Source organism: Providencia sp. PROV272 (genome assembly GCF_049901975.1).
GTDB lineage: Bacteria > Pseudomonadota > Gammaproteobacteria > Enterobacterales > Enterobacteriaceae > Providencia > Providencia stuartii.
Genome location: NZ_CP096291.1, coordinates 1,499,459 through 1,557,129, shown reverse-complemented (window position 1 = coordinate 1,557,129; position 57,671 = coordinate 1,499,459). Strand labels below are relative to the sequence as shown.

Below are 57,671 nucleotides of genomic sequence, written 5' to 3'. Positions count from 1 at the left end.
CCCATTTAGGGTGGGAAACTTTTACAGATAAAGTGATTGCTGCCATTAATGAGCATAGAGAAGGCGTTGTTTTCTTGTTGTGGGGTTCACATGCCCAAAAGAAAGGCCGTATCATTGATACTAAGCGCCATCATGTACTAAAAGCCCCTCACCCATCGCCGTTGTCAGCTCACCGGGGTTTTTTAGGTTGTGGGCACTTCTCACAAACGAATCAACTATTGCAGCAGCAAGGGCTTGAAGCCATCGATTGGACGCCTGTTATCGAAGCTTAACTTTTTGAGTGACAAAAAAACCGGGTCGCTATTGCTCACCCGGTTTCAATTTAGTTATGCGTTAATTACTTAGAAACGATAACCATTGCAGGTCTTAATAAGCGACCGTTTAAAAGATAACCTTTTTGCATCACATCAATCACTTGGTTTGGTTGATGGTCAGGCGATTCAACCATTGTCATTGCTTGATGGACTTCAGGGTTAAAGGCCACATTGGACTCACCAACGACTTCAATACCAAATTTCCCGACAGCACTTAAAAAGGTTTTAAGAGTTAAATCTAAGCCTTCTAACATTGCTTTTGATGTTTCGCTTTCATGATCAGCGGCATCAATAGCACGTTCTAAGTTATCAATCACGGGTAACAACTCATTTGAAAACTTTTCAAGCGCAAATTTATGCGCTTTTTCAATATCTTGCTCCGTACGACGACGGATATTTTCAATTTCAGCATGTGCACGTAGCATCGCTTCGCGCTCCACTTTTTGTGACGCTGCGAGTTGTTCTTCAAGCTCAGCAATACGCGCTGCTAACGCTTGTACTTCTGCCTGTGGATCCGCCTGCTGCGCTTCTTGCTCTTGCTCTAACTCCGACTTTTGCTCTTCATTTAGCTCAGGGGCTTGCTCATCATGCATGTTTTGTTCTTTACTACTCATGAATTTCTCCGCGTATTTAGCATTAATCCCATTTATTAGAGTATTATGGGGATATAAAACAGGGATTCAAGGGACGTCACGCAATGAGAGGCCAAAAAATTATGCGTAAGGGTAATAACACGCAAAAAACAAATTTTCGAACTATCGGTATTGTGGGGCATCCACGTCATCCCGAAGCTTTAGCGACCCATGAATTAATCTATAATTGGCTATTATCTAAAAATTATCATGCCATTATTGATAAACAAGTGGCCAAAGATTTAAAACTACAAAATGCGAACACAGGTAACCTTACAGAGATTGGTCAACAGGCTGATTTAGTTATTGTTGTTGGCGGTGACGGCAACATGCTAGGGGCTGCTAGAATTCTATCTCGCTACAATAATAAAGTGATTGGTGTTAACCGTGGGAACCTTGGATTTCTCACTGATCTTGACCCTGATAATGCTTTACAGCAATTATCTCGCGTGTTGGATGGCGAATATCATGAAGAACAACGTTTTTTGCTGGAAGCACAAGTAATAAAACCGAATCAGAAAGCACGAAAAAGCAGCGCAATTAATGAGGTGGTATTACACCCCGGTAAAGTCGCTCATATGATTGAATTCGAAGTGTACATTGATGATCGTTTTGCCTTTTCACAACGCTCTGATGGGTTAATTATCGCCACTCCGACAGGCTCGACAGCCTATTCACTCTCTGCTGGAGGGCCAATTCTCACACCAAATCTTGATGCAATTGTACTCGTCCCTATGTTCCCACATACACTCTCTTCACGCCCATTAGTGATCAGCAGTGATAGTCGTATTCGCCTGAAATTTTTACGCAGTAATATTGATTATGAAGTGAGCTGTGATAGCCAAATCATGCTTCCTATACAAGATGGTGAAGAAGTCGTCATACAGCGTAGTAATAAAAGTTTAAATCTTATTCACCCAAAAGATTATAACTATTTCAATACGTTAAGCTCAAAATTAGGCTGGGCCAAAAAAACTTTCTAATTTTTTTCATCTGCCTCTTTACTGTATAAAAAAACAGGATACACTGTATACAAACACAGGTGTGTATTTTCACAGGAGAGCGCAGATGCTTACCCAACTTACCATTAATAATTTTGCTATCGTTCGTGATCTGGAAATCGATTTTCGTAGCGGTATGACCACAATTACAGGTGAAACTGGTGCAGGTAAATCTATCGCTATTGATGCACTTGGTCTCTGCTTAGGTAGCCGCGGCGATGCCAATATGGTACGTCCCGGCGCACAACGCGCTGACTTATGTGCACGCTTCTCCTTAGTGGATGCAGATATGGCTGCCAAGTGGCTCATTGAACATGAACTTGATAATCAAAGTGAATGTCTTTTACGGCGTACCATTACGTTAGATGGCCGTTCACGTGGTTTTATTAATGGTACAGCGGTGCCACTTTCACAGCTTCGTGAACTGGGCGCTCTGCTTATCCAAATCCATGGGCAACACGCACATCAGCTTTTACTCGATAATAACCATCAGAAATCACTGCTGGATGCCTATGCCAATCAACAAGAGCGTCTCTTACAAATGAAACACGCATGGCAAAAGTGGCATGATTCATGCCAACAGCTCGCCATGTTTCAAAAACAGATGCAAGAGCGTGAGTCGCGTCAACAGTTGCTTGATTATTATTTAAAAGAATTAGCTGAGTTTTCACCTGTTCAAGGTGAATTTGAAAGTATTGAGCAGGAATATAAGCAACTCGCTAATTACGGGCAGTTTTTAACGCTTGGGCAAAATGCCATGCAAATTATGTCCGAGAGTGATGATGCTAATATTTTGAGTTTACTCAACAGCGCCAAGCATGAATTAGCCGAGTTAGCATCCCTTGATACTAAATTTTCTAGTCTACTCGATATGCTAGAAGAAGCATCTATCCAAGTCAGCGAGGCAAGCGATGAGTTAAGGCATTATTGTGATCAGTATGAATTGGATCCTAATCGCTTGTATGAACTTGAACAGCGTATATCAAAACAAATTAGCCTTGCTCGTAAACATCATATTATGCCAGAGGCATTACCTGAGCTTTATCAGCAGTTATTAGACGAACAAGAAAAAATAGCCAACCAAAATGAAGATTGTGAAATGCTAAGTGAGCAAGTTCACCAAGATCATCAACATGCGATGGCTTGTGCTCAAGAGCTGCACCAAATCCGTTTAGAGTATGCTCAAGAACTGAGCCAACTGATTACTAATAGTATGCATCAACTTTCTATGCCTCATGGTCGGTTTACTATTGATGTTAAGTTTACCCCTGAGCATCTACAGCCAGATGGGGCAAGCAAGGTGGAGTTCAATGTCACAACAAACCCAGGGCAACCACATCAAGCACTTGCTAAAGTTGCTTCTGGAGGTGAATTATCACGTATCGCATTGGCTATTCAGGTGATCACAGCGAAAAAAATGGATACACCAGCACTGATTTTTGATGAGGTCGATGTCGGTATTAGCGGCCCAACGGCTGCTATTGTTGGGCGATTACTCCGTGAATTAGGTGAATCAACCCAAGTCATGTGTGTAACACATCTACCCCAAGTTGCAGGCTGTGGGCACCATCATTTTTATGTCAGTAAAGAAACGAACGGCATAGAAACCGAAACACACATGCAATTACTCGATAAAAAATCACGTTTACAAGAACTTGCACGTTTATTAGCAGGCAGTGAAGTGACCAAAAACACATTGGCAAATGCAAAAGAGTTACTTGCAGCATAAATTTTGACAACTTTTTTGCACTCCTATGGTCTTAGAGTCAATACGGAAGGTTTTAAAATGTATCAATGTCGATTATCATTGATGTTCTGACTCCAAAAGGAATGAGATATCCATGCGTTATAAACTGTTAACTGCTGCTGCACTATCACTCGCATTAATGTCATCAGGTTGTTCAATGATGGAGCGTCTGGTCTATCACCCTGACATTAACCAAGGTAATTACCTGACAGCGAAAGATGTTGCTAAGATACAAAAAGGAATGACTCAGCAACAGGTCGCGTATACTTTGGGCACACCAATGTTAACCGACCCGTTTGGTACTCAAACTTGGTATTATGTTTTCCGCCAAGAGCTTGGTCATGATCCCGTTAAGCAACAAACTTTGACTCTTAGCTTTGACCGTAATGGTATCCTGACTGATATCAAAAATGAGAAGGATCTTTCAGAGCAGGAATCTATGGAAGCAAAAGAAATTGAAAATGCACAGCCAGTATCTGCTGAGCCTGCTTCTAGCAACACTGAAGCTAGTGAACCTGTTTCAGAGCAGCCACAAACCGCAGCTCCCGCGACTAAAAAGATGCTAAGCAAATAAGCTTGTTAACTGATATTCGTTATCCACTTATTTGTTAATTAGCCTTACAATAGCTACCTGTCATCAATATAAAACAGGTAGTTATTGCTGCTTTAGACTATCTAAAGAATTCTCAAACCTAGCACTAAATTGCGCTGCGATGAATACAATTAGCCACTTAGCCATTCAAAGTACGCCCTATCAAAACCAAAAACTCTCAATTTGTTCAATAAAAGCTATTTTTACTGCTGCACTCTATTTGACTGGCATCATGAGTATCGCGTATTACATTAATACCGTTTAATCCATCAAGGCACTCATCAACAGGTAATAAAAACTCTTAACTTAATGCAATAGTAAGAGTCTCCCCCCCTATCCTCTATTACACTAATGCCATTGTCTCTAGTGCTAAGCTCTATTTCATTGGCGTTATTTCGCCAGTGTTCTTCTCATTACCAACAGCGCTTTTCATAGAATGCTGTCAATATACTGCGCTTTTGTACTGGCATAATATATGCACCCAGACATGATAATAGCAAAATTCTTTCATTTGGTTGAAAAGATACTGATTAAGCCGTAATACTACCTGCACGATTAAACCATCCAAAAACAGGCAATAAAAAACCGAGCAAGTACTCGGTTTAATCACAAAAAAAGAGAGTTATTTTTTACTATCTTTAGATTTTTCAGCCCGTTTACGGCGTAACTCTTTAGGATCAGCAATAAGAGGCCGATAAATTTCCACTCGGTCACCCTCATTCAACTTATCACTCAGTTTTGCAGGGCGACTATAAATACCCACCTTATTTTTTTTAAGGTCAATATCCGCCCGTAATGCAAGGATACCAGATGCCATTATTGCATCTTCAACTGTAGCACCTTCCATAACCTTAACTGGTAATAGATATTGCTTCTCCGGCAAAGCATAAGTGACTTCAACATTTAGCTCAGACACTATAGATATCCTTCGCTCTCAACGTAAAAGCTTGTACCATGTTATTCGCAAGTTCTTTAAAGATTTTGCCAAATGCAAGTTCAATCAGCTTATTAGTAAACTCAAAATCAAGATGGAATTCTATCTTACAAGCATCTGGGCTTAGAGGTATAAAGCGCCATCCTCCCGTCAGTTTACTAAAAGGCCCTTCAACCAATTGCATATGGATACCCTTGTTATCCTCTAACACATTTTTGGTTACAAAGGTCTTACTGATACCTGCTTTTGAAACCTCAACAGAAGCGGTCATTTCGTCATCACTATGACTAATCACCCGACTACCTACACATCCAGGCAAGAAACTTGGATATGCAATGACATCATTAACAAGTTTATACATTTGTTCCGCGCTAAATGGGACTAACGCAGAGCGACTAATCTGTGGCATATCAATTCCTATCCCCAAAAACTGCCCATATAATACCACTATTGATTGGTTAAACAAAAAACAAAACGGATTAAGCACAATAATTGCACAATCGGCACATTTTTAAACACGGAAAGATTTATTTCACTTCAGCTTACAGTATAATGAACAAACTATGACAAAGAAAAAAGCTTATAAACCTGGTTCGGCAACTATTGCCCTAAACAAACGTGCTCGCCACGAGTATTCTATCGAAGATGAATTCGAGGCTGGCTTGTCCCTACAAGGTTGGGAAGTAAAATCGCTCCGTGCTGGTAAAGCGAACATTGGTGATAGCTATGTCCTGCTTAGGGATGGTGAAGCCTATTTATTTGGTGCGAATATCACACCTTTAAATGTTGCATCCTCTCACGTAGTTTGTGACCCAACACGCAGCAGAAAGTTGTTACTGAACCAACGAGAATTAGACACCCTTTATGGTCGCGTAAACCGTGAAGGTTATACTGTCGTTGCTCTTTCTTTATATTGGAAAAATGCTTGGTGCAAAGTCAAAATTGGCGTTGCAAAAGGTAAAAAAGCACACGACAAACGTTCTGATATTAAAGAACGCGAATGGAAACTAGATAAAGCACGTATAATGAAACATTCTAATCGCTAAGTTCTAGCTTTTTAGAGTATTTTTCTGTTATACTGCACTTAACAACTTGGGGCTGATTCTGGATTCGACGGGATTTGCGAAACCCAAGGTGCATGCCGAGGGGCGGTTGGCCTCGATAAAAGCCGCAAAAAAATAGTCGCAAACGACGAAAACTACGCACTAGCAGCTTAATAACCTGCATAGAGCCCTCTCTCCCTAGCCTCCGCTCTTAGGACGGGGATCAAGAGAGGTCAAACCCAAAAGAGATCGCGTGGATGCCTTGCCTGGGGTTGAAGCGTTAAATTTAATCAGGATAGTTTGTTGGTGGCGTGTCTGTCCGCAGCTGGCAAATGAATTTAAAGACTAGACTAAGCATGTAGTACCGAGGATGTAGAAATTTCGGACGCGGGTTCAACTCCCGCCAGCTCCACCAAATTATCTTCTAATGACGTCCAAGGAAGACTGAAAAGCCCGCTAACTCAATGAGTTGTGGGCTTTTTTATGTCCTGCGCTGTCCTATTTTATCCCACCCAAGCTAATTCCTTTAGGCCCATTGATAGGCCCAACGAAAAGAACTAACATCTTTGTTGGGCCTAAACGCATGGAGATTTTTTATGGCAAGAAAAACTAAGCCATTAACCGATACCGAAATCAAAGCAGCTAAACCGCAGGACAAGGACTATCAGCTGTATGATGGTGATGGACTCACACTGCTAATCAAATCTAGCGGAAGCAAGTTATGGCAATTCCGTTACTACCGCCCTTATACAAAACAAAGGACCAAACAAAGTTTTGGGGCCTACCCAGCTGTCACACTTTCGGATGCTAGAAAACTTAGAGCCGAGTCTCGCTCATTACTGGCAAAAGATATTGATCCTCAAGAATATCAGAAAAATCAAATAAGAAACTCTCAAGAAGCTAAAACCAATACCTTTCAACTTGTTGCTGAACGTTGGTGGGAAGTGAAGAAGTCCACCGTCACAGAGGACTACGGTAATGATATCTGGCGTTCACTTGAACGAGATGTGTTTCCCGCCATAGGCGATATCAGCGTCACCGATATCAAAGCTCACATATTGGTTCAAGCGATACAACCGGTACAAGCCAGAGGCGCTCTAGAAACCGTTCGCCGTCTTTGTCAGCGCATTAACGAAGTCATGATCTATGCTCAAAATACTGGCTTAATTGATGCCGTTCCAAGTATCAACATTGGTAAAGCTTTTGAAAAACCAAAGAAAAAAAATATGCCAAGTATTCGCCCAGAGCAGTTACCGCAACTGATGCAAACAATGCGTACAGCTAATATTATTTTGCCTACCAGATGTTTGTTTATGTGGCAGCTACTTACCATATCCCGCCCTGCCGAAGCAGCTGAAGCCCGTTGGGATGAAATCAACTTTGAAACCAAGGAATGGAAGATACCCGCAGCCAGAATGAAGATGAACCGAGAACATACAGTTCCGTTATCTGACGCTGCATTAGCTATTTTAGAACTAATGAAACCACTCAGTGGTAACCGTGAGTTTATCTTTCCTAGCCGTATCAAGCCTACCCAACCAATGAACAGTCAAACCGTCAATGCGGCTTTAAAACGTGCCGGATTCGGTGGCGTACTTGTTTCACACGGTCTACGCTCAATTGCTAGTACGGCACTCAATGAGCAAGGATTTCCACCTGACGTTATCGAAGCCGCCCTAGCCCACGTTGATAAAAACGAAGTTAGACGCGCCTATAATCGCAGTGACTACCTAGAGCAAAGACGCCCCATGATGCAATGGTGGGCTGATTTTATTGCGGAAGCAGATAAGGGGAGTATTATTGAAGGCGGGATAAGAGGAATATCGCTAGTTGGATAACTTACTAGGTACCAGCTAAATTTAGCTGGTACCATAATAGCGCAGATCTATACATCATCCAGACGTCAGCTATGTGCCAAAAGCGGAAGTTGCCTAGATTTTATGATGATGTTCTAAAGTCAATGTAATAATTGTACTTGATTTATTTAGATGGGGAAGGTAAATCATGATTAGTACGATGCTTATCTACTAAATATTAATTTAAACTGAAAAGGATAAATATAAAAATGCCAGAGACAAGAGATTTTGATATTGCTCTATCGTTCGCAGGTGAGGACAGAAACTACGTTCAGCAGGTAGCCAATCTTTTGATGCAATCTGGTGTTAAAGTATTTTATGATTCGTTTGAAGAAGCAAATCTCTGGGGTAAAGATCTTTATACTTATCTTAATGAAATATATAAAGACAAAGCTCTTTATACCATAATGTTTATTTCCGAGCATTACGCAAAAAAACTCTGGACAAATCATGAAAGAAAAGCAATGCAAGCAAGGGCTTTTCAGGAGAGTGCTGAATATATCCTTCCTGCTAAATTTGATGATACAGAAATCCCAGGGGTGTTACCTACAACCGGCTTCATATCTCTTATAGACCGCACTCCTGAAAGTTTTGTTGAAATCATCCATAAAAAATTGGTAAACAGTGGGAGGACGATCCCCTCAGAATCATTGAGAAAGTCTTTTTTTTCAACAGGGTCGCTTCCCAAAATAGAGCCGCTAGTGTTAAGGATAATCATTAAGTCTTCGACAGGGGAGTTGATTCCATCAGCATCAATCGTTGCTATCGCAGACAACAATACTATTAAGCAGGGCACTACTGATGCCAATGGATGCCTAACCTTAGAAATTTTAACTCGTAGAAATTATTCTATACTGGTAGCTCATCCAGAATTTCCCGGAGTTATAATCCCTAAATGGGATCCAGCAGAAGATATTGAAATAACTTTGTTGCCTACTGAAACCATTGGTTCTGTAATAATCAATGGCACGGGATACATCAAAGGCTTACAGGGTCGATTAAATCCCATTTTAGATAATATAAACAGAACGTATCTTTATGCGGACAATATTGCTATAAATGGTGGCAAAGGGCAGCCGGTAACTTTTGAAATTAACATCCCTGTTACACTCGAAGACTGTAATGGTGTTATAATTGAAGCTAGTTTTCTTCATGTTCAAGGTAACACCTCATTAATTCAATACTACCATCCTCGTAAATAATATAATACTTGCTTTTTGAGACTTAATGAATTTGTTACGTTAAAACAGTTCTTATCTGAGGTAATAGGTCAACTCCTCGCTCCTTTCGGGATAACAGCCATAATTAAATCTCTACATCATAGGAGATTTAATTATGTCTAAGTCACCGTGGAATAAAAATCGTATCATTGGGCAAAAACGACCGCTTAAAATATCTCATATCTGGGGAATCCGTATTAGACTGGAATTAGAAGGGAAAATTCGCGACTTAGCTTTGTTTAATTTAGCCTTGGATAGTAAACTTCAAGGCTGTGATCTCGTTAAATTGAAGGTATCAGATGTTGCATATGGTAGTTCAGTCTCCAGCAGAGCAACAGTGTTACAACAAAAGACTGGTAGTCCTGTCCAATTTGAGCTGACTAAAGGAACTAGAGATTCAGTTGCTGCATGGATAAGAATAGCTCACTTGCATAGTGCAGACTATATTTTCCAATCCCGAGTAGGTTCTGCTCAACATATCTCTACCAGACAATACAACCGTATTTTTCATGGTTGGATTGAAAAGCTAGGCCTTGATAATTCGTTGTACAGCACGCATTCTATGCGCAGAACTAAGCCATACCTGATCTACCAGAAAACAAAGAATCTTCGTGTAATTCAGTTATTACTAGGACATAAAAAACTGGAAAGCACGGTTCGTTACCTTGGCATTGAAGTCGATGATGCATTGGAGATTTCTGAGTCAATTGAAGTATAAATCTATCAGGGCTGTTTATCAGCCCTGTGCCAAAAACGGTCATTACCTGAAGGCTCTGCCAGCTCGTTATTGCCCCATTCCGTGTTTTGGCTCGTTAGCTTAATCGAAAGTTCCCACTCCTGCTACCATACAAATTCTTATCTATTTACCTATGTTTGGTTTTACCAGAAATCGACTAACCGTGTATGGAGATACAGCCATATGATTTGAACACAATATTAGTGCGCACCAATTCCATCCGAAATAAATAAAACTCTATAAAATCAATTAACTATAGAGGCTTGATTTTAGTTGATAGGTTTAAAAAACACGCATGCACATTTTTCAAGATGGTGTATTTGGTTGAAAGCTGATAACTTATTTGTATACAGATAGTTAATCATGCGCGTTTTTATTGGCCTAACGAGTTAAACACACGTGCGTACAAATAAAATATTAGGCCTATACAACACGACAGGCTTTAAGAATGTTGTTCCAAATCTTCCGGCCTAACAAATCGTTCCAGAAGACTCCGAAAAAGCTACGCTTTTTCTCCCCCCTGAACTCATGCGTTATGTTTAAGAGGCTAGTTTGAGCGGTATAAAAATAACTTTTGCTTATGATAGCAATGGTGTTCGTGTGGATGCAGATTCTTATGGGGATCACCCTATAGCTCATCCTCTCGTATGTCCAGATAAAAACTGTGAAGCGTTTTTGAAGCATGTGAATGGGTATAAGCGTGAAAGCTACGGCAAACAGCAGTTCATCCCTGCTTTTTACCGATTAGAAAAAGGCTCCGATCATAGTGAGTATTGCCGTTACAAATCCTCTGGCAGAGATACAATTGTTGCTGGAGAGTCAGATCATGAAGTTAAAGATGCTCTTGCTAAAGGTGAATTATTGTTTCGTATTCATGTAATGGATGCGGAAGAAAAGGAAAAGCTAAAAGATAAGGCAGGGGTCTTTCAACAGTTTCCACCGAATGATACGACTAAGCGGAAATATAGAAACCAAGGACGCAGACCTACTTACGTTCGCACGATGAATAGCCTATTGGAAATCTATAATCATGGGCGTCTTAATTCAAAAGATAGAGCAAAGATTATGCTCATTATTGGCGGTAAGTTAGTAAGCTGGAAAGATTTCTTTTACTCGACCAATCATCTAGGTAGTCTAAAATTGCGCCTTCATCGAGAGGGAATTGTTCAAGCAGCCGTTGTAGTTAAAGTAAGTGTTGTAGGGCTACCAATTCAAAAACTTGGTGGCTTTTGCTTTATAGAGTGCAGCCCCAAGACTACTGGATTAGGTAAACATATATACACGACGTTGAAACTAGCTAAGAGCTTACCAAGTAGTCACTTCTCTTTGAATCAAAACATAATGGTTTTAGGCAAATTTTGCATTCCAAAATCAAGTGACCGTGTTACTCCATCATATTTAGGTAATGAAATCAGGACATTAATAACTCATACACAGCAAGTGGTGGACATTTGAACATAACAAACGCTTCCAGAGGAATTTCCAACACATGGCATTTTATTGTACGTTGATTTCGATGGTTTCAGTATTATGCGGAAACTTGGCAGTAATGTTGTCAGCCCCTTAGGCGAGCGTTATCTACATAGAAATTTTAATCTGAAACTGTCGAGTTAGAGCAAAGGGTCTACCACGCTTTATATGTCCCGAAGCGAGTTAGGGCAATGACCATTATTCGCTCAAAACAGCCATTTGAATTTTACATGTGGGCTGTTTAGTGCCAATAGCGGGCTTTACTACTACTCAACCTAAAACAATTGTACTCATAAAATAGTAGTAACTCCGAAAATCTTAGGGTCAGCACAAAAAATATGAGAATTGGCTTGATAGGTGGACAGCCCGTTAAAAAATTCTAGTAACCTCATATCATTGTGATGATGCTGTGCTGAGAATTTTATGTTGAACGACTCTACTTTCCCCTTTATTTGTGGCGGAATATTTACAAGGTTCTGCTTTGACAAGTCCACCACATTGAATGAAGCAAACGCACTACGACTCAAATTAAAAAGAAACATATTATGATAGGGATCATTAGTTCCTTGAAGGTAGCCTGTATCTGGCAATGCGACTCTACAACCCGGAATATCGTCAAAGGTCGCTATTATCAAATAACCCATATTTCCCTTTGACTCAACAATCTTCTCAACAGTCGACTCTAGGATACTTTTTGTTGCTCCATGTGGAATCATTAACGCCAGAAAAAGAATCTCCAACCACTGGAAATATAGCTCACTCGTCACCCTAAACTCGGTGCAAACCTCGGCCAAGTGAGGTTTTTTTCCTGTACGAATCTCGGAGAAGTGTGCTAGCAAAAGAGGATCAGTTGGATGCATCCCCACCAATCCCTTATACATATTAATTGTTTGAGCAATCAAATAAGGGTTTCTAATCCACCCCATGAATTTTGCTTTGAGCACTCGTTCAGTGGCACCCTTCAAAACATCGCTTCCAGAATTTAACTTGGACTCGGAGATAAGGAGATCAGTTGCTGGTCCTAAGTCCATTTCAAATTTATGAAAGAAATCCTCTAAATTTTTTCTTAACCTTGAGCTTTTAACATCGAAACTAAAGAGATCATTAAAGGAGAGGTTCGTCTTTATCTTGACGCCTTCAGTATTTGTCAAGCGAACAACGCTATTTTCTCGATCTGCAATTTCAAATTTGTAGATTCGCTGCTTATCTTTTGGTCTGCTCTCGTCAATGCAGTTACTGCGCTACTCTGTCTGAGATATAAAATGCTGATTCCTCGTTAGATTATCCATAAATTCTCCTTGTTGCGACGATCCATAAGGTGTGTAATTGACATGCTCACAATTGATAATATGCTGTAATGTTAGTAATACCTGCATCAATTTTGAGAACAACTGTGAACTTCCACTTTTCGCTCTTTCAGGATTATAGCCATAATTAAATTTCTACATCGCAGGAGCTTTAATTATGGCTAAGAGCCTATCTCAATAGGAGCTAAATTCATCACCTTACCCAGCCATATCGATGTTTAAAAGTCAGGCTGTATAAGGTTTTGGTTACAGTGATAATATATTTTTTATGCGGTAATTAATCCCTATTGAGATAGGCTCTAAGCTACAAAATGCAGAGTTATTTTTGTGCTGTATAAACCTTGATGCGTGTATCTACCCGCTTGAAAACGTTGACCCCTTCAGATGATAGTTGCTCATCTTGAGTGAAAACACCAAGAAATCGATATAGTATCCGATTCAGTTCATCACGAGAATGAGCCATTACGATACGATAACACCATGTTTCCCTATAGTTCCGTGTTGAATTAAGGCTTTTTTCCGTTATCAGATCACCATCAATTGAAAGTGAGTTGTCCCACTCCCCCGCCTTATATAAACGCGGAAACCAAACCATAACATCTCCGCTCAAACCAATCGCCTTTACAATAGTCTCAGGTACCCGCCAGCTACCTGATTGATGGTGTCCTTTATCTCCATAACCAAAGCACTGCAAAGCATCCCTGTGATATCGGAATGCAGCGTAAGGACCTACTTCAAGAAATCCTGCGTTAATGTGTATTTGAGCGGTATAACGGTTGTTATAGTCCCAAGGACGGAATAAGCCTTGGGCTTCCTGTTGGGCTTTTCTGTCCCTAACAAAAAGGATGAACTCATCAACAAGATGATTAATCTTGTCCAGTGTCGTGTTATTGGCTGGAATTCGTTTTTCAATAAATCCTGTCGCTTCCATGATGTCCAAACAGCGGATTCTGTCAGCCATTTTAGCTTCATCACTATCATGGTGCGCCTCATCTATTTCAAGATACAGCTTCAGCTGCGGAAAAAGCAGGTCTGCAAGATAAATTTTTCCAGAGTGCCCTTCCTTTCGAATACACTGCTGGCAAACGAATTCAAGCTCAGGGTCATTCAATCTGTGAAAAATTCGGTTGATAATGTAGTGTTCCCAGCGCTTGTGAGAGATTTTTGATAGTGCCCGAAGAATATAGTCATCTTTACTCATGTTAATACCATTTAAAAGCAAATAAACAACCAGAAAAAAGACTTAACTCTGATGAATCCCCTAATGATTTTGATAAAAATCATTAAGTTAAGGTAGATACACATCTTGTCATATGATCAAATGGTTTCGCGAAAAATCAATAATCGGACAACAAGATGTGCGAACTCGATATTTTACACGACTCTCTTTACCAATTCTGCCCCGAATTACACTTAAAACGACTCAACAGCTTAACATTGGCTTGCCACGCATTACTTGACTGTAAAACTCTCACTCTTACCGAACTTGGCCGTAACCTGCCAACCAAAGCGAGAACAAAACATAACATCAAACGAATCGACCGATTGTTAGGTAATCGTCACCTCCACAAAGAGCGACTCGCTGTATACCGTTGGCATGCTAGCTTTATCTGTTCGGGCAATACGATGCCCATTGTACTTGTTGACTGGTCTGATATTCGTGAACAAAAACGGCTTATGGTATTGCGAGCTTCAGTCGCACTACACGGTCGTTCTGTTACTCTTTATGAGAAAGCGTTCCCGCTTTCAGAGCAATGTTCAAAGAAAGCTCATGACCAATTTCTAGCCGACCTTGCGAGCATTCTACCGAGTAACACCACACCGCTCATTGTCAGTGATGCTGGCTTTAAAGTGCCATGGTATAAATCCGTTGAGAAGCTGGGTTGGTACTGGTTAAGTCGAGTAAGAGGAAAAGTACAATATGCAGACCTAGGAGCGGAAAACTGGAAACCTATCAGCAACTTACATGATATGTCATTTAGTCACTCAAAGACTTTAGGCTATAAGAGGCTGACTAAAAGCAATCCAATCTCATGCCAAATTCTATTGTATAAATCTCGCTCTAAAGGCCGAAAAAATCAGCGCTCGACACGGACTCATTGTCACCACCCGTCACCTAAAATCTACTCAGAGTCGGCAAAGGAGCCATGGATTCTAGCAACTAACTTACCTGTTGAAATTCGAACACCCAAACAACTTGTTAATATCTATTCGAAGCGAATGCAGATTGAAGAAACCTTCCGAGACTTGAAAAGTCCTGCCTACGGACTAGGCTTACGCCATAGCCGAACGAGCAGCTCAGAGCGTTGTGATATCATGCTGCTAATCGCCCTGATGCTTCAACTAACATGTTGGCTTGCGGGCGTTCATGCTCAGAAACAAGGTTGGGACAAGCACTTCCAGGCTAACACAGTCAGAAATCGAAACGTACTCTCAACAGTTCGCTTAGGCATGGAAGTTTTGCGGCATTCTGGCTACACAATAACAAGGGAAGACTTACTCGTGGCTGCAACCCTGCTTACTCAAAATCTATTCACACATGGTTACGTTTTGGGGAAATTATGAGGGGATCTCTCAGGACTTAACTTGGACGCCTGTATTCGCAAGTGTAGTATCAAAATAGTAAACATATTATCGCCATAATACTTAGCGCTGTAGTTACATCCGTCTAAATTCTGTCGACCACTTCACCATTGAAGAAGCCTTTACTGGTTAACGCATCACCATCGTGCCAACGTCCGCTCCTCGCTCAAAACAGCCATTTGAATTTTACATGTGAGCTGTTTAGTGCCAGAAGCAGACATTGTTAAGTCCGCATTACATTAACTAGAGAGGAGAAGGTCAATGCTCATAGCTCGGTGAGTATGATTTTTAATGCATTATTAAAAATGTAAAATTTACAATCGCTCTAATCCCGCACCATTCCTGCTTTCACATTTATACCTTGTCCTACATCAATAGAAATGAAAACTTCGTTAATGAAAATCACAAGATATTGCGTATAAAATACGTAAAAAGCACCACATGTAGTAGGTTTGATTTACTGTACGCATTCCCTGCATATGGTTTACCTTTACTTTACATAGTACCAATACAAGGAAAAAACACATGCCTTATCAGGTTAGTACTGCTTTCGATAGCCTCATGAACAACTTTGTCAATCTAGACGCAGATGATACACGCAACGGAAGAAGAAGCCGTGACTGGTTAGTCGATGAGCAGCTGACCAGTTTTCCAGATAAAGATGATAAATTCCCACTGTTAAGCAGTACGCCTAAAATGTGGTTTGGTTCATTCTCCAGAAGAACAAAAATTCGTGAACTTGATGACATCGATATGATGATTGTCATGCATGCTGAAGGCAGCACATACACTCAAAGCGGTAAAACCTTCTATATAACTCCGGGAACAAATTCCCGTTTCCAAAACTATTTGAACGAAACCGGTGAGTGGGTAAATTCACGCAGAATCGTCAACAAATTCGTTTCTTCGCTAAAAGCTGTACCTCAATACTCCGCCGCTGATAGTAAACGTCAAGGAGAGGCTGCCACTCTCAATCTTAAATCCTATACATGGAATTTTGATATTGTTCCAGCCTTCATCACAGCACCAGACAGCTATGGGAACACATTTTACCTGATCCCAGACGGCAACGGTAACTGGAAACAGACCGACCCGCGTATTGATAAAGACCGTGCGACTAGAGTGAATCAAAAGCATAATGGTAAGGTATTGAACGTAATTCGTTTAGTTAAGTATTGGAAGCGCAAGCGCGGCGTACCTGCAATTGGCTCATATTTGCTCGAAACTATTATGCTAAACCACTATGACGAACTTAATAAAGATTCCATGTCAGAATATCTCGATGTCGAATTTTCAAATGCTTTACAAGTATTAGCTACTGCAATCGTCGGTTATGTTGGCGATCAAAAAAAATTCCAGGGTGATATAAATCATTTAAGTTCAGAAGAGCAGAAAAAGGTGCAAGAAATGGCACTTGAAGATGCCAACAATGCGAAAGAGGCTCTATCGATTGAATTTTCTGATCCCGAAAAATCTGGAAAGTTATGGCAGAAAGTGTTAGGTAAAGATTTTCCAGTAGGAAACGCATAATGAACGATTTCTATGAAAAGCAAAATGAGCCTCATATGCTCAAACTTCTTGCTGGGCAGCGTCAGATCTATTCTGATGTCAAAGCTATTCTAATGAAAGTTTTTTTCGCGGGGGTTGTTGTCCCATCAATACTTTCATTAATTTTCTTTGTAATGAGTTTTTATCCAGGTCATACGGGGCCTTGGATAAAAACACTTCTTACTATCTATGGGGTAGTATTTTTCATTGTTAACCACTTCATAATGGAGCATGTAAGTAACTGTAAGAAAAAGGCAGCGCGTATTCAGGAGGAGTATGATACCAGTTTGTTTAACATGGAATGGAATGATATCGTTACTGGTAAAAAAATACCTATTTCTGAAAGTCTAGAGTATGCCCAAAAACACTTAGCTACTGAAGGCGATCATCGCCTCCGCAACTGGTACCTTAATGCTCCCATGAGCGTTTCTGCTCCGTTAATGGTAATGCTCTGTCAAAGTAAGAACATGGGATGGGATGCAGGTCTAAAAAAGAAAACTTCAACATTCCTGAGTGTTATTTTAGCGCTGAACATAATTATGTTTGCGATAACATTTATTTTCACCAATCCAACATATCTACAATTTGTTGCATTTGTAGCAATATTGCTTCCGATTTATCAATTTTATTATCGATACGTTAGTGATAATAAGAAATCTGTCGCCCGCGCAGATGAACTTCGCATACTTGTTGAGAATGCGCTAAGGCAAGTAGCAAAAGAGCGCGCTTACGACAAAAAAGCGCTAGATAAGCAGTCGCGTTTAGTTCAGGACCAAATCTTTAACTACAGGGCAACAGGGAATCCGGTACCTGATTTTATGCATAAAAGTAATCGGGCTAAAGACGAAGAACGATACGATCGGATTTTCGAAGAATATTCTTCACAATTAAAAGGCATTGCAACGCCATCTTAGTAGTTCTTTGACTAATTATTTATATTTTGATGGTTATAATGTGCAGGAATAAAGTTATGAAACCTATAGTCAGAAGAGTGCTGGCTTAAGGCTTAAAACACGGAAATGTCAAAAGTAGGTGGAACTAAAATAGATGTGTTTACACTTCCCCTTGGTCAACTCACCGTGATTTGAAGGATACTTAATCAGTGATGAGAGGGACTATGAAAGTCCGCTCATCGCTCAGACCAGCCGGTCAGGCTTAGTTATGTTCTACCCAACGAAACCTGTTAGTTCAAGTCTGAGCTAATGCCTCTCAATTAAACCTGACTGGTTCCGAAGTTTCTAAAGTCAGTAATGAACTCCTTGGTATTCATTTTAGCCAGATACGTCATGCGTAATAGGAAATCAAAATAATTAGAATGACGGGCTAGAGCATCTCGTCTATCAAATCGAAATACGGGGTTCTCTGGAAAGTTAACTAATGGTGCATAGTCTGGTTACCCTAAGCCAATAGCACTACACCATGCTCGTTGTATTCTAGTCGCCATATTATTGGCATCATCTTGTAAATAGTTGCCTAAATAGCCGTATATATCTCGATTAAATAACAAAACTAAATGGTAGTGAGGATATTCACTTTCATTACGTTCTCTTACCCAAGCATAATAAGGGAGTACTGGTGTACCCGAACGCCCCGTACGATGATGTGCTGCTCTCAGTTGGCTTTTCAGTGACTCGATAAAGCGGGTAATGGCCCGTTCATCTGTGCGTTGAAAACATACCGGCATATCTGGGGCATCAGGAATATGATCCTGAGCGAATCGTAAATCAACTCGGATTGCAAATACTCGGTTATGGTGTTCTAGTGTATTCTCAACCACTGCCAATAATCGACGAAGGATATAATACGATATCGAGGAATCATAGCGATCACTCGCGATAGTTATCAGTTGATCCAATTCTGTTTTAGTTAATGCATAAGCTGACATTTTTATTACCTTACTATCATAGAAATAGTGATATCTGTATTCGTGTTTAAGTACCTATCGCATCCATAACACAGTGAGTTATAGACACAATAGGTACGGTGATTAAATAAACATTGCTTTGTTGATTGATAGGTGTTATTGTTATAGATTAGTATTGTATTTAGTAAGATGGTATATATTACCTATACCGATATCATTCCATTTAATAAAAGACAGACTCAACCCTCCCCAAAGCCGCAATAAACCTCGCTTGGTGATATAATCCTACTCATTGATATTATTAAAAATAACTCTGAAGTTATCCTTATCTTGGTGAGTTATTGAGTATGAATACTCCTCTGCTACTCAACGGAATATTCAATCGTTCGGCTAGCTTTTCAGGTGTCATTCTTGCCCCCATAAACTTGACATAGTTAATCCCATTTTTTTCGAATAATTGAACTTTAGCTTCCTGCTGTAGTTTTTCTAATGCAGGCCGCAAACGGTCAGAGCGTCTCAGTGAATAGGGACCATTTTTAATGATGTCATTTCGCCTAAAATCATAAGATTTATTACTGACAAGATGCTCCTCCAACCATAACAGGAGTTTTTCAGCATCACTGACTTCCTTAAAATCATCTATTTTTTTGATAAAATGATTAAGATGCCACTGAGTAATATAGACTGCCGACTCCAGCGTTTCCAACGTAACAACAGTGGAATCGGGTGTCATAAACATTTGCATCACCCCAGCAATTCGAGAAGCATGCTCCATAAAGCGCGATGCGTAATCATCATAAGCATGTAATTCCCCACCAGGCTCCATCATCTTTTTAACAGCTTGATAATAGCCATTCCACGCCCCTTGGGCATCGAGTGCTAAAGTAATACAATGGCGTTCTTCGTCATTTTCCCGACGTTTTATTCCTTTTTGTAAATGGTTTATCAACGTAGCCGATAAATCTGCTAAACTTAATTCAGTTGAATGTGAAACTTTTTTTATCTCACATAATTGCTGAATTTGATCTAGATCCACTAATAAGCTGCGAGCTAAAAAACCTGAACTCTTTGCTTTCTTTCCTTTTTTATCCATAAAGCTGTCAAATAACGCTGGCTGGACCATGAGTAACAGACTAAAACGGCAATCTTTGATGACATAGTTATCTCTAGATGCTCGGCTTACCGATTTCCCCTCTGCGCACCAAAGCGAATTTAGTAATGGTGTTTTTCGCAATAAACTACTTTCAAACAATTCACCCGCCTCATCTGACATCAGCGACAATACGGGATATCCATCCCCCAACTCCTGAGCCAGACCTTCACTTGTTGAATCATTGATTACTAAACGTTTTTTTATTGGCGCTACTGGTTTTTGAACAAGGCACTCTTCTAAATTCAAAAAAGCTTCATTCACTTTTATTCCCTGATTCAGCGCTTTTTGATAGCATTTATTCAATGCGCTAAATTTTACATTCCATAGCACCAGACTCCGCTCATAATTATCTCTTTCAATATAAAAATCCTGTTCGAGTTGTTGCTCAAATTCTGAAATTGCTTTTGTGAGCAGTTTATAAACAGTAGATTTTCGGCACCCCGACCTCGCCAAAACAACATGATAAAGTGACAGTGGATATTTTCGTCCACTTATCGGTTCAATATCAAAGCTATCCTGACACGACAGGGACATCACACTTAACAGAGTAGGCAAAATAATTTCAGCCGCCGCTCCTGTTTTTATATGTACTTGCTCAATCATGCGTTGAAAATAATCTGGTAATTTCTCTATGTTTAAATATAACTCTTCATTTTTTTGTGACATTTCATCCGCCTTATTGATTAAACCATTCTTGAAGTTAACCATTTTTCAACTGAAGCGTATTGCCAGCCAACTGATGATGCACCAAGTTTGATCGGTTTAGGAAAATCTGGATCGTAGTACTTAGAGCGAGGGTTCAATTTTTCATAAATGCTCGATCTGGATATCCCTAGCATTACCGTTAACTCTGTCATACGTAAAATACGTATAGGCAAATTATTCTGATTCATATTTTCGTTTAGATGATGCATTTGATTCTCCATTGATTCACGTTCTTAAGAGATATTCATTTTCCACATCATCTGGCAATATGTCCTCGTAGAAAATTGGAAACCAACTGGAGAATGTCATGTACACCCATATTTTTGCTAATATCATGTTAACAGCCTACGACATAACAGTTTTAAATAAGGAAAGAGCAGAAAAAACCAACACAAAAGAAAGGAAAAGTAAAAATAAAAAATATAAAACGCTAAATCTAGCTAACCAGAGAAAAATTGAAAATTTTTCATTACATCAAGATTTTTTTGCAAAAACAGGTAATCTGAAAACGCAGGAATATGGTGATGACAACATCAATACTAAAGAAACTTATCAAAAATTGATTAATATCATCGATAGCAAAGCAGTCTTTACTCAGACAGAAAGACAGATGTTTTTCTATAAATATGAGCAACTGTATAACGCATTGATTGCTCAATACGTTGTGTCTAATTTAGAAAAAAAAGAAATATTAAGAAAATATACAAAAGCCACCATACCCGCCATTGTGGCATTAGATATGTATAAAACGCTGAGTCTTTCCGTCGATAAATAACAATTACATTTTTACAGTCATATCCATCATTTTATACTGAGTGAATACTACGACAATCATCACAATAATCTCGAATCGCTCTGTAAAGGGGTGAGGGCCTATCTCAAATACTACATCAAGACATTAGCGTTCAACCCCATTGTTAATCTTTTTGAAATTACAACCTCAATTAACAACATAAGAACCTCATCATTCACAACAATTTGTAACATCGATACGATTATTGATGCTTGCAAAAAAGAAGCGAGCGAGATAGGTAAACCACACGATACCCAATTTGAGCAATTGAGAGTCGCTTATACTTCTCTTAGTGTCCTGCTCGCCTTTCAAAAAATCACTCACCTACTGACGCCACTTGTATCAAATTATAAAAAATTACTTGAAGATAAACTTGAAGCGCCAGATCCTCTCTTCTATTTAGAACGGTATCTTTACCAAAATGTTAAAAATGATCCTGTTTTTTTGGGAGAAGATGCACTGTATGAGTATATCGAGGTGTTAATTTCTCACGAGAAAATAGATATCCCTAGTTGTGAAGATGACTGTGATTGCGGCCAAGGCCCTGAATGTGAGTGTCAATGGGTAATCCCCCCGTTTTTAACCGAGGTTATAAGTAGAATCAGGTCATTCGTTGTAGATGTTGCATTGGGGTATAGCCATTCAACGCCATGTTCGGCCGTTCGTGATTATAAAACCATTGCCACCGTGTAGCATAGTCTTGTAATTCATCCAGTGATGAAAACAAGTATTGCCCTAACCACTCATAGCGGACTGTCCGATTATAACGCTCAATGTAAGCATTTTGCTGCGGATTACCTGGCTGGATAAAGTTTATTTTGATATCTTGCAGATTAGCCCATGATATCAATATATTACTGGTGTACTCTGGCCCATTATCACAGCGTATGGAAACCGGTTTTCCTTTCCACTCAATAAGTTGCTCTAGTACTCTTACAACCCGACTCGCCGGCAGGGAAAAATCCACTTCAATAGCTAATGCTTCACGATTAAAATCATCGATGATATTCAATAAACGGACTGAGCGCCCATCCGACAGTTGATCATGCATAAAGTCCATTGACCAACATTCATTGCTCGTTTCGGGTACCGTCAGTGGCTCGGGCTTATCCCGTTTTAGGCGTTTCTTCGGCTTTATTCGCCTGTTCAGTGACAACGCACAATAAATTCGGTAAACCCTTTTGTGGTTAAATCTTAAGTTTTTTACGTTTCGAAGGTATAAAAAGCACAAGCTAAATCCCCAGTTGCGCTGGCTATCAGTGATGCGTATCAGCCAGTCAGCTATTGCTTCATTTTCTTTACTCAGTTTAGCTTGATAACGATAGCAACTTTCGCTCACTACAAATAACTGGCAGGCAAAACGTACGCTGATATTCCGTATTTTGACAGCTTCTTGCGCCATCCGCTTTCGATGCGATGGCTTCACCACTTTTTTGCCATAGCTTCCTGAATGATCTCAGCTTTCAACCTTTCTTCTGCATACATTTTTTTGAGGCGGCGATTTTCCTCTTCCAGTTCTTTCAAGCGGGTCATCATGGAAGCATCCATCCCACCAAAGCGTGAGCGCCACTTATAAAAACTGGCGTTGCTCATACCATGTTCGCGGCACAGTTCAGAAACAGGCGTTCCCGCCTCAGCTTGCTTAAGGATGGTGATAATTTGGCTATCGGTAAAACGTGCTTTTTTCATAGAGATCTCCTCAGTTCAGATTACGAGAAAATTCTACTTATTAATACACCGATTTTTCGGGGGGATTACCAATGTATCCCTAGTTATTGTTACGGTATTCTTAATATTCTAGAAAACTTTATATTTGAAAATAAATCTCATCTGCCTTTACCTACTCTTGTACCCTCCATAAACTTATCTGAGTTTTCCCTAAAAAAAATAAGCATTTTTGAATTATCATCATACTTAGATGAGCTCTGTGACGAAGTGCCATCTCTTAAATTATACAAAGAAATCCCTTATATTCTTGAGCTACTTTACGCTAACGAGTTAGATAACATAAGAGAGGTTATTAACGAAATCTCATTTGAAGAATTCCCATTAGGTTTTTTTACATCTACACTCGCTATTATCAATCTCGCATTAAAGATAAAGTTTGAACCAAAATCGATTCGATACGGGTCATTACTCTCCTATATCAATCCTATTTTAACAAATCAAGGTGTATATACTGAATATATCATTGTTACACCCGACATTAAAAATTCCACTCAGTCAGTTTCTGATATAGAAGAAAACCCTGTAATTAATGATCCCAACAACCAAACAGTTCTGCATTCAATCATGATATATAATAGAATGATAAAAAAAATGATTATTTATGATAATGATCACTCCGAGCTCATTGCCCCACAATCCGTTTATGGGCTTCTCGATTCGGTTGAGCTCGCCCTTAAAAAATTAAGGGAGGCTTTTTTTCAGGAGAAAATGTTGCTTACAGATAAAGAACTGGCAAGCCTTATCATTCAAAATAAAGTATTAACGAAACATGAAACCAATGATAATCTGATAGGTATACTCAATGAGGCTACATTATATAATTGCCTTGGTTGCCTTTCTTATTTATATAAAAATCTAGCGGGTTATGGCGAATCACTTCCAAACATATTATCATTTACAGGAATATCAAAAGATGAACATGAAGAAAGAGAAACATTACGTCGCGCATTACTCATCGTGAAAGAAAAACAGACTAATAAAGATAACTAAACACCTTCACTCTTATTCATGTCAATCAATGCACCTGCAACAGCTGCTACATGTAGCAGCTGTTGCAGGGTATACCTTCTATTTTAAATTTTATTGGCTAGTGGGCGGCCCGTTAACTTGTTATTAATTCGTTTTATGATTTTTAAGTTGGGCAATACCTACTTGATGGCAGGGAGGAATATTATAGAGCAAAAAAATATCATCGAGTTACGCAACTTATCTTATCAATTTGAATTATTGCATTAGCTAATTCCTGAGTATGTTTTGTATCGAGTTGATGGAGGGATTGGACGCGTTCTTGATAATCTTCATTGACTTTGACTTGTTCGGTCAGCTCAACAAGCAATTCGGAATTCTTAGTGTTTAACTCACCTATCCTTTCGTGTTGTTTCCACATTCCCCATATGGCTAGGCTATAGTCAGTACTAGAAGCTGCTTAGGCAGGTAGTAGGCGCTATCTGCCTTTTAAAAGGGTTCCACTGATAGCCGCAATCCTCGTCTGTTAGGGAATAGTCTGATACGAGCTTACCAATATCATGGAACAAAACGCCGAAGGCCACAGCAACACGCCACCTTGGTTCAAGCTCTTTTTTCTCAACAGGTCTGCCACTGAAAGCCTCTGTCCTCACGGACAGAGGCTTTTTTGCTTTTAAATCAACCTAAAAGTCAGCCTCTTATAGCCTAAAGTCTTTGAGTGACTAGATGATATATCGTGTAAGCTACTGATAGATTTTCAGTTTTCTGCTCCTAGGTCTGCATATTGTACTTTTCCTCTTACTCGACTTAACCAGTACCAACCTAGCTTCTCAACGGATTTATACCATGGCACTTTAAAGCCAGCATCACTGACAATGAGCGGTGTGGTGTTACTCGGTAGAATGCTCGCAAGGTCGGCTAGAAATTGGTCATGAGCTTTCTTTGAACATTGCTCTGAAAGCGGGAACGCTTTCTCATAAAGAGTAACAGAACGACCGTGTAGTGCGACTGAAGCTCGCAATACCATAAGCCGTTTTTGCTCACGAATATCAGACCAGTCAACAAGTACAATGGGCATCGTATTGCCCGAACAGATAAAGCTAGCATGCCAACGGTATACAGCGAGTCGCTCTTTGTGGAGGTGACGATTACCTAACAATCGGTCGATTCGTTTGATGTTATGTTTTGTTCTCGCTTTGGTTGGTAGGTTACGGCCAAGTTCGGTAAGAGTGAGAGTTTTACAGTCAAGTAAGGCGTGGCAAGCCAATGTTAAGCTGTTGAGTCGTTTTAAGTGTAATTCGGGGCAGAATTGGTAAAGAGAGTCGTGTAAAATATCGAGTTCGCACATCTTGTTGTCTGATTATTGATTTTTGGCGAAACCATTTGATCATATGACAAGATGTGTATCTACCTTAACTTAATGATTTTGATAAAAATCATTAGGGGATTCATCAGCACTTAGTGTGGCTTTTTTTACGTAAAAATAAATTAGCACAATAGGTGCCTTAAATTAATGATTAATCATTCAATGGTAACAACTAAGAACCTATCTCAATAGGACTTTATTCCAGACAATGGTACCAATATTGCAACGCCCAGGAAAAACTAATTGGTATTGGCCTATAAATACAACAATCTTAAAGTGATAATTGTAATTAACTTGTAGATGTGAACTGTATTTCATATAAAATATTCTACAGTTAGGGCTTAAAGTCATAACTAATTGAATTATAAGCAATTAAACTGTATTCGTGTGAATAATCATAAAAAAGGTGAAGCATTGTGGGCATATTTAAATCGATTTGGGATTTTTTTGGTCTTTATCAGACTAAGAGCCTATCTCAATAGGAGGTAAATTCATCACCTTACCCAGCCATATCGATGTTTAAAAGTCAGGCTGTATAAGGTTTTGGTTACAATAATATATTTTTTATGCGGTAATTAATCCCTATTGAGATAGGCTCTTAATCCTCCCCGTAACATCCCCGTCTAACCTTGCCGTTCAATCGCATTATACGAACCGTAATAGGACCGTTATTTTAGATTTGGTTATTCATATTCAGAGTAGATAAACTATTGATTTACTAGGTAACGCATATTTGCGTCACGGTAACTTATTAGCATCTACAGATTGCAACAAAATATCATTTAATGAATATGGGCGACTAATCACCCATATTGCCAATGAGGTATCAAGCAAACCTATTTATTTTTACTTTTTTTCCAAATTATAAAATGAATAATCCCTAAACCACCGTGACCATAAATATAAATCTCAATTAAAATTGTGAGTGATTTATGAATACTTCTAGCCTCTAAAGCAAATGGAGACTGCTGTAACCATAGAAAAAACCATGCAATACCAGACAAAATAACAATTGATAAAGCACCTAACCCTAGCCCTTGAACTGTCGCGGCAAGCCCTTTAGGTGAGCTGTCTGGTAGCTTTTTAGCTAAAAGAGAGTTTATATCTTCTTTGATTTGCTTAAAATCCCCCCAGAGATAGGGATAAAAATATCTAAACCCTCTCTGGTGAAAACATAACACGACTAAAAATAACGTTAAGAAAAAAAGCACAAAGCCTGAAACGATATGAATCCAAGTAAATAAATAAGTCTCTTCAAAAAATGGAATAACTACTGACTTAGTACCCGTCATCCAATTACTAACAATGATTTGCGATATCACTAAGAGTAGAATTAACATATGTAAAATTCTTATTCTTTTAGAACCTATCCCAAAAGGAATTGTCAGATAATACATAATGATAATTTATGAGGGCAACGTATGGTAGGTAATAAGTGGCAAATCAGTGATGAACTCTGGGAGAAAATGGCTCCTCTCATCCCGGAGCATAGAACTCAACACCCGCTGGGTACGCACCGCAAGCGGGTTGATAATCGCGCTGCAATGAACGCCATTTTCTTCGTACTCAGGACGGGTTGCCAGTGGAATGCGCTAAATGCCACCGGTATATGCTCGTCAAGCTCTGCTCATCGCCGATTTCAGGAGTGGCGGGATGCTGGCGTATTTGAACGCTTCTGGCAAAACGGGTTGCTTGCTTGCGAACAGTTGGACGCTATTGACTGGTCGTGGCTGTCGATGGATGGTTGTATGACCAAATCACCGCTGGCAGGCTCAAAAAAACAGGCAAGAACCCAACAGACCGAGGGAAACGGGGCGTAAAGCGCAGTCTGATGACTGACGGGAACGGGCTTCCGCTTGCACTGGTTGTCGCTGGAGCAAATACGCACGACATAAAGCTGGTTGCGGATACGCTCGATGCCCTCCAGACGGGCAGACCGGGCAAGAGGCTCCGGTTGTGCATGGACAAAGGGTATGAAGCGGAATGGTTGGGAGCGTATCTGAAAAGTCGTCGCTATGAACCTCATATCCAGTCACGGAAGGATGAATCAGAAGCCATCAAAAACACGGATTTTAAGGCCCACCGCTGGGTTGTAGAGAGAACACACAGTTGGATGAATCGCTACCGTCGTGTCCTGACTCGTTGGGAGAAGAAGGTCGAGAATTATGAGGCAATGCTGCATCTTGCCTGTGCCATCATTGTCTGGAATAAAATCCTATTGGGATAGGTTCTAAATAATACAACATTTAAAAATTCATTAAATAAAAAGTCATCACTTAATTAAAGATGACTTTTTATCTTAATACCATTCAAGCAACAAGTTACTGCATCGGATTATTTCCAGAAATTAACCTTCAGCAGATAGTTTTAAAAATAACGTTTATCAGACCGCATTATAATTTTAATTAATACCCAGAACCTTAATTCATAATCAAGTCACAATATTTATCTACTGTATAGTAAAATTATCAGGTTTGTATTGATGTTCTAAATATTTTCCAGAATATGTTATCCCTCTCAGGCTTAAGACTACGAAAAATGTAATGTATGCTAAAGCCTTTTCCTCATTAAAAAACATCATTACTTGGTCAAATACATCCAAAAGTCAGCGAAATTTTTACATTCTGTAGACATTGTTCCCGTTTCTTCCTCTTTTTCACACCGTGAGAGTATGTCACCATTCATAAGCACATTTTGTAAAAGAATATTGACCTCATCTTCACAATTTGCTGGCTCAGAATGTTTTTTACAAATACTATTTATTCTAGATAAATAATCATCATATCTATCTGTAGCGCCTAATACAGTACTACTCAATGATAATAGCATTGATATCACTAACCATCTTTTCATATCCATCCCCTTTGGTTTAATTCAAACTCTAATTCAATCATAACTATAAGGCTATAAAAACCTATTTAAAAGAAATTATTATTATAACTCACATATAACAAATAGACCTTCAACAACTTCACTGATTATCTTTATCTTCGAAACGTGTTTGTAGACTCACTTTAAAAATAATGAATATTCATTTTCAATAGGCTATGATGAGAAAAAGTAATAATTATTTTTTAGCTATATATCCATACAAATATTAAAATTAATTTCATATAACGACTCGAATACATCCCCATTCTACCATTATTACTAACATAGCCAGATCTATTAATCAGTATAAAATACACCATTCTTATTATCACTCACAGAGCATTTAAAACGTATTAATAGTGCGACTCTGTTGATAAACTATTACAATAAAAAATAATACGGTGATGATATACATGCTACCTCCTGCTAATTTTATTACTTTAACCAGCGAAATGGTTGAAGAGTGCGCAAAACTTTACTGTGAAACCTACAGCTCTGCTCCTTGGTTTGAACAATGGCCATCACATCACCCCATAATTGAGTTTATTACCCATCATTTAGGTAATAATTATTTTATGGGTTATGTTATACAGGTAGAAAAGCGCATTGTTGGTGCTTGCCTTGGTTTTAAAAAACCATGGAATCAAGGGGTTGAATACTATATTGATGAGCTATTTATTCATCCTGATTTTCAGGGTAAAGGGCTAGGCAGTGCATTTATGCAATATATCGAACAGCAATGCGTTACATGCAACCTTAACGCTATTATTCTAAATACTGAGAAAGGTTTTCCATCGGAAAGTTATTATCGCCGTAATGGTTTTACAGTGCATGAAGGCTTAATTATTCTATCCAAATGGATGACGACTGATAACCATAAAACAAAATAGTCGCTCGACAGGCCTTATCTCTCTTTCCGCCCACCATTAAAAATAAACTTGATTGTGAATAATGGTGGACAAGAGGATCAGTCAATATAGAAATACTTTAATTTATTTTTATATACCATATAAAAACGCATAAAAGTGGTCATACCTAACCCGCATACTGTGCTATACCTGTATAACCTTTACCTTGATGTAGTTTATCGACTTTGCCAGTTGCTAAAGTGACCTGATAAACCCCGCCAAGTAAATCGGCAATATACATCAATTGAGCACTTTTATCGTACGTTAAGCCGATAGTTTCGTTAAAACCTCGGCAAATCACTCGATAATTAGCCAATCCATGCTCTGTCATTTCCGCACAATTTAGGCTATTACCATTTGGCTCCCCGCCCCTATCTGTCCAATACAGAATTTGCTTTTCTTCATCAATTAATAGGTCAATAGGCTCGGGAAGCTTGTCGAGTAATAATTCAATATCTTTCCTATCGGATGGATGATAATTGGCTTTTGGCTGTAATGGCACTCGAAATAAACGACCTAGCCCACCTTTTGCAGTACCTTTTTGTGTCCAATAGAGCCAATTATTTGCAACATCGAGGGCAATTCCCACACATTGGTCTAATATATCGACTTTACCTTGATTATTGCGTGGTCGTTCAACGTGAGTTTGTAAATCGGATCCATCGGTTTTGCATGAACTAATTTTCCCTCCTTCTCGGTCGCACCAATATAATCGTTGTGATTGTTGCTCAAGTTGAAGCTGTTTTGGCGTTCTGATTTGACCATTGCCTATCAGCATCTTTCTGGCTGTTCCATCAAAATTCATCACATTGATAGAGCCGTCATCAGCATCAAAGTCATCTCCCATATTACTCCAGTAAATCAAACGTCTTACAGGATCAACATCTATACCATCAGGCGTACCACCCAACCCTTCAACGAGGTTGTGAGTCTCCCTCGTTGTTTTATTAAACTGTGTTATTGCAGGGGTGATTATATCGAGTAGCAATAAATAAGGCTGAGAAAATTCGTTAGTTTTCATCACTGTTACCTCATCATACATTTGATTAATTTTACGTTTTAAATATAGATGGTTAATCATTGATTAGCTAACTAATAGTTTCGAATTAAATTATTTCTTAAGGTTTAGCGGGGTTACGGGTGATACGATAACTTATCTCTAGGCTCAACTTATTGAGTATAAAAATAAAACGATGAATTTTGATATAAAAAAGGATAAATCTTAGGTGTAATACCTTAGACGAGTTAAGGTTATTGGGTTTTTGTTTATATTAAAAGCAATCTTAAGAAAAAATTAATTATAAAAGCAGATTTATTAACAATAGCCCTCATATTTAATATCTATTTATGTTTAAAGAAATATAATCTTCAAACAATTTCAAATTGTAAAAAAATATTAAAAATAACATAAAGAATGGTTGGCGACTCATATGAAAAAAGTCGAATATTTACTCAAAAAACTACGTTCGGTAGTTATCAGCGATAAGCTCTATCTCACTAATAAGTTTAGAAAAAAAATCGGTTATATCCCTAATTTTGATACTCCCAAAAGCTTTAATGAGAAAGTCAATTATCGGATGATATATGACCGAAATCCGTTATATACACAATTAGCCGATAAACTGGCAGTCAGGGAATATGTTTCTCGAAAAATTGGGGAACAATATTTAGTACCAATTTTAGCCACCTATAATGACGTTAATGAAATCAATATTGATAAATTACCAGAACGTTTCGTATTGAAATGTAATCATGATAGTGGTAGTAGTGTTATTTGTGTCAATAAAGCACAATTTAATCTACAAAAAGCGAAAGACAAGCTTTCATTTCACTTAATGAAAAATTTGTATTACATCACGCGTGAATGGCATTATAAAAATATTAAAGCCAAAATAATTTGTGAATCATATATTGACCTATTTGCGAACAAAAATAGGAAACTCGCACCTGAGATCTGTCGTATCCACTGCTTTGCAGGTAAGCCAATGTATGCAGAAATCGACTATAGCGATGAGTTGGGTAATAAATTTATTAATATCTACGATACGCAATGGCAGCTGCAACCCGTGACATTTGGTTCCCCAAATATGTTGGAACCCGTTGCTGAACCACCATTATTCCAAGATATGCTAAGGTTAGCTCAGCGGCTTGTCAGCCCTTTTGACTATTGCCGCGCTGATTTTTTGATGTCAGAAGACACATTATATTTTAGTGAACTGACATTTGCACCGAGTGCTGGTCGTACTGTCATCCGGCCTTTATCATGGGATTTTCGGTTAGGAGAAATGTGGCAACAACGCATTGTTGGAGAAACAGGGAATATTGAGGTTGGCGAAACATTAGCGACAGCGTCTTTTAATAAGAAGAAAAAATAGAACTTTTAAATGGAAAAAGCCGTGTTAGCTCAATGAGTAACACGGCTTTTGCTTAATTTTCTTAAATTTATAGCTAGTTTGCCAATACACCCGCTTTACGACGCACACTGGCAATAAGCATATAAATTGTTGTAACCGTTAATACAATAAAGAAGAAGTTAACCAAACCATTGTGTTGCTCTAAGAAGGTTCCAGCGACTAATGGACCCACAGCAGATCCCACGCTATAGCTAAACAACATAACTTGAGTTGCCGCAACAATATAAGAAGAATCTAAATTGTCACAGGCCAACGTAATCGCAATTGGGTATAGTGCAAACGAAGACATCCCCAGCAGCGCCAATGCGACTATCATCACAAGGTAATCGTTAGAGATATAAATAATCCCCATTGCAAATACCCCCAGTAATGACACCATCGCTAACAGCAACGTTTTACTCATCATAATTGACAGTTTACTGACGACTGGCTGGATCAGCATACCGCCTAGAATAATTGATGCCATCAACACACCCACTTGTTGAGTGTTAAATGGGCCATTTTTTAATGATAAAGGCATTAACCCATAAATTGTTCCCATCAAAATTCCGGATGTCATACAACCAATCATTGCAGGCTTACTGAGACGAGCAATTTTTTTCAATGATAGTTTTTGATGCGAATCACATGCTGGTTGCCCCTGACGAAATAACAGTGGTGGTAAAACGGCAAGCAGTAATAGCCCAAGCACAACCATAAATGGATAAGCGCCTTGAGTGCCAATAACACCAATAGCCAACTGCCCCAATGTGGTTCCACCATAAAGAGATGTCATATAAAAACTGAGGCGTTTCGCTCGCTCTTTAGGGCTGTCACCAATCAGGAGCCACGATTCAACAACCACGAAAATCCCAGCGACGGCAATCCCCGCAATCAAACGGTTTGGTAACCAAGCAGAAATGTTCGGTGTCCACGGCAAAATAACCACGGTTTCCGCCAACATTAATAAAAAAGCAATAAATGAGAGACGATGACCTATTTTAGCAATAATAGGTTCGATCATCATTGACCCAATTAATAAACCAATATAGTAGGCACTAGCTAACCAGCCCGCATAACTTGTATCGATATTAAAGCCACCCATTGATAATGGGATAAGGCTCATTAGATACCCCGAAGCAATTGCAAAAATGGTCAAGCCCGCGACAGGTACAAATGTACTGTCTTGTTTGCGCATTAATGTAGAGGCCTGTTTCACGACCTACTCTCCCACTGACAAAATAAATAATGACTCGCCATCATTCAAATAACAGCATTGTTGACTGGGTTTATTCGCACTAGTCACATTGTTACTTAATGCACTTAACCATTCAGACTTGGCCAACTAACTACAGATTGAATTATTTTGAGTCTCTGCGCTGCATTCATCGGGGGGCCACGCGGCAATATTGAGTACCTAAAAGATACCCAGTCCGGCGACTAGTGCAGGTGTTTAAATAAAATGGTAAGACTAATTTGGCGGCAATATAGAACTTTAATGGGGTAAATTAAAATGAGAAAAACTAATGCTCACTAGTAAAAATATTTATGTGAGAAAAATCACAATTTTTCTTGGGAAAGTGTTGTTGGCCGCAAAGGCAATAAAAATAAAAATACCTTTTAAAACAACGAATTAAAAGCAAGCCCTTCAATAAAAGCAATAGCACTGATTGATTGAATTTTAACCACAATCGTATTGATAAATTTTATTGGTTATCTATTAAAAAATATTTTATTACAATATTGTGCTGCGCCATTTGATCATTAAAGATACTTAGAACCTATCCCAATAGGATTTTATTCCAGACAATGATGGCACAGGCAAGATGCAGCATTGCCTCATAATTCTCGACCTTCTTCTCCCAACGAGTCAGGACACGACGGTAGCGATTCATCCAACTGTGTGTTCTCTCTACAACCCAGCGGTGGGCCTTAAAATCCGTGTTTTTGATGGCTTCTGATTCATCCTTCCGTGACTGGATATGAGGTTCATAGCGACGACTTTTCAGATACGCTCCCAACCATTCCGCTTCATACCCTTTGTCCATGCACAACCGGAGCCTCTTGCCCGGTCTGCCCGTCTGGAGGGCATCGAGCGTATCCGCAACCAGCTTTATGTCGTGCGTATTTGCTCCAGCGACAACCAGTGCAAGCGGAAGCCCGTTCCCGTCAGTCATCAGACTGCGCTTTACGCCCCGTTTCCCTCGGTCTGTTGGGTTCTTGCCTGTTTTTTTGAGCCTGCCAGCGGTGATTTGGTCATACAACCATCCATCGACAGCCACGACCAGTCAATAGCGTCCAACTGTTCGCAAGCAAGCAACCCGTTTTGCCAGAAGCGTTCAAATACGCCAGCATCCCGCCACTCCTGAAATCGGCGATGAGCAGAGCTTGACGAGCATATACCGGTGGCATTTAGCGCATTCCACTGGCAACCCGTCCTGAGTACGAAGAAAATGGCGTTCATTGCAGCGCGATTATCAACCCGCTTGCGGTGCGTACCCAGCGGGTGTTGAGTTCTATGCTCCGGGATGAGAGGAGCCATTTTCTCCCAGAGTTCATCACTGATTTGCCACTTATTACCTACCATACGTTGCCCTCATAAATTATCATTATGTATTATCTGACAATTCCTTTTGGGATAGGTTCTTACTAGGATTAATTATCTTTTTTATTCATTTTTATAATTGAAAATCGTATTTATCGGCAATTAACGTCGTTTGAATTAATTTTGTTCGTTTTCCTGCTTTAATCTCCGCCATAATGTTGTGCGGCTTATTCCTAAATAACGTGCAACGGCTTGTCTATCCCCTTTAAAATAATCCATCACCTCAGAAAGTGAGGCACCGACTTGCTTAGCTTGTGTAAAATCCGCCGTCACCGTTTCACGTTCAGGCGATAAACTTACCAACATCGTTTGCGTAATCGCTTTATCTGGATATGCGCTGCAATATAACGCCACTCGTTCCATTAAGTTGCGTAATTCACGCACGTTACCCGGCCATAAATAGTGCTTAAAAAAATCACGGCAACTAAATAGTTGCTGAACTCTAAATGCGGGCAGTGATTGTTGTAAGCCAGCAAATGCCAGTTTTAGTAGCCGCTCTGCTAGCATATAGATATCCTCTCCGCGTTCATGTAATGAAGGTACTTTCATGCGTAAAACACCCAGTCGATAAAATAAATCGGCTCTAAAACGCCCTTCTTTTACCCAATTATCAAGGTCACAGTGGGTCGCACAAATGACACGGACGTTCACCTGTAATGGGCGATATCCGCCAATACGTACCACCGTCATTTCTTCCAATACCCTTAACAACCGAGTTTGCAACGCTAATGGCATTTCCCCTATTTCATCTAAAAATAAGGTGCCGCCATTTGCCATTTCAAATAAACCTGCTCGCCCTCCACGCCGAGAGCCAGTAAATGCTCCTTCTTCATAGCCAAATAGCTCTGCTTCTAATAAATTTTCAGGGATAGCACCACAGTTGACAGCAACAAATGGCATAGGTGCCTTTCTTTTATGCTGATTAAATAATCGATATTCATGATGGATAGCTTGCGCCACCATTTCCTTCCCTGTGCCACTTTCCCCTTGAATTAACACTGTTGCCTCAGAGCGCGCGTAAAGCATAATCTCTTGGCGTACTCGTTCCATTAAAGGGGAAGCACCAATTAAGTCATTGATTGTATGTCGTACCTTGGTTGTGTTTTCTGGCTGATAACCGATTGGTGTGGTTTTTTGATCGTAAGAAATGCGACTTAATTCAATAGCATCGTAAAAAGCTTGGCGTATTGTTTCGGTTGAATAAATAAAGATCCCCGTCATTCCCAACTCTTGGGCAAGATCCATAATCAGCCCTGCACCAACAACCACATTGATCCCCATGGCTTTTAATGACTTTAATTGCGCCCTCGCATCCTCTGCGGTGATATAGCTACGTTGTTCAATGCGCAAACCAAAGTTTCTTTGAAACTCATCTAATGAAGGGATAATTTTTTGATAATTAATAATGCCAACTTTATGACTGATCTCACGTGCTTTCGCGAGCGCTTGCATCACATCGAATCCACTGACTTTAACGATGATCACCGGAACCGATACGTGACTTTTTAAGTAAGCGCCATTTGAACCAGCACTAATTATTGCATCACAATGCCCGGTTTTGAGCCGTTCACGCACCTCTTCTGCCGCCTGCTCAAACCCCATATTGAGTGGTGTTATCTCCGCTTGAGCGCTAAATTCTGGGCTGATATCACGAAATAGTGTAAATAATCGAGAGACAGAAACTGTCCAAATAATTGGTTTTTGCATAAGTTTGATCCTGAAACCCAATTACGTTTCATATAATGTTTCAATAGACATTAGCACTGTTTCATTGAAACAACACAATGGCTTTATACAAAACTCCAAGTTAGCTCACAAAAACAACACTATTCACATCTAATTGATTTTCAATAAATAAAATAATTATCCCATTATTCGGCGATTATGGCACGGCACTTGCTACGCATAATTAAAACAAACTCAGCTACACTTTATTAGCACTTTGATAACATGAGGCTTTCTATGTCATCTATTTCAGCCGGACAAGCGTTTCGTAATGCATTGGATAGTGAAACACCTCTACAGCTAGTTGGCACGATCAATGCCAATCATGCCTTACTTGCCCAGCGTGCAGGTTACAAAGCCATTTATCTTTCTGGTGGTGGCGTAGCGGCTGGCTCTTTAGGCTTACCCGATTTAGGAATTTCCACTTTAGACGATGTTTTAATTGATATTCGGCGCATCACCGATGTGTGTGATCTCCCTTTAATGGTAGATGCCGATATTGGTTTTGGCCCCTCCGCATTTAATGTCGCTAGGACAGTGAAATCTATCTATAAAGCAGGTGCAGCCGGCCTACATTTAGAAGATCAGGTCGGAGCAAAGCGTTGTGGTCACCGACCAAACAAAGAAATAGTCTCTACACAAGAGATGGTTGATCGCATTAAAGCTGCGGTCGATGCGCGTGTTGATGATAATTTTGTGATCATGGCTCGGACTGATGCTCTCGCCGTTGAAGGGTTAGAGGCCGCTCTAGAAAGAGCGCATGCCTATATCGAAGCGGGGGCTGATATGCTCTTCCCTGAGGCAATAACCGAATTAAGCATGTATCAACAATTCGTCAATCATACTCAAGTACCTGTCCTTGCCAATCTGACTGAGTTTGGGAAAACCCCACTCTTTACCCTTGATGAGTTACGCAGTGTTGGCATTGCGATTGCGCTGTATCCCCTTTCTGCTTTCCGTGCAATGAATAAAGCCGCAGAGCAGGTTTATACCACTTTACGTCAAGAGGGTACGCAAAAAAGTGTTGTGCCAATCATGCAGACCCGTGACGAGTTGTACCAAAGTATTAACTATTACGATTATGAACAAAAATTAGATGCCTTATTTTCACAACAGAAATAATTAATTCAATAAAACACGTTGTGCAAACCCTACAAAGGATGATCCGATGACTGAACAACTGAACACTTCTAACACATCGCAATTTAAACCCAAAAAATCCGTTGCACTTTCAGGTATCGCCGCGGGGAATACCGCACTTTGTACTGTCGGTAAAAATGGCAATGATTTGCACTACCGAGGCTATGATATACACGATCTCGCTACTCAGTGTGAATTTGAAGAGGTCGCTTACCTCCTCATTCATGAAAAGCTCCCCACGAGCTCTGAGTTAACGGCTTATAAAGAAAAATTAAAGGCATTAAGGGGCTTACCCGCCAGTGTAAAACAAACCTTAGAATCAATCCCTGCAAATGCCCATCCCATGGATGTGATGCGTACAGGCGTTTCTGTCATGGGTTGTGTTTTACCTGAAAAAGAGGCGCACACATTAGCCGGAGCCAAAGAGATTGCTGACAGGTTACTTGCCTCTCTCGGCTCCATGCTGCTGTATTGGTATCACTTTAGCCATCATGGACGCCGAATTGAAACAGAAACCGATGATGAGTCGATTGGCGCACATTTTCTGCATCTTTTACACGGTAAGAAGCCACCAGCGCAGTGGGAACGTTTCATGCACATAGCCTCTATTCTCTACGCTGAACATGAATTTAATGCCTCCACTTTTGCTGCTCGTGTCATTGCCGGAACAGGCACCGATTTTTACTCTGCAATAACAGGAGCAATCGCAGCATTACGTGGGCCTAAGCATGGTGGAGCAAATGAGGTTTCTTTAGAGATACAACAACGCTATGCCTCTATTGAGGAAGCGGAACGCGATATTATGGCGCGTCTCGCTAAATCAGAGGTGATCATCGGCTTCGGTCATCCCGTTTATACCCTTGCAGATCCCCGTCACCCCATTATTAAATCGGTAGCACTGCAACTGTCTGAGCAAAATTTAAACCGTCAACTTTATGATATCGCGCACCATTTAGAGTCGGTGATGAAGCGTGAAAAAAATATGTTCCCGAATTTAGATTGGTTCTCCGCAGTCACTTATCATTTGATGGGAATTCCGACCGCCATGTTTACCCCACTGTTTGTTATGGCACGAACCGCAGGTTGGTCTGCACACATCATCGAGCAGCGCCAAGATAATAAAATTATTCGCCCTTCTGCTAACTATATTGGCCCAGAAAACAAACTATTTACTCGCATGGAACAGCGTTAATAAGGATCATATCAATGACAACAGCTACCTTAAATCAGCAAGAATTCGATAAAGTGATCAGTGATATCGTCGATTATGTCACCGAATATCCCATCGTCTCTGACTTAGCTTATGACACCGCCTATTATTGCTTTCTAGACACGCTTGGTTGCGGTATGGAGTCGCTCGAGTATCCTGCATGTAAAAAATTGCTCGGTCCTATCGTTCCAGGTACGGTCGTGCCTAATGGCGCAAAAGTACCTGGCACGCAATTTCAACTCGACCCTGTACAGGCCGCTTTCAATATTGGCACCATGATCCGCTGGTTAGATTTTAATGATACTTGGCTTGCCGCTGAGTGGGGCCATCCCTCTGATAACTTAGGCGGTATTCTCGCGGTCGCGGATTGGTTATCGCGAGAAACGCTCGCAAAAGGTAAACCACCTTTAACAATTCGGCATGTGCTCACCGCTATGATCAAAGCACATGAAATTCAAGGATGTATCGCCTTAGAAAATGCCTTTAATAAGGTAGGGCTTGACCATGTTATTTTAGTCAAAGTAGCCTCTACCGCCGTCGTAGCACAGATGTTAGGACTCAATCGCGAAGAGATATTAAATGCGGTATCCCTCGCTTGGATTGACGGCCACAGTTTACGTACTTATCGACATGCACCAAATACAGGTTCACGTAAATCATGGGCTGCGGGGGATGCAACCTCTCGAGCAGTTCGGCTAGCTCTTATGGCACAAAAAGGTGAAATGGGCTATCCTAGCGCACTAACCGCAAAAACATGGGGCTTCTATGATGCGCTGTTTAATGGGCAAGCTTTCCGTTTCCAACGCCCCTATGGCTCTTATGTTATGGAGAATGTGCTGTTTAAAATTTCATTCCCTGCTGAATTCCATGCACAAACTGCGGTGGAAGCTGCATTACAACTGCATGAGCAATTAAAATCACTTGGTAAAAGTGCTGATGATATTGAGAGCGTATCGATACGCACCCATGAAGCTTGTGTACGGATTATTGATAAACAAGGGCCACTTAATAACCCAGCTGACCGAGACCACTGTATTCAATATATGGTTGCGATCCCATTGATTTTTGGGCGTTTAACCGCTGCTGACTATGAAGATAATATTGCTAATGACCCACGTATTGATAACTTACGTAGCAAAATAGTTTGCCGTGAAGAGCCTAGCTTCACACAGGATTACCATGATCCAGAGAAGCGCTCTATCGCCAATGGGTTAACGATTAAGCTTAAAGATGGTCAATGCCTTGATGAAGTATTAATCGAATACCCAGTTGGCCACAAACGTCGCCGTAAAGAAGGGATCCCTCTACTATTAAAGAAATACAGGACCAATCTAGCGCGTCAGTTCCCTGAAACGCAACAAAGACGAATTCTTGCTGCATCACTTGATAAGCCATTGCTTGAAGCGATGCCGGTCAATGCGTTTATGGACTTGTTTGTTATTTAATCATTATGACCAAATATGGGGACCCCTGTCCCCATAATCGACTCATCCCCAATTTTCTTAAATGAAATATCCCTTTAATAGCGATAGATTTTAGTTTTAATTCTATTGAATAAACCTAAAAGGATATTATGCACCGATTTCCTATGGTTACTTTAATACTCGTAGCTTCTGCAACTGCCTATGCAGATACTTGTGATAATTTTGTAGTTGATACTGGTTTTATCATATGAATTACCTTTGATTCAATATGTACACATTTAACAGTGAGTCCAATATTACTTCTCAAAATCAGCGAAGCCGACCTCCATTTTTATTTTAATCCATCAAAAGCAATTATCGGTTCATCTGTTAAAAGTTAATGTTAATTTACGTTATCTTAATGCATTAGATGGAAAAAGAATTAATTATTCCCAATATACAGCAATCAGCGATGCAGCACCGATAAAAACAGTTAAAATTCATAAATAGCACAGTTAAACGAATATGATTGATTTTATTAACAAACTCATCCAAATAAAAAATCAGAACAGATAATAGAAATAAACCTTAAAATTCAATTGATTGATTTTATGGACAATGTTTACTTAAATAAAAAACCAACTGATAAAATACCTTATAAGATATAAAAAAAAATAAACTTAGCCTATAAGAAAAGCAATCATAAATAGACAAAATAAACGCAATATTATGTTTTTTTGAATTAATCCTTACACCTTATCAAACAAAACCACTCAAGGCGGATTCAAGTCCGAAGTGCAACGCTAAGCCGCCTTTCTTAGCTCCGCAAACACCACCGAAGGTTGTCTGAACCCCAGACACTTGCGTGGCCTGCTGTTCAACGCTCCCTGATAGCGTTGTAAGTCTTCTTCTGTCACTGTCCGCAGGTCTGTTCCTTTCGGGATAAACTGTCTTAACAACCCATTCGTATTCTCGTTCAGCCCACGCTCATGCGAGGCATACGGATGGGCAAAGTACGTATCTGCGTTCAGTGCTTCTGCTATCGCCTTGTGCTCACTAAACTCTAGACCGTTATCGAACGTTATTGTGTGACATACATCCTGATACTCACTCAGCAGTGAGATAATGGCCTTACTGACTTCCACCGCATCCTTTGAAAACACCTTTTTTGTCAGGTAAATACGGCTTTTGCGTTCTGCCAGTGTCACGATAGCACCAGTGCCCTGTTTACCCTGCACCAAATCGGCCTCCCAGTCCCCCAGACGGCTACGGTCATCGACGACTGACGGCCGTAGCTCAATGGATACCGCATCAGGGATGCGCCCTCGTTTCTGCCCGTAGCCCTTACGATATCGCCGTTTGCCCTGCCTAAGATGCCTGTACAACTCGCCACCGCTACGCTTATCCGCATAGATATACTGGTAAATCCATTCATGGCTGACGCTAAGACCAATAATGCTGCCAATTGCACTTATTTGCTCAGGACTCCACTTCCACTCCAGAGCAAATATCACGAAATCTATGGTCTGCTGAGGAATTGTCCTTTTGGCAGATGACAGCCGCCTATCACAGCACTTCTGGTGTGCCTGTTGTGGGTTATAACCAGTATCTGAAGTGTTACGCCTCAGTTCACGGGAGACCGTGGACTTGCTTACACCGATACGGATACCTATCTCATGGCAGGATAAATTATCCTCACGCAGTATCGATATCTGGTATCGTTGTCCTTCGGTTAGTTGCTGATACTTCATACTTACTCGCTCATCTTTGGTCGGAAGAGCAGGATAGCTTATCAGTAGCTAACCGTCCTTCCATCTAACATGACCGAGCGTTGCACTTATTATCTGAATTCGCGTAAATCAGCCTTTTTTGTGTCACAGATTAATTCTAAATATTAATAAATGTTTCCAAATGCTAATTTTTCGAATTAATATCTTTTTTTGCTCGAGAAAAGTATTGTTAGAGATGTTTTTTAGTTATTTATAACTAGTTAGTTGTTTTTGTATAGTGATTAATACTGATAAATGGTTTTTAGTTGCATAAAAAGTAATCTAATGGTTTTATTCAATTCTGGTGTTTTTTGATCTAGATGGGGTAAGCCACCTTTTTCTGTATATTAGGAGGAAAATATAGTGATAGCTTTTATTGTTATTAATATCGGAAAATATAGTACTGATAAATAAATTTTATGTTTTTATCTGTTAGCCATGTTATCAATTAATTTTGTTACATGTAACGATAATAAATATTTGTCGTAATAACATAAATCACACAATATTTGAGATAGAAATCTCATTTATTAAACATATTTTCTAAAAGTATGGTTTTTGATAGTTCTATAAACATAGATTTTGATTATTAGTTATCATGGGGTACTAATTTTTAGAGAAACGTCACTCAAACGAAATGGATATAAGCTCTGTCGAGGAAGCAACCTATTGACGAGTTAAAAAAGATTTACAAGTGTTTAGGGGGCTAAGCGATAAATGACAATTAGCATGCCATAAATTGATAGGGCAACAGTTGGCGTTAAGAAAGGGGGCTTTTAAGATTATTTAATGATTGTTTCTTTTATTATCATCACACTCATTATCAATATATTTTAGCAAACTAATAAACCCAGCGAATATCACAATGTAAATAAAAAGTTATCTAGCGGTTAATTATCTGTGGATGAATTTCTATTACGTTTTCTTTCAGGGAGTTCAGGAACTGGCTTTCGGTCATCAAGTAAATGTCTGATGGCTAAGATGGGGTGATGGAGTAACATTTTTGGCCCAGCCCAGCGCATTACTATTTTCATTTGTTCTCGCATTTTTGGCTGGTAACAATGTATTGGGCATTGTTTACAAGCAGGCTTTTGCTCTCCATAACGGCATTTTTCGAGCCGATTAATTGCATAGGCATAGAGCTTTTTATATTGTTCTGGCGAATCAGCCGGTGCAGGATGTGCCTTTTCGTAGAGTTGGATCATTTTTTCGATAGTTTTTATTTCCCGCTGGATACGTTTCCCAACCATCTGTGCACCTCAATCTATCTACAATAAATTGTATTTAATATACATGTTATTGAAGGGAATAGAAAGTCGGCATGATAAGAAGATAAACCGAAAATGGCATAAGTAACGACTTATGCCATAATAAACAATAAGATAAAATTAACTAGAAAATGAGTAATATAAATTGTTAATTAAGGTTTAACTAAACCAAAAACAAGATAAAAACTTACTTATTTAGCCTAGTAAATTGAATATTAACCTTTATTTGCCGATTGCATTATTTTTTGCATTTCGTCTTTTATATGCAATTTTTCTTTTTTAAGCTTAGCAACATGCTCATTATAACCAGCACCGGAAGGGCCTTCTAATTTGCTGATCTCTTTATCGAGCTGATGATGTTTTTCATAAAGATTTTGGAAGCGGGGATGAGTAGATATTAACTTTGAAACTAAATCTTGCTCTGTAGATAACATAGTACCTCCTCAGAATGTATTTAAGCCTCATCTCCAGTATAAGCACTGTCTATTATTTATGCATTAAAACAGAGAAGAATTTACATAGTTTTTATCAAATTTATGATCATTCTACTAAAATTAGCTATGATGGGATTGAATTAGATAGTTATATTTTCTTATTTTTGAAATTAAGAATTATCCATGGTGTAAACTGTAGTATTTTTCACTTACTCTAGGTAAAAAGATTTCTATTTTTTATTAATATGATTGCATTTGATAGGATTTTATCATGAAAAAAGCGATTTTATCTGTAATGGCAGTAGCCTTAGTATCGTCTTGCGCAATGGCGACAGGGGAGTTAGAAAAGATCGCACCTTATCCTAAAGCAGAAAATGGCATGACACGTCATGTGATCCAGTTGGCAGCAAAACCGAATGAAGATAATTATCAGGTTGAGCTTGTGATCGGTAAAACCATTAAAGCAGATTGTAACCGTCAATGGTTTATGGGCGATCTAGAAGAAAAAACACTGGAAGGTTGGGGCTATAGTTATTATCAGTTAGAAGATGTTAAAGGGCCCGCTTCAACGATGATGGCATGTTCAGAGCCTGCAAAAGAACGTTTTGTGACTACGCAACTTGGTGATGATGCTTTTGTTCGTTATAACAGCAAATTGCCTATTGTAGTTTACGCTCCGAAAGATATGGATGTGAAATATCGTATTTGGTCAACGGATGATCAACTGCTCGATTCGGTCAAGAAATAACATATCCTATAAGTGCCACGGTTAATGCTGTGGCACTTTCCTTTATGGCTATCTAATAACTAAGACAGATGTTTTTGCATGGCGTACGATAGTTGATGCCGTAGAGCCTAATAAATAGGTGGAGGCACTTGGACGATGAGAGCCGAGTACAATTAAGCTCGCACCGATATCATCGGCATAACTGAGTATTTCGTCTTTGGCGGAGCCAATGCCAATTTTGCAGGTAATTCTTTCACCGGCGATATTAATATCTTTGATCACGTCTTCTAATGCTTTCAGAGCAAGCACGGAGCGTTCTGCCGAGTTTTTATGACTTTCAGGTAAGATAGTCACTTCAATACCAAAAAATAGCTCAGCGCTTGGGATCACAGATAAAAAATGAATTTCTGGTGAGCCTAATTTTGCTAGTTCTTCGATATGTTTAATGATCTGTGGATTAAGTGAGTCTTCTAATAGGTCGATAGGAACTAAAATTTTATTATACATAACCACCTCATTCATATGTTTATTCAAGCCATTATAGCAGTTAAGATTTAATATAGTATAAAGGATTTAACTTTTGTTAAATCAATGTAATTTAAACAAAAAAACTATCATTTTCTGCTATTCAATTTAATACAAAAATAATAAAAATAACGATTATCAGTCAATTCGATAGACTACAATTAAATAACAAGACTTTTCTTTAATTATATGTCAGTATTTACAGTTGGTTTTGTAACTAATTGATTTAAAAAGTTTAATTAAATGATAATTATTTTGCTTTTCATTAAGAATATATTATGGACAAAGAGAAAATATTAAATACGACAGGTGATGAGCTTACTCTTCAGCAGAAAAAGTTTCATGCAGCTAAAAAAAGCACCTTAGTCAGTGTCATTGTGAATATGGTGCTTTCTATATGGCAGATTATCATTGGTTTTATTTCTCATTCTCAAGGGTTAATTGCCGACGGTATTCATACATTATCAGATCTCGTTGCTGACTTTGTGGTATTAATTGCCAATAAAAAGAGTCATAAAAAGCCTGATGAAGACCATCCTTATGGCCATTTTCGATATGAAAATGGTGCTTCATTGATCTTAGGGATTATTTTATTGATTGTTGGCGTTGGCATGATTTGGTCGGCAGTACAAAAAATGCTTGACCCTGATTTAATCCAAGAAGTTCACACGATTGCTCTCGTCGCAGCATTGGTCTCGTTGGTGGCGAAAGAAGGGCTTTTCCGCTATATGTTAAAAGTTGCCAATCAGGTCAACTCCAGCATGTTGGTTGCGAATGCTTGGCACGCTCGTTCAGATGCGGCATCTTCACTGGTTGTCGCGATTGGGATTATTGGTAGCTTATGTGGTTTGAAAATTTTTGACCCTATCGCGGCATTAATTGTGGGTACTTTTGTTTTCCGCATGGGCTATAAATTTACTTATCAATCAATGCAAGATCTGATGGATAAAGGTGCGGATGAAGAAACATTGCAAGAAATTCGTACTGTGCTTGAAAACATTGAGGGGATCAAAGGGTTTCACGATTTGAAAACACGTAAATCGGGCGATTTCTATTTAGTTGATGTTCATTTAGAGGTCGATGGTGATATGTCGATTGTGGCAGGCCATGAAATTGCGGTAAATGTACGTGATAAATTAATGGAAAACCCGCAAATCCTCAATGTCATGACTCACTTAGATCCATACGATAAAGAATGTATTCATTAGTTGAAAACCGCCAATAGAAAAATAACCGAAAGGACCTCGCTTTCGGTTTTTTCTTCAAACTATCTTCCTGATTAAACCTCTTTATATCTCAATCGTGCTTTATTTCACAAACTGTTTCACTATGTGGCCGGTGTTGAACATATTGAAAATGCATCGCTCTTCGCCTCTGAAAAGCCCCTTATTGTGGTTATTTGTGTAAACGTTTACACTATCGCGAGATAGATCACAGAATAAGGTATTAGCCCGTTGCTATACTTTGCAAAGTGAATTTTCATATCCTTAATAGAATCAAGGGGTAAACGATGCAGCCAACAAAAGTGCTTGTCACAGGGGGGATGGGGTATATTGGTAGCCATACGTGTGTGCAGATGATCCAAGCTGGGTTTGCTCCAATCATTATTGATAATTTGTGCAATGCGAAAGAGGAAGTGCTCAATCGTATTGAAAAGCTAACCGCAGTGCGCCCGCTTTTTTATCAAGGTGATATTCGTGACGAATCTCTGTTAAACCGTCTTTTCTCTGAACATAAAATCAGCGCAGTGATCCATTTTGCGGGGTTAAAAGCCGTTGGTGAGTCGGTAGAAAAACCACTCGAATATTATGATGTGAATGTTAATGGCACCTTGGTGCTAGCCAAATGTATGCAGCGTGCTGGCGTACATCGTATCATCTTTAGCTCCTCCGCGACTGTTTACGGTGAACCGGATACGGTGCCTATTACAGAAAACTTTCCAACTGGCAATACACAAAGCCCGTATGGCACAAGTAAATACATGGTTGAACGCTGTTTATCCGATTTGGTGATCGCCGAACCAAATTGGTCTGTGACCTTATTACGCTATTTCAATCCAGTTGGTGCCCATCCTTCAGGTTTGATGGGGGAAGATCCGCAAGGTATACCGAATAATCTAACGCCTTATATTGCTCAAGTCGCCGTTGGCAGACGAGAAAAATTGTCTATTTATGGAAACGATTACCCTACTGTTGATGGAACAGGTGTGCGTGATTATATCCATGTTATGGATTTAGCGGATGGGCATGTGGCTGCACTGAAAGTGGTTAGTCAGCAGGCAGGATTACATATTTACAACCTCGGTACGGGGAGAGGAACGAGTGTATTGGAAGTCCTACACGCATTTGAAAAAGCTGTCGGCAGGGAAATCCCATACGTTGTTGTGCCAAGAAGGGCCGGTGATATCGCCGAGTATTGGTCGACATCAGAAAAAGCACAGCGCGAACTTGGTTGGAAGGCAACTCGTACCATTGATGACATGGCTATGGATTCATGGCGCTGGCAGTCTCAAAACCCTAATGGCTATGAATCGTAATAGATACAGGAGAAATAGAACATCATGGATAAAATAGCGTTCAACCCATCAGATTGCCCGCATCGGCGTTATAACCCATTAACAGGACAATGGGTTTTGGTCTCACCTCATCGTGCTAAACGACCTTGGAGTGGGCAAGATGAGAAGGTGGAAGTGAAACAACTGCCTAAATACGATGGAAACTGTTTTTTATGCCCAACCAACCATCGCGTTTCTGGTGATATCAATCCTGATTATCAAGATACATATGTGTTTCAAAACGATTATTCTGCACTATTACCTAGGTCTTGTGCACAGCCAAAAGAACAATCGCCTTTATTTAAAACACAAGCGGTCAGTGGCTTGAGCCGAGTGATCTGCTTTTCACCTGATCACAGTAAGACTTTACCTGAACTATCGACAGCTCAAATCGGCCGTGTAATTGAAACTTGGCAGCAGCAAATTGATGAACTCAGCCAACGGTTTTTATGGGTACAAGTTTTTGAAAATAAAGGTGAGGTGATGGGGTGCTCTCAGCCACACCCTCATGGGCAGATTTGGGCGAGTGATTTCTTGCCTAATGAAATTGCTCGTAAAGATGAGCACTTAAAACAGTATTACCAGCAGCAAGGAAGCAATTTACTGTTGGATTATGCACAGGCAGAGCTGAAAGATGGCTCTAGAACGGTAGTGGAAACAGCACATTGGCTTGCTGTTGTGCCTTATTGGGCGGCTTGGCCGTTTGAAACCATGCTAATGCCTAAAATACATATTCGGCGTATGAATGAAATGAGTGTAGAGATACGCGATGACCTTAGTGTTGCACTGAAAAAGCTCACCTGTCGTTATGACAATCTCTTTCATTGTGCATTCCCTTACTCGATGGGATGGCATTTCGCTCCATTTTTTAGTGATAACCGAGAGATTGAACACTGGCAGCTTCATGCTCTTTTTTATCCGCCTTTGTTGCGCTCAGCGACAATCAAAAAATTTATGGTTGGCTATGAAATGTTAGCTGAAACTCAACGTGATTTAACCCCTGAACAAGCAGCGGAAAGGTTACGGGGTGTCAGTGACATTCACTACAAGCAGCAGTAAATATTTAGAGCATACAACCAGCATGGCCGAGCCATTCCATTATTACCCAGATATTATCGAGAGGTTGCTATGAATAGCATCGAAATACTCCAACAAAAAGTGACAGAAGCCTTTATTAAGGGCTTTGATGCTCAGCCCGAGGTCTATGCGCAAGCGCCAGGACGTGTGAATATTATTGGTGAACACACTGATTATAATGATGGGTTTGTTTTACCTTGTACAATTGATTATCAAACAATGACGGCAGCCAGAAAGCGCCCTGACCGTTTAATTCGCGTGATTGCAGCCGATTATGACTATGATATTGATGAGTTTAGCCTTGATGAAGAGATCCTATTTTTGCCTGAAAAAATGTGGGCAAACTATATTCGGGGCGTCGTTAAATATCTATTAGCCAGAGGGTATCAATTTGGCGGATGTGAAATCGCGGTAAGTGGCAATGTACCTCAAGGAGCAGGACTTAGCTCGTCGGCTTCACTGGAAGTGGTGATTGGACAGACATTAAAGATATTGTATCAATTGGAGATTAGCCAACAAGACATCGCTTTGAATGGTCAGCAAGCTGAAAACCAATTTGTCGGTTGTAATTGTGGCATTATGGATCAGTTAATTTCTGCTTGCGGTGATGAGGGGCATGCACTGTTAATCGATTGCCGTAGCCTAGAGTTAGCACCAATTCCAATTCCTGATGATCTTGTCGTCATGATCATCAATTCAAATAAAAAACGCGGATTAGTGGATAGCGAGTATAATATCCGGCGTCAGCAATGTGAAACTGCGGCGAAACAATTCGGCGTGAAAGCTTTGCGGGATGTTACATTGGCACAATTCGCCCAAAAGCAGGGGGAATTGACACCTCTAGTGGCTAAACGCGCTAAGCATGTTATTAGCGAAAACGACAGAACACTTGCCGCCGCAAAAGCCTTAACTGAAAATAATCTTCCCCTATTGAGTATGCTGATGGAGCAGTCACATATTTCTATGCGGGATGATTTTGAAATTACCGTAAAAGAGATTGATACCTTAGTAGAGATTGTGAAAGCGGTTCTAGGGGATCAAGGCGGCGTGAGAATGACAGGCGGCGGTTTTGGTGGCTGCGTGGTGGCATTGATGAAACAGCAACTCGTTACTCCTGTCATTGATGCGGTTGAGCAAAAGTATCAAGCGCTGACAGGGCTGAAGGCCGATATTTATGTTTGCCAGCCTAGTGATGGTGCTGGGATCATGGCGAATGCATGAAAATTGTAGGGAGAAAAGAATGCAGTTATCGAAAGACCAAGGGTATGTGGCACGTGCATCTAAAGTGATTGCATTGACCAACAGACATGGCATGAAAATTTTATTGTCAACCTTGGGAGCAAGTTGGATAAGCTGCATATTACCCATGTCGGCAGGTAAACGTGATGTTTTACTCGGTTCACCGAATATGGCGGCCCAAATGGATCAAGGCGTTTATCTAGGTGCAACCGTTGGGCGAGTTGCGAACCGGATTGCACATGGCCGTTTTAATTTAGCGGGTCGTGAGTATCAGGTGACAAGTAATCAAGGTGAACACTGTTTACATGGCGGTCGGGATAATTTTAGTTATCGTGTTTGGAAGGTGACTCAAATTAACCCATATGAGGCAATTTTTTCGTTGGTTTCAGAAGATGGCGATCAGGGATTTCCTGGGGAATTACAAGCTGAAGTCCGCTATGTATTAACGGATGAAAATAAAGTCATTATCGACTATCGTACACAAGTGAGTGAGTTGTGCCCTGTAAATTTAACCAATCATGCTTATTTTAATTTAGCAGGGGAAGATTCGGCGAGAACGGCCTTAGAGCACGATTTACAACTAGCGGCCACCCATTATCTGCCTACCGATAAGGGGGGGATCCCAACAGGCGAATGGCGTGATGTTTCTGAGACGTTTTTCGATTTTCGTCGTAAAAAGCGTATAGGCTATGATTTTTTGCAAGACGATGATCAAAAAGCAGTTGGTGGTTATGATCATGCGATGATCTTGGCTCCAGAGCTTACGGATGGTGAGCAAACGGTCGCTTCACTCTTTTCACCAGAAGGTGATGTTCGAATGGATATCGCAACAACTTTGCCAGCAATGCAAGTTTATACAGGGAATTATTTGATTTCGGTTCCGGGAAAATCACGTCATTATACCCCGTTTTCAGGTGTGGCCTTTGAAACTCAGTTTCCACCGGATGCCGTTAACCACCCTGAATGGGGGGAGCAATACAGCGGTATTTCACAGCCAAATCAAATATATCACCAGAAAACGAGCTATCACTTTATTTTCTGAGAGTAACGCCGCCTCATGCGGCGTTTTTCGTATTACTATATTAAAAGTAGGGTCATTGTATCTATAATATACCCCATTGTTTTTTATACTAATGCATTGTTTAATGGCATCGACTGAACTTAGAGGTAAAAAATGGCAACGATCAAAGATGTAGCAAGAGAAGCGGGAGTGTCGGTGGCGACAGTTTCTCGAGTGATTAATCAATCACCGAAGGCAAGCAAAATGTCGATTGCTGCGGTTAAAAGTGCCATGAATAAACTCGGTTATCGTCCAAATGCAGCCGCTCGCGCATTGGTAAATCAAAGTTCTAACACCATTGGGGTATTGGTGAATGATGTCTCAGACCCTTTTTTTGGTACGATGGTCAAAGCGGTTGATGCGGTTGCCCACAAAAATGGTAAACACATTTTAATTTGTAATGGTTATCACACGGCACAGGAAGAGCGCCAATCTATCGAATTGCTGATCAATAATCGCTGTGATGCCCTCGTTATTCACTCTAAAGCGTTGTCAGACGAAGAGCTGATAGAATTTGCCGAAGAAGTTCCTAGCATGGTATTGATTAATCGACGTATTGAGGCGATTGCTGATCGCTGTATTTCGTTGAATAACTACAAGGGTGCCTATCTTGCCACCGAGCACTTGATCCGCCAAGGCCATACTAAAATTGCTTATATTTCATCGGATCATAAAATAGAAGACGCTGAACAGCGGTTACTTGGCTATCGTGATGCATTGAAAAAACATGCAATTTCATTACCTGAAAGCTATATCGAATATGGCAAGCCTTATGGTGAGGGTGGTGAGCAGGCGATGACTAATCTATTGACTAAGTCCTTAGAGATCACCGCGGTTGTCGGGTATAACGATTTTATGGCCGCGGGGGCAATTGCAGTACTTGATGAAAATGACATTCATTCCCCAGAACAGGTATCCGTGATTGGTTTTGATGATGTACTGATTGCCCGTTATATTCACCCACGTTTAACAACCATTCGTTATCCCATCCAAATGATGGCTGAACGTGCCACTGAATTAGCGCTTGCTTTAGCACGTAATGAAAATATAGAGGCTGGTGGTTTAATCTATTCCCCTACACTGGTACAGCGTAACTCTGTACGTCCATTGAAAACCTCATGATCTCAACAATGTAAACGTTATCATGCCTTTTGATGACGTTGACCCACCAGAGACATTTTTTCTCAAAAAATCCAAAATCGGACATTTTATGTACGTAAAATCGCCTTCAATGTGTTAAATAACATACAATTATTTGACATTTCGTTGATAAAATTAATCTATTATAAAAATCTGTGATTAATCTAACAGTGATATGTAATGGTAACGTTTACACTAATGGTGAATCATTTGGTGAAGGTGAAGGAACTTGATCATGCATACAGAAGGCGTTGGATTGAGCACATTAGACTACGGGATATTTATCCTGTATGTGCTTATTATCATATCAGTCGGTTTATGGGTTTCTCGTAATAAAAAAGGCGAGAAAAAAGGCACTAAAGACTATTTCTTAGCAGGAAAAACATTACCGTGGTGGGCAATTGGCTCTTCATTAATAGCTGCAAACATCTCTGCCGAGCAGTTTATCGGTATGTCAGGTTCAGGGTTTTCTATCGGATTAGCGATTGCCTCTTATGAGTGGATGGCTGCGTTAACGCTAATTATCGTTGCTAAATATTTCATGCCTATTTTTATCGATAAGGGTATTTTTACTATCCCTGAATTCGTTGAAAAACGGTTTAATCGTACGTTAAAAACGATTTTAGCAGTATTTTGGCTAGCTTTATTTGTCTTTGTTAACTTAACATCTGTTCTTTATTTAGGTGCGTTGGCTCTACAGACTATCCTTGGCATTCCAATGTCTTATGCAATATTGGGTTTGGCGCTGTTTGCTATTGCCTACTCTCTTTATGGTGGTCTATCGGCAGTGGCGTGGACCGATGTTGTTCAAGTCTTCTTCCTTATTTTGGGTGGCTTACTGACGGCTATCATGGCGGTGAGTTACATCGGTGGTGATGCAGGGATCATGGCAGGTATGAGCCGTATGGTTAGTGAAGCTCCCCAGCATTTTGAAATGATTTTAAGCCAAGATAACCCTCAGTTTAGCAATTTACCGGGTATTGCGGTGTTGATTGGTGGTTTGTGGATCGCTAACTTGTATTATTGGGGTTTCAACCAATATATTATCCAACGCGCTTTAGCGGCTAAATCTATCAATGAAGCACAAAAAGGTCTGGTTTTTGCTGCCTTCTTGAAATTAATTGTTCCTATCCTTGTTGTTGTTCCAGGGATTGCAGCGTATGTGATTGTCACTGATCCACAATTACTTGCGGGACTTGGTACAATGGCCCAAGAGCATATTCCAACGCTCGCACAGGCCGATAAAGCCTATCCATGGTTAACGCAATTCTTACCTGTCGGAGCGAAAGGGGTTGTATTTGCGGCATTGGCTGCTGCAATTGTTTCATCATTAGCGTCAATGTTGAACTCGGTCGCAACCATTTTCACGATGGATATCTATAAAGAGTATATTGCGCCTTCGACCAGCGATCATAAATTAGTTAATGTAGGTCGAGTCAGTGCGGTCGTGGCATTAATTATTGCCTGCTTTATTGCTCCATTACTGGGGAATATTGGCCAAGCTTTCCAATATATTCAGGAATATACAGGTTTAGTTAGCCCAGGTATTTTAGCCGTCTTCTTGTTAGGGTTGTTCTGGAAAAAAACGAATGCAAAAGGGGCAATTATTGGTGTGCTTCTTTCTATTCCGTTTGCATTATTCTTGAAGTTAATGCCTTTAGGTATGCCATTCCTTGACCAGATGATGTATACCTTCTTCTTTACTGCGGTAGTGATTGGGCTGATCAGCTTAACAACATCAAAAGAAGATGATAGCCAAGGTGCAATTATCCTGACATCAGAAACTTTTAAAACATCAACAGGCTTCAACGTTGCTTCTTATGCAATCATGATTATCTTGTGTGTACTGTATGCGCTGTTTTGGTAAGACATGGGCTTGATCAATAACGGGGACAGATGTCCCCGTTTTAGATCGAATAAATAAAGTTTTAGGTGTTTATTTATTATTTTATTGGGAAAGTAAAAGAATAATACACTAATAATTTGTCAATCATTGGAGGGTATTTCTGAATATTTTGTTTTAAGATGTCATGAGTAAACGCGTTATATTGGCCAGTTTAATGAACATGTTATTACTCAGGGTAACAAGGAATGTATATGCGCCATTTATTAAAAATTGCAGTTTTGCTGACTACAACTCTACATTCGATATCAGTCAGTGCAAATGAATATGCCCAAGATGATGAAAGTTACCTTCAATTTCTGAATGAAGAAGTGTCATATTATTGCTATTCCGAGCTAGAAAATCTTATTCTTAGTTCAAATTATCCACCCGCCGTAAAATATAAAAAGTCTTCCGATAGAGTCTCTATGGATGCCAGTTATCAAGACGAAAATATATTAGAAATAGGCATAATCGATAGTTGTAGCGATTATCTTCCGGGAGAGCAATTACAAAGGCCAATAGGTACTTTAAGTTATTTACTGAGATCAAATACGTTATGGACGACAGATAGCGATGGTCGGAAATTAAAGCAATTGGCGTTTGATAAAAAGTTAGGGGAGCAATATCAAAACTGCATTAAAAGAGAGCAGTTTTGCTCTCAACGGCGCGAGCAGATCGGTTCTGAATTTTTTTCACCTAAATCAGATATATGGGTGGTCGTTGGCGAAAAAAAAGCATATTTCCACTCCGCTCCAACACCAGAATGCAAGAGTAATATTAATTTTGTAATACCTAATGATAAGGTGAAGGTTTTTAATCAACTAGCTAACTCTATGATTGATGATGAGGAAAATGAATATGTCTTTGTAAGTTATGGTAGAGCGAGAGGTTGGTTAAATGTGGAATCCGTATCCAAGCCTGAGGATATCTATTATAAGCTTGAGGAGCCATCAAAAGGGAATTATAGAGTTAAAGAAAAACGCCTCTACTTTTATGAAGACCCAGCCTTAGCTTGCGAAAAACCTGGACAGCCTTATGTCATTGAAGGGGATTCAGTATGGCTATTTAGTGCGCAAGAGTTTCCCGGTTTTGCTTACGCAAGTTACACTAACCCTAATACTGGAACGTTCACAACAGGGTGGCTACGGATTAATGGGCTAGAGAAAGAATAGAGTCAGCCTATAGAAATTGAAATAATAAATGAATAGAGCCGTGGTAAATAGCGTTATATCTATTTAGCCACGGGTTAATATCTTAATGGGCATTTACTTTTTATCAGTATAAATCTGGCAGGGATAGTATTGGTAGAAAGAGTATTCACAACTTTTGTGAGTTTGACTTGTGCTAAATAATAATTCGCTTTTTCTTTATCCATAACAACGTCATATCCGTGATCATACATATAGGCTATATTTTCAAAGGCGGTGTTTTCGAGAGTATTTTACCGATGAAATAACGTATGGCTCCCCTTTGACTGTTGGATGAGCTTTATGCCGATGTAGTGAGTCACTTGAAAACGGTATTCGAAAATTTGCAGTGCCAGAGATGACGAGTAGAAACCGCAAAGCAGATGCAAATAACGACCATGGAAAGACTTTTAAGAGTATTGTCTGTAAGAGGAAAAATTGACATTCTGCCATGGTCGTTTAATTTCAATCGGTTTAGCGTTGAATTAACTTAACTTCCTGTAAACCAAATAAAGCCACCCATTGTAATAACTGATAAAATGGTACTCCAAAATAGTGTTGATGCCATTTCTTGCTCCCCTGTTTTATATTCCACCGCAAAAATAACCGCTATTGATGCTGTAGGGATAGCCAGTGTTACAGACACTAAGCCTCGCTCGACATGAGGTATATGTAACGCCATCATAATTACCAGTATAATTAAAGGTAATAGAATATTTTTACTCAGAACGTTTATGATAACAGATAGAGAAAAACTCACTTTTTGTGCATAGAGAACAGCGCCTACAGCAAATAATGCCACTCCACCAGTTGCTTGACCTAATAAAATAAATGAACCTTTTAAAAACTTAGGCATATCCAATCCAATCAGTAATAAAATAAAAGCTAGGATAGGTGCCCATACGACAGGTTGCATTAACGCATTTTTTATACTGTTAGCAACAATTGAAAATACACTTTTCTTATTTGTTGATGTGTTGTCAGAATCGCCACCAACTAAAAAGACTAATGCTAATGGAACCTGAATTAAATTCATTAATAAGCTACCGACGGCAATTGCAATATCAGCATCTGTAGTAAACAGAACGCCTAATACAGGGGTTCCAACAAAAGGTACAGCAGGACCGGCAATAGCAATGGAACGTAATGCGGCTAAACGAGCGCTAGATTTGAAGATGAAGCGGGAAATAAGGAAAACAGCAAGAAACCCCACCACCATGCCCACGAATATCCACAAGAAAACATCAACGTTATTGATTACTTCTGTTAATGGAGTACTTAATATTCCTGCAAATAGCAATAATGGTAAGGCATACAACATAACCATTTTATTTAATATAGTGGCTTGATCCTTATTGAAGTCATGTCGATACCCTGCAAAATATCCGAGTAAAAGAGTAACCACAATAGGCAGTAACGCTGTAATAATAGTATCTAACATTAGATAACCTCTTTTATACGCAAAAAAGGCGCAATAACACGCATTGCGCCTCAAGTTTATTTAATTACAACAAAGGAGGTGTCGTAGGAATAATAGGAACTTCAATCACGGTAGGAACTGAACGTGAAAATGCCACCTTACATATTTGGCTTATCTCATCTATTGTTTCAGCACGTACGCCAACACAACCATAACCTTTAGCTAAAGAAGTGATATCTATATCAGGCAAGTCAAGGCCCGGAACGCCTGGGGAATCTTCTAATTCAGCAAAGGATTTCAAGATCGCATATTCATAGTTTCGTGGTACAACAAACAATATAGGTAGCTTAAGTTGAGCAGCTGTCCATAGGCCTTGAATTGAATATTGCAAAGAACCATCACCGATAATGGCTAGAACAGGACGATTTCTACCGCTATCTCTTTCTGCTAATGCGATACCAATACTTGCGGGTAAATTCCAGCCAAGGCTTCCGCTTGCAAAAGTGTAGAAAGAGTCTGGCTTATCAATAGGCCATGCGGTATGCAATTCACCAAGATTAGAGGGTGATTCTTCGATTAACACAGTATTTTCGGGAGTAAACTCACGTAACCCTTGAAATAATTCTAATGCAGAAAGCTGTTGACCTTTATGTGGTAATGGCGGTGCTGCTGGGTGAGGTGACATTCTGTGATGTTGTTGCGGAACTTTAGGTGGTGTTATTGAGCGTTTTGGCACTAGATTGAGTAATGCTTCTAATGCTAACACCGGGCTAGATAACAAACTATCACCAACAGGAGCTCTTCCAGATTCATTAGGGTCATCAGTAATATGCAGTAATTTTAACCCCTCGGGAATATATTCGCCTTCCACATAAGGATAATAGCGAAATATCGGTGCGCCAATAACAATAGCGACATCATAGCCTTTCAATTTTTCTGATAACGGTTGAATAGCAAAAGGCAATCCGCCAGCATAAAGAGGATGGTTCTCAGGGAATGAGGGCACCTCTGACGCGGGGGCATTGAATACATGGCAATTCAATTTTTCTGCTAATTGAATCCCAATATCCCAGCCTTTCCCTCGAGCAATACCAGAACCATATATAAGTGCTGGATTTTTAGCCGTTGATAGCTTATCGGCAAATTGAGAAATCCGGATAGGGTCTGGCGCAAATTGTGATGCAACAGTGCGTACTACAGCATCACCTAATGCAGGTTTATCCCAATCATCTAGCGGAATGGATAAAAAAACAGGACCAGCAGGTGGTTGTAATGCCATTGCATAAGCGCGCATAAATGCAGCAGGTACATCTTCTGCTCTGACAGGTTCATAGCTCCATTTTATCCAAGGTTTAGGCAGTTCTGTTGGTGAAACGTTGGTTAACCAAGGTTCCATTAACAACATTTCACGAGTTTGGTTACCCGCAGTAATAATTAATGGTGTTTTATTCTGTGCCGCAGTCATAATATTACTCATTGAGTTACTTAGGCCTGCGGAGGTATGGACGTTGACGATAGCTGGTTTTCGAGTCGCCTGAGCATAGCCGTCGGCAGCACCAACCGCTGATGATTC

General features: G+C 39.8%; 47 protein-coding genes, 1 other RNA gene and 5 pseudogenes (2 of these 53 running past the window's edge). 30 read left to right on the top strand and 23 right to left on the bottom strand.

All coding sequences use genetic code 11. From position 1 onward, the window contains the following. Positions 1 to 272 carry the final stretch of a uracil-DNA glycosylase gene (gene ung, locus M1E93_RS06955; RefSeq protein ID WP_004921528.1) on the top strand. It extends 409 nt beyond the left edge of the window, so the window shows 272 of its 681 coding nt (coding positions 410-681); its start codon lies beyond the left edge, outside the window; its stop codon occupies positions 270 to 272. A gap of 65 nt (positions 273 to 337) precedes the next feature. Here the strand turns inward: ung and grpE are convergent, their stop codons facing one another. Beyond that, positions 338 to 928 carry a nucleotide exchange factor GrpE gene (grpE, locus tag M1E93_RS06950; protein ID WP_004921530.1) on the bottom strand — a complete coding sequence of 197 codons (591 nt, stop codon included), beginning with the start codon at positions 926 to 928 and terminating at the stop codon, positions 338 to 340. Between the two features lie 101 nt (positions 929 to 1,029). On the opposite strand from grpE, the gene nadK reads away from it, so the two are divergent. The 3 genes from nadK to bamE all read left to right on the top strand — a co-directional run bounded on the left by nadK (position 1,030) and on the right by bamE (position 4,268). Beyond that, positions 1,030 to 1,929 (top strand): NAD(+) kinase, encoded by a 900-nt coding sequence (gene nadK / locus M1E93_RS06945; RefSeq protein ID WP_040133505.1) that lies wholly within the window; start codon positions 1,030 to 1,032, stop codon positions 1,927 to 1,929. A gap of 85 nt (positions 1,930 to 2,014) precedes the next feature. Continuing rightward, positions 2,015 to 3,676: a DNA repair protein RecN gene (gene recN, locus M1E93_RS06940; protein WP_154625318.1), complete on the top strand. Its 1,662-nt coding sequence runs from the start codon at positions 2,015 to 2,017 to the stop codon at positions 3,674 to 3,676. Positions 3,677 to 3,788: 112 nt separating this feature from the next. Further along, positions 3,789 to 4,268, top strand: a complete 480-nt coding sequence (bamE, locus tag M1E93_RS06935; RefSeq protein WP_004921543.1) for an outer membrane protein assembly factor BamE — start codon at positions 3,789 to 3,791, stop codon at positions 4,266 to 4,268. 640 nt (positions 4,269 to 4,908) lie between these two features. On the opposite strand, the gene M1E93_RS06930 is transcribed toward bamE, so the two are convergent. Both M1E93_RS06930 and M1E93_RS06925 read right to left on the bottom strand, forming a co-directional pair. Continuing rightward, positions 4,909 to 5,202, bottom strand: coding sequence for an RnfH family protein (locus M1E93_RS06930; RefSeq protein ID WP_004921549.1), 294 nt, complete (start codon positions 5,200 to 5,202; stop codon positions 4,909 to 4,911). After that, positions 5,195 to 5,629: a type II toxin-antitoxin system RatA family toxin gene (locus tag M1E93_RS06925; protein ID WP_014656346.1), complete on the bottom strand. Its 435-nt coding sequence runs from the start codon at positions 5,627 to 5,629 to the stop codon at positions 5,195 to 5,197. Before M1E93_RS06925 ends, M1E93_RS06930 begins: the two co-directional genes overlap by 8 nt. A 154-nt stretch (positions 5,630 to 5,783) precedes the next feature. Here M1E93_RS06925 and smpB point away from each other — a divergent pair, with 154 nt between their 5' ends. The 6 genes from smpB to M1E93_RS06895 all read left to right on the top strand — a co-directional run bounded on the left by smpB (position 5,784) and on the right by M1E93_RS06895 (position 11,530). Beyond that, a complete protein-coding gene (smpB, locus tag M1E93_RS06920; RefSeq protein ID WP_004921558.1) occupies positions 5,784 to 6,266 on the top strand; it encodes an SsrA-binding protein SmpB in 483 nt (160 codons plus the stop codon). Between the two features lie 48 nt (positions 6,267 to 6,314). Beyond that, positions 6,315 to 6,678, top strand: a transfer-messenger RNA (tmRNA) gene (gene ssrA, locus M1E93_RS06915). Positions 6,679 to 6,859: 181 nt separating this feature from the next. Beyond that, positions 6,860 to 8,101: an integrase gene (locus M1E93_RS06910; RefSeq protein WP_088499167.1), complete on the top strand. Its 1,242-nt coding sequence runs from the start codon at positions 6,860 to 6,862 to the stop codon at positions 8,099 to 8,101. Positions 8,102 to 8,328: 227 nt separating this feature from the next. Next, a complete protein-coding gene (locus M1E93_RS06905; protein WP_206090235.1) occupies positions 8,329 to 9,321 on the top strand; it encodes a TIR domain-containing protein in 993 nt (330 codons plus the stop codon). Between the two features lie 133 nt (positions 9,322 to 9,454). Beyond that, on the top strand, positions 9,455 to 10,057 hold the full coding sequence (locus M1E93_RS06900; protein WP_426207226.1) for a tyrosine-type recombinase/integrase: 603 nt from the start codon (positions 9,455 to 9,457) through the stop codon (positions 10,055 to 10,057). A gap of 570 nt (positions 10,058 to 10,627) precedes the next feature. Then, positions 10,628 to 11,530, top strand: a complete 903-nt coding sequence (locus M1E93_RS06895; protein ID WP_154637620.1) for a hypothetical protein — start codon at positions 10,628 to 10,630, stop codon at positions 11,528 to 11,530. 305 nt (positions 11,531 to 11,835) lie between these two features. Here M1E93_RS06895 and M1E93_RS06890 read toward each other — a convergent pair whose 3' ends face one another. After that, positions 11,836 to 12,696 (bottom strand): hypothetical protein, encoded by an 861-nt coding sequence (locus M1E93_RS06890; protein WP_206090231.1) that lies wholly within the window; start codon positions 12,694 to 12,696, stop codon positions 11,836 to 11,838. A 475-nt stretch (positions 12,697 to 13,171) separates the two neighbouring features. Beyond that, a complete protein-coding gene (locus tag M1E93_RS06885; protein WP_426207225.1) occupies positions 13,172 to 14,053 on the bottom strand; it encodes an AbaSI family restriction endonuclease in 882 nt (293 codons plus the stop codon). A gap of 155 nt (positions 14,054 to 14,208) precedes the next feature. Here M1E93_RS06885 and M1E93_RS06880 point away from each other — a divergent pair, with 155 nt between their 5' ends. From M1E93_RS06880 to M1E93_RS06870, 3 genes are all read left to right on the top strand, one after another. Further along, positions 14,209 to 15,417: an IS4-like element ISVsa5 family transposase gene (locus tag M1E93_RS06880; protein WP_169342240.1), complete on the top strand. Its 1,209-nt coding sequence runs from the start codon at positions 14,209 to 14,211 to the stop codon at positions 15,415 to 15,417. A gap of 543 nt (positions 15,418 to 15,960) precedes the next feature. After that, positions 15,961 to 16,965, top strand: a complete 1,005-nt coding sequence (locus M1E93_RS06875) for a nucleotidyltransferase (protein ID WP_206090229.1) — start codon at positions 15,961 to 15,963, stop codon at positions 16,963 to 16,965. Next, a complete protein-coding gene (locus tag M1E93_RS06870; protein ID WP_196547111.1) occupies positions 16,965 to 17,897 on the top strand; it encodes an S-4TM family putative pore-forming effector in 933 nt (310 codons plus the stop codon). Before M1E93_RS06875 ends, M1E93_RS06870 begins: the two co-directional genes overlap by 1 nt. Before the next feature lie 299 nt (positions 17,898 to 18,196). On the opposite strand, the pseudogene M1E93_RS06865 reads toward M1E93_RS06870, so the two are convergent. From M1E93_RS06865 to M1E93_RS06855, 3 genes and pseudogenes are all read right to left on the bottom strand, one after another. After that, a pseudogene (locus tag M1E93_RS06865) lies at positions 18,197 to 18,868 on the bottom strand (inovirus Gp2 family protein). Between the two features lie 304 nt (positions 18,869 to 19,172). After that, complete coding sequence (locus M1E93_RS06860; protein WP_426207224.1) at positions 19,173 to 20,666, bottom strand: YfjI family protein; 1,494 nt, start codon at positions 20,664 to 20,666, stop codon at positions 19,173 to 19,175. Between the two features lie 17 nt (positions 20,667 to 20,683). Further along, positions 20,684 to 20,926, bottom strand: a complete 243-nt coding sequence (locus M1E93_RS06855; RefSeq protein ID WP_144140233.1) for an AlpA family phage regulatory protein — start codon at positions 20,924 to 20,926, stop codon at positions 20,684 to 20,686. A gap of 86 nt (positions 20,927 to 21,012) precedes the next feature. On the opposite strand from M1E93_RS06855, the gene M1E93_RS06850 reads away from it, so the two are divergent. After that, on the top strand, positions 21,013 to 21,480 hold the full coding sequence (locus M1E93_RS06850) for a hypothetical protein (protein ID WP_426207223.1): 468 nt from the start codon (positions 21,013 to 21,015) through the stop codon (positions 21,478 to 21,480). Between the two features lie 619 nt (positions 21,481 to 22,099). On the opposite strand, the gene M1E93_RS06845 is transcribed toward M1E93_RS06850, so the two are convergent. Then, positions 22,100 to 23,187, bottom strand: a protein-coding gene (locus tag M1E93_RS06845) for an IS3 family transposase (protein WP_426207013.1) whose coding sequence is annotated in 2 segments (ribosomal slippage) — positions 22,100 to 22,935 and positions 22,935 to 23,187 — 1,089 coding nt in all. Because the reading frame shifts where the segments join, the coding sequence is not laid out codon by codon here. On the opposite strand from M1E93_RS06845, the gene M1E93_RS06840 reads away from it, so the two are divergent. Then, a complete protein-coding gene (locus tag M1E93_RS06840) occupies positions 23,158 to 24,216 on the top strand; it encodes a hypothetical protein (RefSeq protein WP_426207014.1) in 1,059 nt (352 codons plus the stop codon). The genes M1E93_RS06845 and M1E93_RS06840 overlap by 30 nt on opposite strands. A gap of 431 nt (positions 24,217 to 24,647) precedes the next feature. On the opposite strand, the pseudogene M1E93_RS06835 reads toward M1E93_RS06840, so the two are convergent. The 3 genes and pseudogenes from M1E93_RS06835 to M1E93_RS06825 all read right to left on the bottom strand — a co-directional run. After that, positions 24,648 to 24,827: pseudogene (locus M1E93_RS06835) on the bottom strand (TraI domain-containing protein); the annotation flags it as partial. A 53-nt stretch (positions 24,828 to 24,880) separates the two neighbouring features. Continuing rightward, positions 24,881 to 25,540: pseudogene (locus M1E93_RS06830) on the bottom strand (IS4-like element ISVsa5 family transposase); the annotation flags it as partial. 854 nt (positions 25,541 to 26,394) lie between these two features. Then, a complete protein-coding gene (locus M1E93_RS06825) occupies positions 26,395 to 26,955 on the bottom strand; it encodes a cytochrome b/b6 domain-containing protein (RefSeq protein WP_426207222.1) in 561 nt (186 codons plus the stop codon). 24 nt (positions 26,956 to 26,979) lie between these two features. On the opposite strand from M1E93_RS06825, the pseudogene M1E93_RS06820 reads away from it, so the two are divergent. Continuing rightward, positions 26,980 to 27,785, top strand: a pseudogene (locus M1E93_RS06820) (IS5 family transposase). Between the two features lie 353 nt (positions 27,786 to 28,138). On the opposite strand, the gene M1E93_RS06815 reads toward M1E93_RS06820, so the two are convergent. Further along, a complete protein-coding gene (locus M1E93_RS06815; RefSeq protein WP_258002943.1) occupies positions 28,139 to 28,411 on the bottom strand; it encodes a hypothetical protein in 273 nt (90 codons plus the stop codon). 431 nt (positions 28,412 to 28,842) lie between these two features. Between M1E93_RS06815 and M1E93_RS06810 the strand changes: the two genes are divergently transcribed. Continuing rightward, entirely contained in the window at positions 28,843 to 29,319 is a 477-nt protein-coding gene (locus tag M1E93_RS06810; RefSeq protein WP_426207221.1) for a GNAT family N-acetyltransferase, read from the top strand. Positions 29,320 to 29,464: 145 nt separating this feature from the next. On the opposite strand, the gene M1E93_RS06805 is transcribed toward M1E93_RS06810, so the two are convergent. Beyond that, positions 29,465 to 30,358 (bottom strand): hypothetical protein, encoded by an 894-nt coding sequence (locus tag M1E93_RS06805; protein ID WP_426207220.1) that lies wholly within the window; start codon positions 30,356 to 30,358, stop codon positions 29,465 to 29,467. Between the two features lie 409 nt (positions 30,359 to 30,767). Between M1E93_RS06805 and M1E93_RS06800 the strand changes: the two genes are divergently transcribed. Further along, positions 30,768 to 31,712: an ATP-grasp fold amidoligase family protein gene (locus M1E93_RS06800; protein WP_141173661.1), complete on the top strand. Its 945-nt coding sequence runs from the start codon at positions 30,768 to 30,770 to the stop codon at positions 31,710 to 31,712. Between the two features lie 73 nt (positions 31,713 to 31,785). Here the strand turns inward: M1E93_RS06800 and M1E93_RS06795 are convergent, their stop codons facing one another. The 3 genes and pseudogenes from M1E93_RS06795 to prpR all read right to left on the bottom strand — a co-directional run bounded on the left by M1E93_RS06795 (position 31,786) and on the right by prpR (position 36,042). Then, the gene (locus tag M1E93_RS06795; RefSeq protein WP_426207281.1) at positions 31,786 to 32,928 is read right to left on the bottom strand and encodes an MFS transporter; all 1,143 of its coding nucleotides are present in this window, start codon (positions 32,926 to 32,928) and stop codon (positions 31,786 to 31,788) included. A gap of 583 nt (positions 32,929 to 33,511) precedes the next feature. Further along, positions 33,512 to 34,272, bottom strand: a pseudogene (locus tag M1E93_RS06790) (IS5 family transposase). A 180-nt stretch (positions 34,273 to 34,452) separates the two neighbouring features. Next, entirely contained in the window at positions 34,453 to 36,042 is a 1,590-nt protein-coding gene (gene prpR / locus M1E93_RS06785) for a propionate catabolism operon regulatory protein PrpR (RefSeq protein WP_004921616.1), read from the bottom strand. A 255-nt stretch (positions 36,043 to 36,297) separates the two neighbouring features. Here prpR and prpB point away from each other — a divergent pair, with 255 nt between their 5' ends. From prpB to M1E93_RS06770, 3 genes are read left to right on the top strand one after another with little or no spacing between them, the layout of a single operon-like run. Beyond that, positions 36,298 to 37,182 (top strand): methylisocitrate lyase, encoded by an 885-nt coding sequence (gene prpB, locus M1E93_RS06780; protein WP_040133335.1) that lies wholly within the window; start codon positions 36,298 to 36,300, stop codon positions 37,180 to 37,182. A 46-nt stretch (positions 37,183 to 37,228) separates the two neighbouring features. Beyond that, positions 37,229 to 38,392, top strand: coding sequence for a bifunctional 2-methylcitrate synthase/citrate synthase (prpC, locus tag M1E93_RS06775; RefSeq protein WP_036941124.1), 1,164 nt, complete (start codon positions 37,229 to 37,231; stop codon positions 38,390 to 38,392). A gap of 14 nt (positions 38,393 to 38,406) precedes the next feature. After that, a complete protein-coding gene (locus tag M1E93_RS06770; RefSeq protein ID WP_426207219.1) occupies positions 38,407 to 39,855 on the top strand; it encodes a bifunctional 2-methylcitrate dehydratase/aconitate hydratase in 1,449 nt (482 codons plus the stop codon). Between the two features lie 761 nt (positions 39,856 to 40,616). On the opposite strand, the gene M1E93_RS06765 is transcribed toward M1E93_RS06770, so the two are convergent. From M1E93_RS06765 to M1E93_RS06755, 3 genes are all read right to left on the bottom strand, one after another. Then, positions 40,617 to 41,564: an IS30 family transposase gene (locus M1E93_RS06765; RefSeq protein ID WP_140035165.1), complete on the bottom strand. Its 948-nt coding sequence runs from the start codon at positions 41,562 to 41,564 to the stop codon at positions 40,617 to 40,619. Positions 41,565 to 42,472: 908 nt separating this feature from the next. Next, the gene (locus M1E93_RS06760) at positions 42,473 to 42,832 is read right to left on the bottom strand and encodes a nitrous oxide-stimulated promoter family protein (RefSeq protein ID WP_004921676.1); all 360 of its coding nucleotides are present in this window, start codon (positions 42,830 to 42,832) and stop codon (positions 42,473 to 42,475) included. A gap of 233 nt (positions 42,833 to 43,065) precedes the next feature. After that, a complete protein-coding gene (locus M1E93_RS06755; RefSeq protein WP_004921673.1) occupies positions 43,066 to 43,284 on the bottom strand; it encodes a DUF465 domain-containing protein in 219 nt (72 codons plus the stop codon). A gap of 271 nt (positions 43,285 to 43,555) precedes the next feature. Here M1E93_RS06755 and eco point away from each other — a divergent pair, with 271 nt between their 5' ends. Continuing rightward, positions 43,556 to 44,032, top strand: coding sequence for a serine protease inhibitor ecotin (gene eco, locus M1E93_RS06750; RefSeq protein ID WP_004921671.1), 477 nt, complete (start codon positions 43,556 to 43,558; stop codon positions 44,030 to 44,032). Positions 44,033 to 44,080: 48 nt separating this feature from the next. Here the strand turns inward: eco and M1E93_RS06745 are convergent, their stop codons facing one another. Beyond that, complete coding sequence (locus tag M1E93_RS06745; RefSeq protein ID WP_014656379.1) at positions 44,081 to 44,518, bottom strand: universal stress protein; 438 nt, start codon at positions 44,516 to 44,518, stop codon at positions 44,081 to 44,083. Positions 44,519 to 44,814: 296 nt separating this feature from the next. On the opposite strand from M1E93_RS06745, the gene M1E93_RS06740 reads away from it, so the two are divergent. From M1E93_RS06740 to M1E93_RS06705, 8 genes are all read left to right on the top strand, one after another. After that, on the top strand, positions 44,815 to 45,744 hold the full coding sequence (locus M1E93_RS06740; RefSeq protein ID WP_014656378.1) for a cation diffusion facilitator family transporter: 930 nt from the start codon (positions 44,815 to 44,817) through the stop codon (positions 45,742 to 45,744). A 302-nt stretch (positions 45,745 to 46,046) separates the two neighbouring features. Next, positions 46,047 to 47,072: a UDP-glucose 4-epimerase GalE gene (gene galE / locus M1E93_RS06735; RefSeq protein ID WP_004921658.1), complete on the top strand. Its 1,026-nt coding sequence runs from the start codon at positions 46,047 to 46,049 to the stop codon at positions 47,070 to 47,072. 24 nt (positions 47,073 to 47,096) lie between these two features. Then, positions 47,097 to 48,149, top strand: a complete 1,053-nt coding sequence (locus tag M1E93_RS06730) for a UDP-glucose--hexose-1-phosphate uridylyltransferase (RefSeq protein WP_004921656.1) — start codon at positions 47,097 to 47,099, stop codon at positions 48,147 to 48,149. Between the two features lie 78 nt (positions 48,150 to 48,227). Continuing rightward, the gene (galK, locus tag M1E93_RS06725; protein ID WP_426207280.1) at positions 48,228 to 49,388 is read left to right on the top strand and encodes a galactokinase; all 1,161 of its coding nucleotides are present in this window, start codon (positions 48,228 to 48,230) and stop codon (positions 49,386 to 49,388) included. 19 nt (positions 49,389 to 49,407) lie between these two features. Then, complete coding sequence (gene galM, locus M1E93_RS06720) at positions 49,408 to 50,448, top strand: galactose-1-epimerase (protein WP_040133337.1); 1,041 nt, start codon at positions 49,408 to 49,410, stop codon at positions 50,446 to 50,448. 132 nt (positions 50,449 to 50,580) lie between these two features. Then, positions 50,581 to 51,588: a substrate-binding domain-containing protein gene (locus M1E93_RS06715; protein WP_004921645.1), complete on the top strand. Its 1,008-nt coding sequence runs from the start codon at positions 50,581 to 50,583 to the stop codon at positions 51,586 to 51,588. Between the two features lie 253 nt (positions 51,589 to 51,841). Then, a complete protein-coding gene (locus tag M1E93_RS06710) occupies positions 51,842 to 53,473 on the top strand; it encodes a sodium/sugar symporter (RefSeq protein ID WP_040133336.1) in 1,632 nt (543 codons plus the stop codon). Positions 53,474 to 53,703: 230 nt separating this feature from the next. Next, the gene (locus M1E93_RS06705) at positions 53,704 to 54,663 is read left to right on the top strand and encodes a hypothetical protein (RefSeq protein ID WP_230085154.1); all 960 of its coding nucleotides are present in this window, start codon (positions 53,704 to 53,706) and stop codon (positions 54,661 to 54,663) included. Positions 54,664 to 55,168: 505 nt separating this feature from the next. Here the strand turns inward: M1E93_RS06705 and M1E93_RS06700 are convergent. Together M1E93_RS06700 and mdlC are read right to left on the bottom strand one after the other, a co-directional pair. Then, a complete protein-coding gene (locus M1E93_RS06700) occupies positions 55,169 to 56,119 on the bottom strand; it encodes an AEC family transporter (protein WP_014656374.1) in 951 nt (316 codons plus the stop codon). Positions 56,120 to 56,183: 64 nt separating this feature from the next. Then, positions 56,184 to 57,671, bottom strand: partial view of a benzoylformate decarboxylase gene (mdlC, locus tag M1E93_RS06695; protein WP_154625300.1) — the 3' portion only. It continues 144 nt past the right edge of the window; 1,488 of the gene's 1,632 nt are visible here — the last part of the coding sequence; its start codon lies off the right edge, out of view — the gene reads right to left on this strand; the stop codon is at positions 56,184 to 56,186.

What these genes read in the sequence shown, in the direction of transcription:
- M1E93_RS06850 (WP_426207223.1), top strand. Translation starts at nt 21,013, where the DNA reads ATGTACACCCATATTTTTGCTAATATCATGTTAACAGCCTACGACATA.
- smpB (WP_004921558.1), top strand. Translation starts at nt 5,784, where the DNA reads ATGACAAAGAAAAAAGCTTATAAACCTGGTTCGGCAACTATTGCCCTA.
- M1E93_RS06905 (WP_206090235.1), top strand. Translation starts at nt 8,329, where the DNA reads ATGCCAGAGACAAGAGATTTTGATATTGCTCTATCGTTCGCAGGTGAG.
- M1E93_RS06760 (WP_004921676.1), bottom strand. Translation starts at nt 42,832, where the DNA reads ATGGTTGGGAAACGTATCCAGCGGGAAATAAAAACTATCGAAAAAATG.
- M1E93_RS06730 (WP_004921656.1), top strand. Translation starts at nt 47,097, where the DNA reads ATGGATAAAATAGCGTTCAACCCATCAGATTGCCCGCATCGGCGTTAT.
- M1E93_RS06705 (WP_230085154.1), top strand. Translation starts at nt 53,704, where the DNA reads ATGCGCCATTTATTAAAAATTGCAGTTTTGCTGACTACAACTCTACAT.
- M1E93_RS06860 (WP_426207224.1), bottom strand. Translation starts at nt 20,666, where the DNA reads ATGTCACAAAAAAATGAAGAGTTATATTTAAACATAGAGAAATTACCA.
- recN (WP_154625318.1), top strand. Translation starts at nt 2,015, where the DNA reads ATGCTTACCCAACTTACCATTAATAATTTTGCTATCGTTCGTGATCTG.
- M1E93_RS06885 (WP_426207225.1), bottom strand. Translation starts at nt 14,053, where the DNA reads ATGAGTAAAGATGACTATATTCTTCGGGCACTATCAAAAATCTCTCAC.
- M1E93_RS06745 (WP_014656379.1), bottom strand. Translation starts at nt 44,518, where the DNA reads ATGTATAATAAAATTTTAGTTCCTATCGACCTATTAGAAGACTCACTT.
- prpB (WP_040133335.1), top strand. Translation starts at nt 36,298, where the DNA reads ATGTCATCTATTTCAGCCGGACAAGCGTTTCGTAATGCATTGGATAGT.
- M1E93_RS06700 (WP_014656374.1), bottom strand. Translation starts at nt 56,119, where the DNA reads ATGTTAGATACTATTATTACAGCGTTACTGCCTATTGTGGTTACTCTT.
- bamE (WP_004921543.1), top strand. Translation starts at nt 3,789, where the DNA reads ATGCGTTATAAACTGTTAACTGCTGCTGCACTATCACTCGCATTAATG.
- M1E93_RS06855 (WP_144140233.1), bottom strand. Translation starts at nt 20,926, where the DNA reads ATGGAGAATCAAATGCATCATCTAAACGAAAATATGAATCAGAATAAT.
- M1E93_RS06825 (WP_426207222.1), bottom strand. Translation starts at nt 26,955, where the DNA reads ATGTATTATCTGACAATTCCTTTTGGGATAGGTTCTAAAAGAATAAGA.
- grpE (WP_004921530.1), bottom strand. Translation starts at nt 928, where the DNA reads ATGAGTAGTAAAGAACAAAACATGCATGATGAGCAAGCCCCTGAGCTA.
- M1E93_RS06795 (WP_426207281.1), bottom strand. Translation starts at nt 32,928, where the DNA reads ATGCGCAAACAAGACAGTACATTTGTACCTGTCGCGGGCTTGACCATT.
- M1E93_RS06715 (WP_004921645.1), top strand. Translation starts at nt 50,581, where the DNA reads ATGGCAACGATCAAAGATGTAGCAAGAGAAGCGGGAGTGTCGGTGGCG.
- prpC (WP_036941124.1), top strand. Translation starts at nt 37,229, where the DNA reads ATGACTGAACAACTGAACACTTCTAACACATCGCAATTTAAACCCAAA.
- M1E93_RS06740 (WP_014656378.1), top strand. Translation starts at nt 44,815, where the DNA reads ATGGACAAAGAGAAAATATTAAATACGACAGGTGATGAGCTTACTCTT.
- M1E93_RS06800 (WP_141173661.1), top strand. Translation starts at nt 30,768, where the DNA reads ATGAAAAAAGTCGAATATTTACTCAAAAAACTACGTTCGGTAGTTATC.
- prpR (WP_004921616.1), bottom strand. Translation starts at nt 36,042, where the DNA reads ATGCAAAAACCAATTATTTGGACAGTTTCTGTCTCTCGATTATTTACA.
- eco (WP_004921671.1), top strand. Translation starts at nt 43,556, where the DNA reads ATGAAAAAAGCGATTTTATCTGTAATGGCAGTAGCCTTAGTATCGTCT.
- M1E93_RS06805 (WP_426207220.1), bottom strand. Translation starts at nt 30,358, where the DNA reads ATGAAAACTAACGAATTTTCTCAGCCTTATTTATTGCTACTCGATATA.
- M1E93_RS06925 (WP_014656346.1), bottom strand. Translation starts at nt 5,629, where the DNA reads ATGCCACAGATTAGTCGCTCTGCGTTAGTCCCATTTAGCGCGGAACAA.
- M1E93_RS06870 (WP_196547111.1), top strand. Translation starts at nt 16,965, where the DNA reads ATGAACGATTTCTATGAAAAGCAAAATGAGCCTCATATGCTCAAACTT.
- M1E93_RS06770 (WP_426207219.1), top strand. Translation starts at nt 38,407, where the DNA reads ATGACAACAGCTACCTTAAATCAGCAAGAATTCGATAAAGTGATCAGT.
- M1E93_RS06900 (WP_426207226.1), top strand. Translation starts at nt 9,455, where the DNA reads ATGTCTAAGTCACCGTGGAATAAAAATCGTATCATTGGGCAAAAACGA.
- M1E93_RS06910 (WP_088499167.1), top strand. Translation starts at nt 6,860, where the DNA reads ATGGCAAGAAAAACTAAGCCATTAACCGATACCGAAATCAAAGCAGCT.
- M1E93_RS06710 (WP_040133336.1), top strand. Translation starts at nt 51,842, where the DNA reads ATGCATACAGAAGGCGTTGGATTGAGCACATTAGACTACGGGATATTT.
- M1E93_RS06765 (WP_140035165.1), bottom strand. Translation starts at nt 41,564, where the DNA reads ATGAAGTATCAGCAACTAACCGAAGGACAACGATACCAGATATCGATA.
- M1E93_RS06810 (WP_426207221.1), top strand. Translation starts at nt 28,843, where the DNA reads ATGCTACCTCCTGCTAATTTTATTACTTTAACCAGCGAAATGGTTGAA.
- galM (WP_040133337.1), top strand. Translation starts at nt 49,408, where the DNA reads ATGCAGTTATCGAAAGACCAAGGGTATGTGGCACGTGCATCTAAAGTG.
- nadK (WP_040133505.1), top strand. Translation starts at nt 1,030, where the DNA reads ATGCGTAAGGGTAATAACACGCAAAAAACAAATTTTCGAACTATCGGT.
- galE (WP_004921658.1), top strand. Translation starts at nt 46,047, where the DNA reads ATGCAGCCAACAAAAGTGCTTGTCACAGGGGGGATGGGGTATATTGGT.
- M1E93_RS06815 (WP_258002943.1), bottom strand. Translation starts at nt 28,411, where the DNA reads ATGAAAAGATGGTTAGTGATATCAATGCTATTATCATTGAGTAGTACT.
- M1E93_RS06875 (WP_206090229.1), top strand. Translation starts at nt 15,961, where the DNA reads ATGCCTTATCAGGTTAGTACTGCTTTCGATAGCCTCATGAACAACTTT.
- M1E93_RS06755 (WP_004921673.1), bottom strand. Translation starts at nt 43,284, where the DNA reads ATGTTATCTACAGAGCAAGATTTAGTTTCAAAGTTAATATCTACTCAT.
- M1E93_RS06880 (WP_169342240.1), top strand. Translation starts at nt 14,209, where the DNA reads ATGTGCGAACTCGATATTTTACACGACTCTCTTTACCAATTCTGCCCC.